Source organism: Kribbella caucasensis (assembly GCF_004361855.1).
Lineage (GTDB): Bacteria > Actinomycetota > Actinomycetes > Propionibacteriales > Kribbellaceae > Kribbella > Kribbella caucasensis.
In genome coordinates, this window is sequence record NZ_SNWQ01000003.1 from 514,627 (window position 1) to 568,298 (window position 53,672).

Annotated in this window: 55 protein-coding genes and 3 pseudogenes; 32 read left to right on the plus strand and 26 right to left on the minus strand. The window is 67.3% G+C overall.

Going from position 1 to position 53,672, the window contains the following annotated elements:
- Positions 1–326: 326 nt before the first annotated feature.
- The 4 genes from EV643_RS46390 to EV643_RS09705 form a co-directional block, all read right to left on the minus strand.
- Entirely contained in the window at positions 327–743 is a 417-nt protein-coding gene (locus EV643_RS46390) for an AI-2E family transporter (RefSeq protein WP_133799637.1), read from the minus strand.
- Positions 626–1,435: an AI-2E family transporter gene (locus tag EV643_RS46395; protein WP_133799638.1), complete on the minus strand. Its 810-nt coding sequence runs from the start codon at positions 1,433–1,435 to the stop codon at positions 626–628. The genes EV643_RS46390 and EV643_RS46395 overlap by 118 nt, the downstream gene beginning before the upstream one ends.
- Before the next feature lie 476 nt (positions 1,436–1,911).
- Positions 1,912–3,744, minus strand: coding sequence for a glycoside hydrolase family 15 protein (locus EV643_RS09700; protein WP_133799639.1), 1,833 nt, complete (start codon positions 3,742–3,744; stop codon positions 1,912–1,914).
- On the minus strand, positions 3,741–4,742 hold the full coding sequence (locus EV643_RS09705) for a glucose 1-dehydrogenase (RefSeq protein ID WP_238165471.1): 1,002 nt from the start codon (positions 4,740–4,742) through the stop codon (positions 3,741–3,743). Before EV643_RS09705 ends, EV643_RS09700 begins: the two co-directional genes overlap by 4 nt.
- Before the next feature lie 958 nt (positions 4,743–5,700).
- On the opposite strand from EV643_RS09705, the gene EV643_RS09710 reads away from it, so the two are divergent.
- The 5 genes from EV643_RS09710 to EV643_RS09730 all read left to right on the plus strand — a co-directional run bounded on the left by EV643_RS09710 (position 5,701) and on the right by EV643_RS09730 (position 10,680).
- A complete protein-coding gene (locus tag EV643_RS09710; RefSeq protein ID WP_166665381.1) occupies positions 5,701–5,955 on the plus strand; it encodes a WhiB family transcriptional regulator in 255 nt (84 codons plus the stop codon).
- Between the two features lie 344 nt (positions 5,956–6,299).
- Positions 6,300–8,222, plus strand: coding sequence for an ATP-dependent zinc metalloprotease FtsH (gene ftsH / locus EV643_RS09715; protein ID WP_133799640.1), 1,923 nt, complete (start codon positions 6,300–6,302; stop codon positions 8,220–8,222).
- 16 nt (positions 8,223–8,238) lie between these two features.
- Positions 8,239–8,748 (plus strand): copper chaperone PCu(A)C, encoded by a 510-nt coding sequence (locus tag EV643_RS09720; protein WP_133799641.1) that lies wholly within the window; start codon positions 8,239–8,241, stop codon positions 8,746–8,748.
- 22 nt (positions 8,749–8,770) lie between these two features.
- Positions 8,771–10,243: an MFS transporter gene (locus EV643_RS09725; RefSeq protein WP_133799642.1), complete on the plus strand. Its 1,473-nt coding sequence runs from the start codon at positions 8,771–8,773 to the stop codon at positions 10,241–10,243.
- On the plus strand, positions 10,240–10,680 hold the full coding sequence (locus EV643_RS09730) for a universal stress protein (RefSeq protein WP_133799643.1): 441 nt from the start codon (positions 10,240–10,242) through the stop codon (positions 10,678–10,680). Before EV643_RS09725 ends, EV643_RS09730 begins: the two co-directional genes overlap by 4 nt.
- Before the next feature lie 9 nt (positions 10,681–10,689).
- Here EV643_RS09730 and EV643_RS09735 read toward each other — a convergent pair whose 3' ends face one another.
- The 3 genes from EV643_RS09735 to EV643_RS09745 are packed head-to-tail and all read right to left on the minus strand — an operon-like array spanning position 10,690 to position 12,451.
- Positions 10,690–11,280, minus strand: a complete 591-nt coding sequence (locus EV643_RS09735; RefSeq protein ID WP_133799644.1) for a DedA family protein — start codon at positions 11,278–11,280, stop codon at positions 10,690–10,692.
- Positions 11,277–11,954: a response regulator transcription factor gene (locus EV643_RS09740; RefSeq protein WP_133799645.1), complete on the minus strand. Its 678-nt coding sequence runs from the start codon at positions 11,952–11,954 to the stop codon at positions 11,277–11,279. The genes EV643_RS09735 and EV643_RS09740 overlap by 4 nt, the downstream gene beginning before the upstream one ends.
- A 26-nt stretch (positions 11,955–11,980) precedes the next feature.
- Positions 11,981–12,451 carry a hypothetical protein gene (locus EV643_RS09745; RefSeq protein WP_133799646.1) on the minus strand — a complete coding sequence of 157 codons (471 nt, stop codon included), beginning with the start codon at positions 12,449–12,451 and terminating at the stop codon, positions 11,981–11,983.
- 43 nt (positions 12,452–12,494) lie between these two features.
- On the opposite strand from EV643_RS09745, the gene EV643_RS09750 reads away from it, so the two are divergent.
- Together EV643_RS09750 and EV643_RS09755 are read left to right on the plus strand one after the other, a co-directional pair.
- Positions 12,495–13,838 carry a sensor histidine kinase gene (locus EV643_RS09750; RefSeq protein ID WP_133799647.1) on the plus strand — a complete coding sequence of 448 codons (1,344 nt, stop codon included), beginning with the start codon at positions 12,495–12,497 and terminating at the stop codon, positions 13,836–13,838.
- 915 nt (positions 13,839–14,753) lie between these two features.
- Entirely contained in the window at positions 14,754–16,169 is a 1,416-nt protein-coding gene (locus tag EV643_RS09755; protein ID WP_133799648.1) for a sensor histidine kinase, read from the plus strand.
- On the opposite strand, the gene EV643_RS09760 is transcribed toward EV643_RS09755, so the two are convergent.
- From EV643_RS09760 to EV643_RS09770, 3 genes are read right to left on the minus strand one after another with little or no spacing between them, the layout of a single operon-like run.
- On the minus strand, positions 16,123–16,830 hold the full coding sequence (locus EV643_RS09760) for a phosphatase PAP2 family protein (protein ID WP_133799649.1): 708 nt from the start codon (positions 16,828–16,830) through the stop codon (positions 16,123–16,125). The genes EV643_RS09755 and EV643_RS09760 overlap by 47 nt on opposite strands.
- Positions 16,831–16,833: 3 nt before the next feature.
- Positions 16,834–17,511, minus strand: a complete 678-nt coding sequence (locus EV643_RS09765; RefSeq protein WP_133799650.1) for a response regulator transcription factor — start codon at positions 17,509–17,511, stop codon at positions 16,834–16,836.
- Positions 17,499–18,368, minus strand: a complete 870-nt coding sequence (locus EV643_RS09770) for a PIG-L deacetylase family protein (protein WP_133799651.1) — start codon at positions 18,366–18,368, stop codon at positions 17,499–17,501. Before EV643_RS09770 ends, EV643_RS09765 begins: the two co-directional genes overlap by 13 nt.
- Before the next feature lie 111 nt (positions 18,369–18,479).
- Here EV643_RS09770 and EV643_RS09775 point away from each other — a divergent pair, with 111 nt between their 5' ends.
- The 12 genes and pseudogenes from EV643_RS09775 (at position 18,480) to EV643_RS44790 (ending at position 27,148) form a co-directional block, all read left to right on the plus strand.
- Positions 18,480–19,496: a lysylphosphatidylglycerol synthase transmembrane domain-containing protein gene (locus EV643_RS09775; RefSeq protein WP_133799652.1), complete on the plus strand. Its 1,017-nt coding sequence runs from the start codon at positions 18,480–18,482 to the stop codon at positions 19,494–19,496.
- Positions 19,493–20,647 (plus strand): glycosyltransferase family 4 protein, encoded by a 1,155-nt coding sequence (locus tag EV643_RS09780; protein ID WP_133799653.1) that lies wholly within the window; start codon positions 19,493–19,495, stop codon positions 20,645–20,647. The genes EV643_RS09775 and EV643_RS09780 overlap by 4 nt, the downstream gene beginning before the upstream one ends.
- A complete protein-coding gene (locus EV643_RS09785; RefSeq protein WP_133799654.1) occupies positions 20,644–21,255 on the plus strand; it encodes a DedA family protein in 612 nt (203 codons plus the stop codon). The genes EV643_RS09780 and EV643_RS09785 overlap by 4 nt, the downstream gene beginning before the upstream one ends.
- Entirely contained in the window at positions 21,252–22,622 is a 1,371-nt protein-coding gene (locus EV643_RS09790) for an FAD-binding oxidoreductase (RefSeq protein ID WP_166665382.1), read from the plus strand. Before EV643_RS09785 ends, EV643_RS09790 begins: the two co-directional genes overlap by 4 nt.
- Positions 22,619–23,338, plus strand: a complete 720-nt coding sequence (locus EV643_RS09795) for an SDR family NAD(P)-dependent oxidoreductase (RefSeq protein WP_133799656.1) — start codon at positions 22,619–22,621, stop codon at positions 23,336–23,338. The genes EV643_RS09790 and EV643_RS09795 overlap by 4 nt, the downstream gene beginning before the upstream one ends.
- Before the next feature lie 46 nt (positions 23,339–23,384).
- Positions 23,385–24,518 carry a phosphodiester glycosidase family protein gene (locus tag EV643_RS09800; protein WP_133799657.1) on the plus strand — a complete coding sequence of 378 codons (1,134 nt, stop codon included), beginning with the start codon at positions 23,385–23,387 and terminating at the stop codon, positions 24,516–24,518.
- On the plus strand, positions 24,515–25,423 hold the full coding sequence (locus EV643_RS09805) for a decaprenyl-phosphate phosphoribosyltransferase (protein ID WP_133799658.1): 909 nt from the start codon (positions 24,515–24,517) through the stop codon (positions 25,421–25,423). The genes EV643_RS09800 and EV643_RS09805 overlap by 4 nt, the downstream gene beginning before the upstream one ends.
- 51 nt (positions 25,424–25,474) lie before the next feature.
- Positions 25,475–25,612 (plus strand): annotated as a pseudogene (locus tag EV643_RS45485) (hypothetical protein); the annotation flags it as partial.
- Positions 25,613–25,748: 136 nt separating this feature from the next.
- Positions 25,749–26,003, plus strand: a pseudogene (locus tag EV643_RS45490) (hypothetical protein); the annotation flags it as partial.
- A 55-nt stretch (positions 26,004–26,058) separates the two neighbouring features.
- Complete coding sequence (locus EV643_RS45495) at positions 26,059–26,268, plus strand: COG4705 family protein (protein WP_238165472.1); 210 nt, start codon at positions 26,059–26,061, stop codon at positions 26,266–26,268.
- Between the two features lie 281 nt (positions 26,269–26,549).
- Positions 26,550–26,675 (plus strand): hypothetical protein, encoded by a 126-nt coding sequence (locus EV643_RS46400; protein WP_255512954.1) that lies wholly within the window; start codon positions 26,550–26,552, stop codon positions 26,673–26,675.
- Positions 26,676–26,800: 125 nt separating this feature from the next.
- Positions 26,801–27,148: a hypothetical protein gene (locus EV643_RS44790; RefSeq protein ID WP_202869480.1), complete on the plus strand. Its 348-nt coding sequence runs from the start codon at positions 26,801–26,803 to the stop codon at positions 27,146–27,148.
- Between the two features lie 374 nt (positions 27,149–27,522).
- Here the strand turns inward: EV643_RS44790 and mftF are convergent, their stop codons facing one another.
- From mftF to mftA, 7 genes are read right to left on the minus strand one after another with little or no spacing between them, the layout of a single operon-like run.
- On the minus strand, positions 27,523–28,926 hold the full coding sequence (gene mftF / locus EV643_RS09820) for a mycofactocin biosynthesis glycosyltransferase MftF (RefSeq protein ID WP_133799659.1): 1,404 nt from the start codon (positions 28,924–28,926) through the stop codon (positions 27,523–27,525).
- Positions 28,923–29,717 (minus strand): mycofactocin-coupled SDR family oxidoreductase, encoded by a 795-nt coding sequence (locus EV643_RS09825; protein ID WP_133799660.1) that lies wholly within the window; start codon positions 29,715–29,717, stop codon positions 28,923–28,925. The genes mftF and EV643_RS09825 overlap by 4 nt, the downstream gene beginning before the upstream one ends.
- The gene (mftE, locus tag EV643_RS09830; protein WP_133799661.1) at positions 29,714–30,433 is read right to left on the minus strand and encodes a mycofactocin biosynthesis peptidyl-dipeptidase MftE; all 720 of its coding nucleotides are present in this window, start codon (positions 30,431–30,433) and stop codon (positions 29,714–29,716) included. The genes EV643_RS09825 and mftE overlap by 4 nt, the downstream gene beginning before the upstream one ends.
- Entirely contained in the window at positions 30,430–31,650 is a 1,221-nt protein-coding gene (gene mftD, locus EV643_RS09835; RefSeq protein WP_133799662.1) for a pre-mycofactocin synthase MftD, read from the minus strand. The genes mftE and mftD overlap by 4 nt, the downstream gene beginning before the upstream one ends.
- Before the next feature lie 3 nt (positions 31,651–31,653).
- Positions 31,654–32,913: a mycofactocin radical SAM maturase gene (mftC, locus tag EV643_RS09840; protein ID WP_133799663.1), complete on the minus strand. Its 1,260-nt coding sequence runs from the start codon at positions 32,911–32,913 to the stop codon at positions 31,654–31,656.
- Entirely contained in the window at positions 32,910–33,209 is a 300-nt protein-coding gene (gene mftB, locus EV643_RS09845) for a mycofactocin biosynthesis chaperone MftB (protein ID WP_133799664.1), read from the minus strand. The genes mftC and mftB overlap by 4 nt, the downstream gene beginning before the upstream one ends.
- A 16-nt stretch (positions 33,210–33,225) precedes the next feature.
- The gene (mftA, locus tag EV643_RS09850; protein ID WP_133799665.1) at positions 33,226–33,363 is read right to left on the minus strand and encodes a mycofactocin precursor MftA; all 138 of its coding nucleotides are present in this window, start codon (positions 33,361–33,363) and stop codon (positions 33,226–33,228) included.
- A gap of 99 nt (positions 33,364–33,462) precedes the next feature.
- Here mftA and mftR point away from each other — a divergent pair, with 99 nt between their 5' ends.
- The 9 genes and pseudogenes from mftR (at position 33,463) to EV643_RS09890 (ending at position 41,090) form a co-directional block, all read left to right on the plus strand.
- Positions 33,463–34,065, plus strand: coding sequence for a mycofactocin system transcriptional regulator MftR (gene mftR, locus EV643_RS09855; RefSeq protein ID WP_133799666.1), 603 nt, complete (start codon positions 33,463–33,465; stop codon positions 34,063–34,065).
- A 55-nt stretch (positions 34,066–34,120) separates the two neighbouring features.
- Positions 34,121–34,741, plus strand: coding sequence for a methyltransferase domain-containing protein (locus EV643_RS09860; RefSeq protein ID WP_166665383.1), 621 nt, complete (start codon positions 34,121–34,123; stop codon positions 34,739–34,741).
- Between the two features lie 30 nt (positions 34,742–34,771).
- Positions 34,772–35,008 (plus strand): alpha/beta fold hydrolase, encoded by a 237-nt coding sequence (locus EV643_RS09865; RefSeq protein WP_133799668.1) that lies wholly within the window; start codon positions 34,772–34,774, stop codon positions 35,006–35,008.
- A gap of 173 nt (positions 35,009–35,181) precedes the next feature.
- Positions 35,182–35,778 (plus strand): annotated as a pseudogene (locus tag EV643_RS46880) (SDR family NAD(P)-dependent oxidoreductase); the annotation flags it as partial.
- Positions 35,779–35,837: 59 nt separating this feature from the next.
- A complete protein-coding gene (locus tag EV643_RS44795) occupies positions 35,838–36,062 on the plus strand; it encodes a hypothetical protein (RefSeq protein WP_202869494.1) in 225 nt (74 codons plus the stop codon).
- A complete protein-coding gene (locus EV643_RS09875; protein WP_133799669.1) occupies positions 36,062–37,543 on the plus strand; it encodes an amidase in 1,482 nt (493 codons plus the stop codon). The genes EV643_RS44795 and EV643_RS09875 overlap by 1 nt, the downstream gene beginning before the upstream one ends.
- 14 nt (positions 37,544–37,557) lie before the next feature.
- On the plus strand, positions 37,558–38,211 hold the full coding sequence (locus tag EV643_RS09880) for a winged helix-turn-helix transcriptional regulator (RefSeq protein ID WP_133799670.1): 654 nt from the start codon (positions 37,558–37,560) through the stop codon (positions 38,209–38,211).
- 48 nt (positions 38,212–38,259) lie between these two features.
- Positions 38,260–39,849 carry a long-chain-fatty-acid--CoA ligase gene (locus EV643_RS09885; protein ID WP_133799671.1) on the plus strand — a complete coding sequence of 530 codons (1,590 nt, stop codon included), beginning with the start codon at positions 38,260–38,262 and terminating at the stop codon, positions 39,847–39,849.
- Positions 39,846–41,090 (plus strand): NADH:flavin oxidoreductase/NADH oxidase family protein, encoded by a 1,245-nt coding sequence (locus EV643_RS09890; protein ID WP_133799672.1) that lies wholly within the window; start codon positions 39,846–39,848, stop codon positions 41,088–41,090. Before EV643_RS09885 ends, EV643_RS09890 begins: the two co-directional genes overlap by 4 nt.
- 105 nt (positions 41,091–41,195) lie before the next feature.
- On the opposite strand, the gene EV643_RS09895 is transcribed toward EV643_RS09890, so the two are convergent.
- The 6 genes from EV643_RS09895 to EV643_RS09920 form a co-directional block, all read right to left on the minus strand.
- Complete coding sequence (locus EV643_RS09895) at positions 41,196–42,164, minus strand: MDR family oxidoreductase (RefSeq protein WP_202869481.1); 969 nt, start codon at positions 42,162–42,164, stop codon at positions 41,196–41,198.
- A gap of 78 nt (positions 42,165–42,242) precedes the next feature.
- Entirely contained in the window at positions 42,243–43,076 is an 834-nt protein-coding gene (locus EV643_RS09900; protein WP_133799674.1) for a mycofactocin-coupled SDR family oxidoreductase, read from the minus strand.
- 10 nt (positions 43,077–43,086) lie between these two features.
- A complete protein-coding gene (locus tag EV643_RS09905) occupies positions 43,087–43,902 on the minus strand; it encodes a mycofactocin-coupled SDR family oxidoreductase (RefSeq protein ID WP_133799675.1) in 816 nt (271 codons plus the stop codon).
- Between the two features lie 100 nt (positions 43,903–44,002).
- Positions 44,003–45,901 carry an AMP-binding protein gene (locus EV643_RS09910; protein WP_133799676.1) on the minus strand — a complete coding sequence of 633 codons (1,899 nt, stop codon included), beginning with the start codon at positions 45,899–45,901 and terminating at the stop codon, positions 44,003–44,005.
- The gene (locus tag EV643_RS09915; RefSeq protein ID WP_166665384.1) at positions 45,898–46,791 is read right to left on the minus strand and encodes an alpha/beta fold hydrolase; all 894 of its coding nucleotides are present in this window, start codon (positions 46,789–46,791) and stop codon (positions 45,898–45,900) included. Before EV643_RS09915 ends, EV643_RS09910 begins: the two co-directional genes overlap by 4 nt.
- Before the next feature lie 329 nt (positions 46,792–47,120).
- Positions 47,121–47,615 carry a winged helix-turn-helix transcriptional regulator gene (locus EV643_RS09920; protein WP_133799678.1) on the minus strand — a complete coding sequence of 165 codons (495 nt, stop codon included), beginning with the start codon at positions 47,613–47,615 and terminating at the stop codon, positions 47,121–47,123.
- A 105-nt stretch (positions 47,616–47,720) separates the two neighbouring features.
- On the opposite strand from EV643_RS09920, the gene EV643_RS09925 reads away from it, so the two are divergent.
- Positions 47,721–48,608, plus strand: coding sequence for an alpha/beta fold hydrolase (locus tag EV643_RS09925; RefSeq protein WP_202869482.1), 888 nt, complete (start codon positions 47,721–47,723; stop codon positions 48,606–48,608).
- A 17-nt stretch (positions 48,609–48,625) separates the two neighbouring features.
- Here the strand turns inward: EV643_RS09925 and EV643_RS09930 are convergent, their stop codons facing one another.
- On the minus strand, positions 48,626–49,480 hold the full coding sequence (locus EV643_RS09930) for an alpha/beta fold hydrolase (RefSeq protein ID WP_133799679.1): 855 nt from the start codon (positions 49,478–49,480) through the stop codon (positions 48,626–48,628).
- A 103-nt stretch (positions 49,481–49,583) separates the two neighbouring features.
- Between EV643_RS09930 and EV643_RS09935 the strand changes: the two genes are divergently transcribed.
- On the plus strand, positions 49,584–50,414 hold the full coding sequence (locus tag EV643_RS09935) for an enoyl-CoA hydratase/isomerase family protein (protein ID WP_133799680.1): 831 nt from the start codon (positions 49,584–49,586) through the stop codon (positions 50,412–50,414).
- 73 nt (positions 50,415–50,487) lie between these two features.
- Positions 50,488–51,066, plus strand: coding sequence for a TetR/AcrR family transcriptional regulator (locus tag EV643_RS09940; RefSeq protein WP_133799681.1), 579 nt, complete (start codon positions 50,488–50,490; stop codon positions 51,064–51,066).
- 346 nt (positions 51,067–51,412) lie between these two features.
- On the opposite strand, the gene EV643_RS09950 is transcribed toward EV643_RS09940, so the two are convergent.
- Complete coding sequence (locus EV643_RS09950; RefSeq protein WP_202869483.1) at positions 51,413–52,084, minus strand: TetR/AcrR family transcriptional regulator; 672 nt, start codon at positions 52,082–52,084, stop codon at positions 51,413–51,415.
- Between the two features lie 20 nt (positions 52,085–52,104).
- Between EV643_RS09950 and EV643_RS09955 the strand changes: the two genes are divergently transcribed.
- The gene (locus EV643_RS09955; RefSeq protein WP_202869484.1) at positions 52,105–52,992 is read left to right on the plus strand and encodes an alpha/beta fold hydrolase; all 888 of its coding nucleotides are present in this window, start codon (positions 52,105–52,107) and stop codon (positions 52,990–52,992) included.
- A 136-nt stretch (positions 52,993–53,128) separates the two neighbouring features.
- On the opposite strand, the gene EV643_RS44085 is transcribed toward EV643_RS09955, so the two are convergent.
- Positions 53,129–53,281 (minus strand): hypothetical protein, encoded by a 153-nt coding sequence (locus EV643_RS44085; protein ID WP_166665385.1) that lies wholly within the window; start codon positions 53,279–53,281, stop codon positions 53,129–53,131.
- Positions 53,282–53,672: the final 391 nt, after the last annotated feature.

Here is a 53,672-nt window from a genome sequence, read left to right on the forward strand (position 1 = left end):
GACGGTCTTCCGGCACGTGTGAGACGTGACCCAGGCGAGGTCGGGGTTAACGCGCACCATCGCTGCCTTCATGTCGCGGTTGGCGTTGGATGGGTTCCATACCCCGCCCTTCAGGCGCTCCGCGCCGTCGCGGCGATGCCCGCAGTGATCCGTGATGGATCCTTGCGCAGCCGCTTTCGCCCACCGCAGTCCCCTGCCGCCGTTTGTCACCGAGGACCTCTCCGATCTGCTCGCTGACGTGGTTGCTGCGCCGTCGCTAGCCGTGCGGTTCGTCGTGGCCGGCCGGTGGTTTGTCCTGGGCCTTGGCGCCGCGGCTGCGGGTGATCCTACGAGCACGTACTGCCTGAGACGGCCGGCGGCCAGCAGGCGCGCGTAGGGGGCGGCGAACGGTCGAGCCGGCCGCGCCGTCGGTGGGATGCCTGGTGAGGGTTCGGCCTCACCAGCGGCGGATTGATACGCAGGCTGTGGCCGAAGACCTGCGGCGCCACTACGTGGCCCTCCAGTTGCTGCAGAGCGACGAACAGCAGCGCCAGCCACAGCGCGGCCAGGGGATCGCCCTGGAACAACGCGACCAGGATCGGCGGAGCCGCACCAAGCACCAGGCCCAGGTACGGGATGAGCTCCATCAGCCCGTAGAAGACACCGAAGAAGACGGCGTAGGTCCGACCGGCGGGGAAGATCCCGAGTGCACCAAGCACCCACAGGGCGGTTCCGGCTTTGAGTCCCATGATGAGGCTGAACATGAGCTGACCGCGCACGTAACCCGACACCGCGCGCTGCACCCGGGCCGGTAGTCGTCCTCGATGCTGCCGTCACCGGGCGGCAGCACTTGCCGGGCCGGCGACCCGATCCGGCCACCATAGATCAGCATGTAGATGGTGATCACCAGCACCAGGATCAGCACGAACGCGGCCCCTGCGATCATGGTGACCAGGTCACTGGTGAACGCCACGACATTGCCGGTGCCCCGCAACAGCGAGGCCTGCAAGGTTTCCAGCGCGGTCTCACCTGGGCGCTTGATCTCGACGCCGATACCCCGCTGATCCAGCCATTGCTGGAACCGCGCCAGCGAGGCGTTGGCCGAGTCGACCAGCCGCGGCAGATCGGCCTGGAGCGCCGACAGTTGCGCAGCGACCTGCCGAACCACCAACACAACGACACCGGCCATAACCAGGAAGAACGCCACGAACACGGCGCCGATGGCGATCCCCCGCGGTACGCGTGCCCGCTGCAGGGCGGTGACCAGCGGATTCACGATCGGCGCTACCACCACGGCGATCAGGAAGACCATCAGCACCGGAGCCGCAGCTCGAGCCAACCCGGTCAGCGCGAACAGTGCGACCGCCACCACGATCGCCTGAACCCACCGCGGCACCACCACTGGCTCAACCGTCGGCGTCGGTGTGGGTTCCGCTGCGATCTTCGGTTCCGCCACGTCTGCTGCAACGGGTGCTGGGGTGTGCTCAGCGTCGAGAGGAGCCGCGTCGTCTGCCGGCGTGGCCGAGGTCAGGTCGTCGTCAGTCGGCCTTTTCCGTCGAGCGGCCTGGGGAGGTCGCCGGGTCGCCGGTGTGTCTATTGCTCATAGGCCCCGCCTCCTTGCCCAGACCCGCGCACGACGGCGCACCGATCAACCCCTGGTTGGCGTTGCACCGGTACCCAACGCCTACACGCCCGTGACTAGTAGGGGTGCCGCCATGCTCGGTAGCGAGCGATGCCCTTGGCCTGGCCGATCAGCATGCCGGCATCGATGGCCTGCCACAGCCCTTCGGCTTGCTGTGCGGTGGCGACCGCGCTCGCGCGCGGGCTGGGTGAGCTGGTTTTCCGGCCAGCCGACGGGCCAGGAAGTCGATCAGGCAGATTGCGGCCGCCGATCGCGGCACCCTACTCTTGGCGGCACCTCACTGGACGGCCTCAGCGGGGAGTGTGCCGGCCAGCACGGCCGCGGTGCGTGGCGGCCGGGTGGATCGGCTGGTCGCTGCGGTGCGGGTGTTCGTGGCCCAGCTGGAGTGCGCTGACCACGAGGGCGAAGTGGCTGAAGGCCTGGGGCGTGTTTCCCAGTTGACGCCGCGTCACGGGATCCCACTCCTCACTGAGCAGGCCGACGTCGTTGCGTAGGGCAAGTAACCGCTCGAAGAGGATCGTTGCCTCCTTGGTCCGTCCGGCGTAGTTCAGCGCGTCCACAAGCCAGAAAGAACAAGCGAGGAAGACGCCTTCGCCGGCGGGAAGGCCGTCCTCGCTGGTCTCCGTGCGATACCTCAGCACGAGCCCGTCCTGGGTGAGATCCCGCTGGACCGCTTCGACCGTCGCGATGACCCGGGGATCTGTGCCGGGAAGGAATCCGACGCGGGGGATGAGCAACAGGCTGGCGTCCAGATCCGTGCTGCCATAGGACTGGACGAAGGTGCCGCGCCTGGCGTCGTAGCCGTTGGTGAGTACATCGGCGTGGATCGCATTGCGTAAGCGTTCCCAACGGCGGACAGGACCAGGGAGCCCGCCGTCACGGACGGCGCGGGCCATGCGATCGGCCGCGACCCAGGCCATCACTTTGGAGTGCGTGAAGTGGCGACGAGGTCCGCGCATCTCCCACAGTCCGTCGTCGGTGTCTTTCCAGTGGCCTCCGAGGTAGTCCATCAAGGCGACCTGGAGGTCCCACGCGTCGTCCGGCTTGCTGAGATCGGCCTGGCGGGCGAGGTGGAGCCCGTCCAGGACCTCACCCCAGACGTCGAGCTGCAATTGACCGGCTGCTGCGTTGCCCGTTCGAACCGGCGTGGATCCCTCGTAGCCGGCTAGCCAGGGCAGGCTGGTCTCAGGCAGCCGGCGGGTGCCGTCGAGGCCGTACATGATCTGTAGTTTGCTGGGATCGCCGGCCACTGCCCGGAGCAGCCATTCCCGCCACGCCGTTGCCTCGTCGACGTATCCGGCTGCGAGGAGCGCCTGCAGGGTGAAGGTCGCGTCGCGCAGCCAGCAGTAACGGTAGTCCCAGTTGCGGGGACCGCCGAGCTGTTCCGGCAGCGACGTTGTCACCGCTGCGACGATGCCACCGGTAGGCCTGTAAGTGAGCGCCTTGAGCACGATCAGCGAACGCTGTACGTCGTCGCGCCAGCGGCCGGTGACCGTTGAGCGCTCCGACCACTGCTCCCAGAAGTCGACCGTCTCGGCCAACGCACGCGCGGCATCGACCGGCTTCGGTCTGCTGAGGTGGCTCGGCGCCCAGGTGAGGACGAACGGCACCGTGTCCCCGGCACGGACCGTGAACTCCGAGATGGTGCGATTGTCCCGGCCCTCCAGCGGAGCCGGCGTACGCAACCACGCCGAATCGGGCCCTGCAACGGCCTCGATGGCGCCGCCCACGTTGCGGACCCATGGGATGATCTGCCCGTAATCGAACCGCAGGCGCAGCTCGCCCACCATAGGCACGGCTCCACTGACACCCTGCACAATCCGGACGATGTCGGGCGCCTGGCCGCGCGGAGGCATGAAGTCGATGAGCCGCACGGTGCCCTCGGGCGTGTCCCATTCCGACTCCAGCACCAGGGTGTCGCCCCGGTAGCGCCTCCGTGTACAGGATCCGCCGGCCGCGGGAGCGAGCAGCCATCGGCCGGCTTCAGCCGTGTCCAGCAGCGCCGCGAAGCAGGCGCCGGAGTCGAAGCGCGGCAGGCACAGCCAGTCGACGGAGCCCTCCCTGCTGACCAGTGCCGCGGTATGGAGATCTCCCAGTAGGGCGTAGTCCTCGATATTCGTCATGGCCCGGCTGCCTCGAGGTCGAGGACCACCTTCACGTCGTCAGGCTGCCGAGCGAACGCTTCTGGATAACGATGAAGCGGAACGGTTCGGGTGATCAGCCGGCTCAACCAATCGCGGTCCGCAGCGGCCAGCGCACGGATCGCCTGCTCGTAGTGCCGCCGGTTGGCGTTGACGCTGCCGAAGATGACCTTGTTGCCGAGCACCGCCTCACGGTTGAGGGCGCCGACATCGAGCGGCAGCCGACTGCCGACTCCGGAAACGCCGGTCAGACAGACGATCGCGTCCGGTGCGCCGTTCGTCATCGCCTCGACGACGACCTCCGGCACCCCCGTGCACTCCATCAGCACATCGGCTCGCAAACCCGAGTCGGGCAGCGAGTCGGGGTGATAAGTGGCGCCAAGCGAGCGGACGAGATCCGGTTTGGGTCCAGCGGTGACGCGGTCGAAGACGTGCACGCTCAGGCCGCGCTGGACACCGAGCAGCGCTGCGAGCAGACCGACTGGTCCGGCGCCGGTGACGGCGACGACCCCAGGCTGCCAGAAGGCTCGCTTCCCGATCCGTTCCACCTGTTCCCAGGCCTTCGCCACGATGGTGGTCGGTTCGAGCAGAACACCGAGTCGTCCAAGCGAGGGGCTCAGCCGCACAACGGCGTCCGGCTCGGTCCGCCACCGCTCGCGGGCGAACCCGTGCAGGCCTCGGATCCCGTGCTCGGTGTATCGGCCGTTGCGACACATGTCCCACTCACCGGCGGCGCAGGCCGGGCATGGCTCAGGATCGGGACGACGCACGATGCCCACAACGAGATCACCCACCGACAGGCCGCTGCCCGACGGAGCCTCCAGGACGCGCCCCAGATTCTCGTGACCGAGCACCAGGAAATCCTCGCTCGGCGGCGCCTCGCCGTACTCGCCGTTGATGATCTCAGAGTCGGTGCCGCACAGCCCGACCGCCAGTGACTGGATCAGCAGCGAGCCCACGTCGGGGTGTGGCTCAGCCATCTCTCTCAGGGTCGACGAACCCTGATCACCAGGCCGAACCGTGAGGGCCAGCATTGTCGCCGCACGCACTCGTGGAAAATGGTGTGCACCCTCGTGCGAACTTACTTCGTTCCTGAGATCGCGCACCGGGCACTCCTTGTCCGATCTGGCGGGTCGTGTACTCGTCCAGCTTCGGGCACGTCCGATGAGAGCGAGATGAGAACGACTGAACGGTTCAGCGACGCCGGCAATCCAGCTGGATAAGGGGTTGTAGTGTCAGAACCGTGCGCAGAATCGTTGTGATTCTTCTCCTGGCCGCTCTGGCTCTGGCAGGTTCCGGGGCTGCCGCCCACACGCTTCGGGCATCACGCGCCCAGGCGGCGCACCGGTCTTCGTCAGGCTTCCGAGCGTCGGCGCCGCCATCCACGAGTGCAACGAACCTCGTGATGACGAACGGTGTACGGAGGCAGTTGATCGCAGCAGCGGCCAAAATCAATGGCGACGTCCCGGTCTCGGAGTTCAAAGGGCTGGAGCCGCAAGGAAGCCACTATGCGTATGACCCGGCGACAGAAACATACTGGGCAGCCGCTTCGCTTCTTCCCCGCGACGATTCCTCCGCCGCGGCGGTCGCCGTACAAGACAACGGCTCCTACAACGTCTTCCGCCGAAGCGTCGGAGAATCGTGGACGGCGTACGACGTGGGGCTGGCCGGTGTCGGTGGAACGGGGTGCCCCATCACCTTGCCACCAACGGTCTTGCGTCTGTGGGGCTGGCCAAGCAACAGCTGCAGGGACAGCCCGCCATCCTGAGCACGACCGCTCCCGCCACGTCCTGGCGATGGCGCCCGATTGCAGCTAGCAGGTACGGCGATTTCCGGCTGGCGGGGTGCGGCGATCGGCGCTGGCCGTGACGACACAAGGTTCCCGCCGGGCGAGCCTGATTGCCTGAAGATGTCCACACATCGGCAGGGAGCGACCTTATGAGTGACTGGCGGATGCGTGGCGCCTGTGTGGGCGAGGATCCGGAGCTGTTCTTCACCATCGGGCACGCCGAGCCTGCGCGGCGGCAGATCGAGGAAGCAAAGCAGGTGTGCCGCCGCTGTGAGGTGATCGAGGCATGCCTGGGATGGGCGTTGGATACTCGGCAGGATGCAGGTGTCTGGGGCGGGCTTTCAGACGACGAGCGCCTGAGCATGATCCGCCGGGCATCCCGCCCAAAGCCAAGGAGCGCCTGAGAACTGCCGGCCCCACGCCCGATCCCCAGGAACAGCAAGGTCCTGCCGCTCGCGGACGATGGTTCCGCCTGACACCCAACCGCTCACCAGCCGCGAAGGGTCAGCGGATGTCGGCTTCCTCCGGTACGACCTCGTCGACCATCTGTTGGATGTGTTCGGTCTGTGGGCTACATGGCGCGCCTCATCATGCGGCCTCGCCTTCAGCGGCGGTCGTCACCATGAATGACTGTGCAACTACCGTGCACGGTTGCATGGCTCGGTCCGGCTCTTTCACGAAGTTCTCATGAACTCGCCGGCAGGGTTGATGGTGACGCCGTACCCGGCGTCGTCCGAAGGAGCAGACCATGCCAACGTCCGACCCCACGACCGATCGGCACCCGCTCAGCGGTTCGCCGGCTTCATCGACTTCCGACGGTCAGCGGCAATCCTCAACGCCGCCGCCCACGCCACCACCTGCGCGGCGTTGGCGGCTCTGGCATTTCATCGTTGCCCTGGGCATCTTCGCGATCCTCTTCTTCGGTCCCGGTGCCGTCACCGCGGCACAAACCGAATCGCTGACCTACAGTGCGTTTCTGGCGGATGTCCAGACTCACAAGGTGTCCGCTGTGGCCGTTGGCGCCAACGGACAGATCACCGGGACGCTCACCGGTGGCACACGTTTCGCCACCCTGGCGCCCACGTGGGCGCTGACCACTGACGATCTGGCCAACCGCCTCGAGAACGCCGGCGTGCAGGTATCGGCCGAGCCGGCTACCGACACTCTGCGCCAACTGATCGACTCCCTCCTGCCCACACTGCTGCTCATCGGCGCCTTCGTCTGGTTCAGCCGCCGGGCCGAGCGGAGCCTGGGGTCGGGCGGCGGGCTGGGCGGCCTCCTGCGGGGCAAGCCGGCCCGGGTGACGGAGGCCGAGCGGCCACGCACGCGTTTCGACGATGTCGCCGGCTACGACGGGGTGAAGGAGGAGGTGCGGGAGCTCGTCGACTTCCTGCAACATCCGGAGCGGTACCGGCGAGTGGGCGCGAGAGGTCCGCGCGGCGTGCTGCTCGTCGGCCCGCCCGGGACGGGCAAGACGCTACTCGCGCGGGCCGTGGCAGGGGAGGCAGAGGTCCCGTTCTACGCGGTCACCGGCAGCAGCTTCGTGGAGATGTTCGTCGGACTGGGCGCATCCCGGGTCCGCGACCTCTTCGCCGATGCCCGGCGCAACGGTCCGGCCATCATCTTCATCGACGAGATCGACGCCATCGGTGGCCGCCGCGGCGTGACCGGCTTCGGGGGGCACGACGAGCGCGAGCAGACCCTGAACCAGCTGCTCGCGGAGATGGACGGCTTCACCGAGGGCGGTTCGGTCGTCGTACTGGCGAACACCAACCGGCCGGAGATCCTCGATCCCGCGCTGCTCCGCCCCGGCCGGTTCGACCGGCAGGTGCAGGTTCCGCTGCCCGTGCTGGCGGAGCGGGCACAGATCCTCGGCGTCCACACTCGCGACAAGGTGCTCACCGGACACGTCGACCTGATGGATGTGGCGAGAGGTACACCAGGCTTCAGCGGCGCTGACCTGGCGAACCTGGTGAACGAGGCGGCGCTCCGGGCCGCCCGGGACGGTCGCGGCGAACTGCGGCCGGCCGACTTCGAGGACGCCCGGGAACGACTCATCCTCGGTCGTCGCGACGGTGCCGCGCTGCTTCCCGAGGAGCGGCTGCGGGTCGCCGTGCACGAGGCCGGTCACGCCTTGGTGGCGGCCTTGTCGCCGACAGCGGACCCGGTCGCGAAGATCACCATCCTCCCTACCGGTCTCGCGCTGGGCGCGACGCATCAGCTCCCGACCGACGAGCGCCGGCTGTACACCGAGCAGTATCTGCGCGAGTCGCTGGCGGTGCGGCTGGCCGGCCGCGCGGCCGAACTCCTCGTGTTCGGGGAGCCTTCGACCGGAGCGGCGGACGACCTCGCCGGGGCGACCGACCTCGCGCTGCGAATGGTCCGGGACTACGGCTTCTCGAAGGATCTCGGACCGGTCGCCTACCCCACCGCGGTGTCGGCTGCCGGCAGCGCCGAGGGCGGGAACAGGCCGTACGCCGAGGCGACCCAGCGGCAGGTCGATCTGGAGGTGGCACGCGTGCTCCGAGCTGCCGAGGATCAGGCCGATCTGCTGCTCGAGCGCCATCGCGCATCACTCGACCGACTGAGCGAGCGGCTGCTGCAGGACGAGACAGTCGACGGTGCGGTCGTCTACGACATCGTCCGCCACCCGCCGACGCGAGTCGCCTGACCGAGGGGACACAACCATGAGGATGATCAAGCCCGGCCGGAGAACGATCCGCTGGCTGCCAGTGCTGCTGGCGATGTTGACGTTGGCCGGCTGCGGCGGGTGGGCACCCTTCCAGGACCTTCCCGGAGGAGGCGTCGACGCCGAGTCGGGCCAGGTTCGCATCGACGACATGTGGGTCGACGGGCCACACGGCCTCACCGCCGGGGGCAGCGCGCCGCTGCGGTTGGCGATCACGAACGCGTCCCCGACCGCCGACACCCTGGTCGGTGTCTCGACGCCGATCGCCGAGCGAGCCGTGCTCGAGCAGAACGGTCAACCGGTAGCAGGTATAGCGCTGCCGGCGTCGGGCTTCGACGATCTCGAGTGGCGGACCGGTGTCGAGCTCGAAGGCCTGCGTACGTCGCTCGCTGCCGGCACGTACATCCCGGTGACCCTGCGGTTCGCGCACGCAGCTCCGGTGACCGTGCGGGCAGCCATCGGACCGCTCGCCGTACCGGAGCCTCAGGACCCTTCAACCTCGGCCTGAGAAGGCCGTAGAGAGGAGCGAGATGAGTATCGCGGAAACGACGGCCACCGGCCCGGTTCGCAGTCTGGTACCGGCCCGGCTGGATCGGTTGCCATGGTCAAGGTTCCACTGGCTGGTTGTCATCGGCCTGGGCGTGTCCTGGATCCTGGACGGGCTGGAGATCCAGATCGTGTCGCAGGCTGGTTACCAGACCACGCTCGGCCTGTCCGCCGGTGCGGTGGGCGCCGTCGGCTCGGTCTATCTGGCCGGCCAGGTGCTGGGCGCGTTGTTCTTCGGGCGGATCACCGACCGGCTCGGCCGCCGGAAACTGTTCATGGTGACGCTGGCCGTCTACCTGGTCGCGAGTGGGATCGGCGGTCTGTCCTTCAGTCTGTGGTTCCTGTTGGTCTTCCGGTTCATCGCCGGGATGGGGATCGGCGGTGAGTACACGGCGATCAACTCCGCGATTGACGAGTTGATCCCGTCGCGCTTCCGCGGCCGGGTCGACATCGCGGTGAACGGGACGTACTGGGGTGGCGCTGCCCTCGGTGCTGTGGCCAACCTGTACCTGCTGTCCGACCACCTTCCCACCAACGTGGGCTGGCGGATCGGCTTCTTCCTCGGGCCACTGATCGGCCTGGTCGTCATCTTCCTGCGCCGGACGCTCCCGGAGAGCCCGCGCTGGCTGATGACCCACGGACGGCAGGAGGAGGCGGAGTGCACGGTGGCGGAGATCGAGCGCCGGGCAGCGTCCGGGGGCACCGAGCTCACGCCGGTTCCAGATCGGCTGGCGTTGGAGATCACGCCGGTCGACAGGGTTTCCTACCTGAAGATCGCGAAGGTGTTCTTCCGCGACTATCCGTCGCGGTCCTTCCTCGGCTTCTCGATGATGGTGACGCAGGCCTTCCTGTACAACGCGATCTTCTTCACCTACGCTCTGGTCCTGCAGCACTTCTACGGCGTACCGAAGGCGCACACCAGCTACTACTTCTTCCCGTTTGCCCTCGGCAACCTTCTCGGGCCGCTGCTGATCGGGCACCTGTTCGACACCATTGGCCGGCGCCGGATGATCCTGTTCACATACGGGGTCTCGGGATTGCTGCTGCTGTCATCGGCCTACCTGTTCCAGGCCGGACTGCTCAACGCCACTACCCAGACCGCCATGTGGTGCGCGATCTTCTTCCTCGCCTCGGCCGGCGCGTCGTCGGCGTACCTGACCGTCAGCGAGATCTTCCCGCTGGAGCTGCGCGGCCAGGCGATCTCGTTCTTCTTCGCCATCTCGCAAGGGGCCGGGGGAGTCGTCGCGCCGTTCCTGTTCGGGCATCTCATCGGCACCGGCGACAGCGCGGCCCCGGACCGGAATCCGCTGACCTGGGGTTACGTGATCGGTGCCGTGATCATGATCGCGGGCGGAGTCATCGCCTGGTACTTCGGCGTCGACGCCGAGCGCCGGTCGCTCGAGGACATCGCCAACCCATTGTCGGCAACCACCAACCATCGGGAGGTCACGTCATGAGTGGATTCATCGTCGTCGCGGTCGATCCGTCGACAGGCTCGAAGGAGGCGCTGAGATGGGCCGCCGACGAAGCCCGGCTCCGCCAGGCGCGCCTGCGCGCCGTGATGGCATGGCGAGCCGCCCGGCCACCGGCCGCCCCCGCCACCCGGCCGCCGGTGGCTCTGAGCCTGAGTCTCGCGGACGCGCAGGCCGATGCCGATGTGAAGCTCGCCAAGCTGGTCGCCGACGCGCTCGGCCCCGGCAACGCCGCCTGCTGTCTCGCGGTGCATGGGCCGACGCTCCCGGTCCTGCTGACCGCCGCTCACGATGCCGACCTGCTCGTGCTCGACCCGCCTCGCCCGAGCGAGCTCACCCGCGCCAAGGCCAGCCTGCTCGTGCCCCAGTTGGTGTTCCGGGTGCCATGTCCAGTCGTGGTCATTCCGCCCAGGGCCGCGTAGGCGGCTACCTCATCTGCTGTGCCGGCGTCTGATGATCAGCGCAACGATCACGAGGACCATCGCGATCAGTACGCCGGACCAGCCGAGGTAGCGTTCGGCTCGCGCGTAGGCCGCACCGGCGAGGAACCCGATGCCGGCTACGGTGACGGCCCAGAGCGTCCCGCCGGCCACGTTGTACGCGACGAAGCGCCGGTAGGGCAAGCCGCTGGCGCCGGCGACCGAGGGGACCAGCGCCCTCAGTAGCGCCACCCAACGACCGAGCAGGACGGCGGGACCGCCGTACCTCTGGACGAACGCCTGCGCGCGGTCCAGACGCTGCCTCGTAGCTTCGGACGCGCGGGAGAACAAACCCGGTCCCAGCTTGGTGCCGACGGCATATCCGATGCTGTCGCCAACGACCGCGCCCAGCGCCGCGACCGCCATCACGGCGAGCAGTGGCACTCGGCCCTCGTGTGCGAAGACTCCGCCGAGCAGTACGGCGATCTCCGCCGGTATCACGACACCCAGCAGGGTCGAGGCCTCGAGCGCGGGCAATGCGAACACCACGAGCAGCAGTGCCCAGGGCGGCACTCTCGCCAGCTCGCGGAGGAGGCTGCTCATTCGGCGTCGGGATCGAGTCGGTAGCCCGCGCCGCGGACGGTGTGGATGGTGTCCCGGCCGAACGGGCGGTCCACCTTGTCGCGGAGGTAGCGGATGTAGACGTCGACCACGTTCGACCCACCGTCGTATGCGAAGTCCCAGACATGGTCGATCAGGTAGCTCCGGCTGAGTGCCTCGCCGGGTCTGCGCATCAGTTCCTGGAGAAGCGCGAACTCCTTCGGGGACAGTGCGACGTCGGCTTCGCCCCGCCGGACGATCCGTGACACCGGATCCAGGGTCAGATCGCCGACCTGCAGGACGACGGGACGTTCCAGCGGTCCTCGCCGGGTGAGCGACCGGACCCGGGCGAACAGCTCCGCCAGGGCGAACGGCTTCGTGAGGTAGTCGTCGGCACCGGAGTCGAGGCCACGGACACGGTCCGGTACGGCGTCCCGCGCGGTCAGCATGAGCACGGGCGCCCACCGGCCTTCGGCTCGCATCCGGCGGCAGACCTCGAAGCCGTCTGGCGCCGGGATCATGGCGTCGAGCACCACGGCGTCGTAGTCGTTCTCGAGCGCGTTCCACAGTGCGTCCGCGCCGTTGGCAGCGGCATCGACGGCGTACCCCTCCCGCTGCAGGCTGCGGACCAGCAGGGCGGCCATGCCGGGATCATCCTCCACCACGAGCAGCCGCATACCTGTCATCGTAGAACTCGGTTGCCTCATGGCTGCGGCTCACCCGCCTCATCGAGTGGCCGCACCGAGGTCTGCACCCGGGCGGTGAGCCGCGCGAGGTCACCACGCAGTCGCTCGACCTCGTCGCGGAGTTCCTCGATGGCAACCGCCGCGCGGCGGTCCGACTCGAGGTCGTACAGCGCGACTTCGGCCGCGGCGTCGTCGAGGCGTTTCGAGGTCATCAGCACGATGGACAGCGCCATCACCCCGAGACCGGACAGTACGACGGTCATGCCGGTGGCGGCGTCGCGTCGTACGGTCAGCACTATCCCCACCCCAACCAGGCCCGCGCCTATCGTGGCGGCGGTCCAGGATCCCAGCAGGTCGCGCGCCAGGTCTGTCCCCCGTTCACGGCGGGTGAGCCCGTCGTACGACCGGACCCCGGGGTGCAGGCTCAAGGTCGGGTTGCGGCCGCGCAGCCGCGCTGGGCGAGGCGAGTGGGTGCTGTCCGGGGTCACGGTGCCAGGATCGGGCCGAGAGGATGAGAGGACGGTGAAAGGGATGCGATTGCTGCCGCGCTCGTTGCGGGGTCGGGTGACTCTGGTGTTCACGGTCGGCGCGGCCGTCGTGCTCAGTCTGTGCCTGGCCGTTCTGTACGTCGCCTTGGACAACCAACTGACGTCCGCTCTCGACGAGGACCTGACGTCGCGCAGCTCCGACATCTCGGCCGCCTTGCGGGCGGGTGACACCGGGGTCGTCGCCCGTGACCCGATAGCGCAGTTGTACGCATCCGACGGCGCCCTGCTGGCCGGCTCACCATCCCTGGGCCAGGGCAGACTGCTCAGCGCGGCGGACGTCAGAGACCTTCAGCGCGACGTCGCCGAGACACGATCGCTTTCGCTCGGCGGCGAGGCCGATCGGTCGAAGGTGCGGATCCTGCCGCGGCGGCTGGTATCGGGCGAGGTCCTGGTGGTCGCCGTCTCCGCGGAACCCTTACAGGCGGCCCGCGAGCACTTGGTGGCCGTCCTGCTGCTGGCCGCACCGCTGCTGATCGGCCTTCTCGGCCTCGCCGGATGGCTGGTCGTCCGGGCAGCACTCCGGCCGGTCGACATCCTGACCCGCGAGGCGGCCGCGATCTCGTCGGTCGAAACCGATCGCCGGCTGCCCGCCGTACCCGGCAATGACGAGATCGCCCGGCTCGCACGGACCCTCGACGGAATGCTCGGCCGGCTCCGGGTCGCCTTCGAGCGGGAGCGAGCGTTCGTGGACGACGCCAGCCACGAGTTGCGGACCCCAATCGCGGTGCTTCGGGGGGAGATCGAGCTCGCCTTGTCCGCACTCGGCGAACCGGCCGAGGTCGAGCGCTCGCTCGTCGCGGCGCTCGGCGAGACCGAACGACTGACCCGGCTCGCCGAGGACCTGCTGCTCCTCGCACGCGAGCGAGCCGGCTCGCTCGTCATTCGCCGTGAGCCGGTCGACGTGCTGGACCTGGCCACCGGCGAAGCGCGGCGCCTGGGCCCGGTACTCGGATCGCGGATCGAGGTTCTTGGCGAAACCGTGGTCGTTGACGGGGACCCCGATCGGCTCCGCCAGGTGCTGACCAACCTGCTGCACAACAGCGCCGCCGCCGGAGCCAGGACCGTCCACGTCCGGGTGACCAGCGACGCGACGACCACGGCACTGGAGATCGCCGACGACGGACCCGGGTTCCCACCCGCCGTCATCGACTCAGCCTTCGAACGGTTCGTCCGCGGCGACGACGCCCGGACACCGGGGTCGTCCGGGGCTGGTCTGGGTCTGGCGATCGTGCGCGCGGTGGTTGCCGCGCATAGTGGCAATGTCGAGGCGCGCAACGGCGAGCCGCTTGGCGGCGCAGTGATCACCGTGCGACTACCGCTCGGTTGACCGCGGTCAATTATCGGACGGATTCCGATGGTGCCAGCCGAAGAGTCGATCGGAGGAGCTCGTTCGCGGATCGGCTCGATCCAAGAACGTCTCGAGTGTCCGCTGTGCGTGGTCTTCACTGACCGCCGCGAGAGGCCAGACGATAACCACATATCCGCTCTGTGCTCATGGCTGGGAGGCGACCGAGCCGCACCCCCGGCCGGAGGGGATCTGCGTGGTCTTGCTGGATGGGCGCCGCCGCGCGTTTTGCCTGGGAAGGTGGCCCGGGCGGCCGGTGAGCCCCCTAATGGGGATCGTAGGTTTTGTCCGGCAACCCGACTACATCTGAGCAGTCGACCCCTCGCTCGCATGTCGCGGCCGGATCAGATACGCGTAGCGCCGTAGGGAAACCACGATGTCGGCAGTCTCGACCGGCTTGTCCTCGACGGGCGGGCTCTGTTGGGGCCACACTCCGGCATCCGGTACGGCGCAGTCGGGCAGTTGCTTTCGGTGACCACCCTGCGGGACTAGGAGCTTTGTCGAAGTGGGGTGAGATCACCATCCTGCGCTCACTTGGACGACGTCGCCGCGCTCAAGCAGACCGACTGCGGCGACCTGTCCAGCCTGCTCCTCGCCGACAGCGGTCGGCAACCCCCGCGGCTCGCGTGCCGGCGAACGGAAGCGCGCCCCCATCGCACGGTCGCGGCGGGGCAGGCGCTCGGCTCACTCCGGGCCATACGCACACAGGCGTTCTGGTCAACGCCGTTGCCTTGGGCATCGGTTCCTCGACGCGGATCGGCACGTACCCGGCGGTGTGCCTGCGGATCGAATACGCAGGGGCCTCGGCGCCCGGGGCGGCTCGGGCTGTTGCCGCCTGGCAGTATGTGAATGACGGCCGTGGATGCGGCTGAGGAGCCGCTGAGCGGGAGGTGAGTCATGCCGGCCGTGAGCCGTGTGGTGGCAGCGATTCGCCGATCCGGCGTTCGTGGCCGGTCCACAGCCGCGGCGATCGTGGTCGTCGCCGGTGCGCTGGCCATCGGTGCGGGCGTGTTGCTGTTGCTTCTGCAGCGGGCGCTGATCACGAGTGTCGCCGATCAGGCCGAGTCGCGAGCGCTCGATGTGTCGAGCCAGATCCAGGAGCAGGGCGAGGACGGGCTGTCGAATGAGCTGGTAGAGAACACCAGGCCGAGCCAGGTCATCCAAGTGGTCGATCAGAACGGCAGGGTGGTGGCGACCTCGTCGCTGCGGTATGACAAGGTGCCGCTGTCCGGGCTCAGACCGCCGACGGGCCAGGTCGCCCGAGACGACGCCGGAGAGATGCCCCTGCTCGATGACGACACCGCTTACCTGGTTATTGCCCGTGGCACCGACTACCAAGGAGCCAGATACACGGTCGTCGTCGCAGCGTCGGTGGAAGCCCAACGGGACACGGTGAGCACGGTCACGACCTACCTGCTGATCGGATTCCCCCTGTTGTTGCTGCTCGTTGGCGGCGCGACCTGGGTGCTGGTCGGTCGAGCGCTACGGCCGGTAGAGCAGATCAGGTCCAGGGTGCACGGTATCGGCGTCGGGCAGCTCGCCGATCGGGTGCCGGTGCCGGCCGCGGACGACGAGATCGCGCGGCTCGCGGTGACGATGAACGAAATGCTCGACCGGCTGCAGGCGGGGCAGGAGACTCAGCGCCGCTTCGTGGCCGACGCCAGCCATGAGCTCCGGTCTCCGATCGCCAGCCTGGTGGCCGCCCTCGAGGTGATCGTTGCTGACAGCACCGGCCAGTCAGGACAGGAGCTGCACCGGGTCATGCAGGCCGAGACGGAGCGGATGCGCCGGCTGGTCGAGGATCTACTGCTGCTCGCGAAGGCCGACGATACCGGGTTGCGGTTGCAACGGGCCGACGTGGACCTCGACGACCTGGTCGGCAACGAGCTCCGCCGGCTGCGCGCGGCCGGCGGACCCGAGGTGGAAGGCGTGGTGCCACCCGTGCGGGTGTCGGGTGATGCCGCCAAGCTCAGCCAGGTGATCCGCAACCTCGCCGACAACGCGGTCCAGGCAGCTCACAGCAAGGTCAGTTTCACACTCGCCGAGTACGACGGTCAGGCGACGCTACAGGTGGACGATGATGGGGACGGGATCCCCGAGTCCGAGCGGGACCGCGTCTTCGAGCGGTTCGTCCGGCTCGACGCCAGCCGGGATCGCCGCAGCGGTGGCTCCGGACTGGGCCTGTCGATCGTGCAGGAGGTCGTCCGCGGCCACGGCGGCACAGTGGCGATCACCGAGTCACCCCTGGGCGGTGCGCGTTTCGTGGTCACTCTTCCGGTGCGCGGCCCATCGCCCCCGGCAACCATCGGGTGAGCTGCGCGGCGGTGACGACGATCGCCAGCCAGGTCACCGCGACGGTCCAACCGGCCAAGACGTCGGTGGCCCAGTGGTACCCGAGATAGACCCGGCTCAGGCCGATCCCGGTGCTGAGCACCAGCGCGGCGGACACGGCCGCGCCCTTGGCAACGCGTGACCCCAAACCAGTCCAGACCAGACTGCACACCATCCCCAGGAACACGGTCGAGTTCAGGGTGTGACCGGAGGGGAAGGCGAAGCTGGTGTCGACCGGTCCCAGCACAAAGGTGATACCGGGGCGGTGGCGCTCGACCAGAGCCTTCAAACCGTAGGTCAACGCGGCTGAGCCGGCCATCGCGAACAGGAGCAGCCCGGGTGCGCGCCACGATCGCGTCGCGCGGAAGACCAGTCCAGCGGCGACCAGCATCAGTACGACCAAGACGGGTACATCGCCGAGGAAGGTCAGGGCTCGGGCGAGCACGGTCAACGGCGCGGTCCTGCTGCCGACCGCGTCGGCGGTGAACTCCGGATCGAAAGCGGCCAGCCCGTCGGATTCGGTGGCGCTATCTGCCAGCGCGATGATCCCGAGCGTGCCCATCACCGCGACCGCCGCGCCGGCGACCGGTACTGCATACCGGGTAGCGGCCGGGCGGCGGATTCGCTGGTCGGTCGTCGTCATGCGTCAGCCACCTTCATGGTCGAGTCGGTATCCCATCCCGCGGACGGTTTCGATCGCGTGCCGGCCGAAGGGGGCATCGAGCTTCAGCCGGAGGTAGCGGATGTACACCTCGACCACGTTCGGGTCGCCGTCGAAGGCCGGGTCCCAGACGCTCTCCAGGATCTCCATCTTGCTGACGGTGTCGCCTCGGTGCCGCATGAGGAACTCGAGCAGCCCGTACTCGCGTGGCGTGAGAACGATCTCCTGGCCGGCCCGCTCGACCCGCCGTCGCGCCGGGTCGAGTGTGAGGTCGCCGGCGACCAGGACCACAGGGCGCTCGGGCCCGCCGCGGCGGATCAGTGCTCGCAGCCGTGCTACCAGGACCAGAAAGCTGAACGGCTTGGTCAAGTAGTCGTCGGCGCCGAGGTCAAAGGCGTCCGTTTGATCGTACTCGCCGTCCTTGGCGGTCAGCATCAGGACCGGCGTCCAGACGCCCCGTTCGCGGAACTGCTCGAGCACTTTGTAGCCGTTCAGTTTCGGCAGCATGATGTCGAGCACGATCACGTCGTACGTGTGCTCGGTGGCGGCCCAGACCGCGTCCTCGCCGTTGTGCACGACCTCGACCACGAAACCGGCGTCGGTGAGGCCTCGGCGGACCGTGTCGGCCAGCCGGACCTCGTCCTCCACCATCAGCACCCGCATGTCGTCCAGTGTGCTGCTCCTAGCTGAGAGTCCGCTGAGTGTGCTCGGTGAGGCGTCCGGAGACTCGCAAATAGGTCGTCGACGGGCGGTACGCCGGGCCGGCGTCCATGCTCAACGAACCACTCGCGGCCGAGCACTCGGCGGAAGAGCCAGGGTGGGAGTCTCAGCAGCAGCGCGAGGGTCCGGGCGCCGTCATCGGAGCTGGCCTGGCTGACATGCGCCTCGAAGGAGCGGCGCTTGGCGTCGGAATACTGCCGGACGTCGAGACGATGGGTGATGTCTGAGCGGGATGTGTAGGCATGCTCGTAGTCGGCGGCACGGAGGTCGGGAAGCACTCCGGGCAGGGCGCTGACGAGGCGGATCAGCCGCCGGATCAGCGTCCGGTCGATCGTTGCCTCCGGCACGAGTGGAGTGCCGGCCAGTCGGGCGGCGTACAGACCGGCGGCGTGTACCTGCCTGTGATCGGGGTGGCCGTAGCCACCGGCCGGGTCGTAGATGGTGAGGGCATCGGCCCGCTCTTCGCGCAGAAGGTCCGCGAGGGGAGCTGCCGCCTCCGTCACCGGTAGCCGGCTGAAGGAGCCGGCGGGCGGTTGTTCGGCGCTGGTCCAGCCGGAGTCAGGCAGACCGAACCGTACGACGCGCGCACAGCCGAGAGCGGCCGCGGACCGGTCGAGCTCGTCGCGTCGACGGGCGGCCAGATCGGTGCGGTACGACGAGGCCGCGGCGCCGGCTTCGCCGTCGGTCGCTACGGCGAGCACGACGCGATGTCCCTCGGCGGCGAGGCGGGCGAGGGTTCCACCCGTCAATAGGGCTTCGTCGTCGGGGTGTGCGTGGAAGGACACCAGCGTGAAGGGCATGGGCCGAGCATCGCATGGTCGGTGACCCGACCGAACCGCTCTCAGTCAGCTCTCAGCGACTGGCTCCCAGGATGGCCGGAAAGGCTGGATGGCGGAAGAGGAAGGCTCGATGTGCAACGTTTCCATACCCGACGGGTGATCACCTCGGTGCTGACGGGCTGCGCGACCGCGACGCTGATGGTGTTGCTGCCGAGAGCCGTCGGCACTACCTGGGCAGCCGTCGGCGAAGTGCTCAGAGCAGTGTCGATGCCGGGCCTGGCGGCGTTGACCGTGCTGTGGATCGCCGGATTGTGGTCGCATACGTTCGTGCTGGCGGCCTCGCTTCCGGGGTTGACGAAGCGCCGAGGGCTGACGTTGAGCTTGACCGGCAGCGCCGTGGCGAATGTGCTCCCGCTCGGCGGAGCAGCCGGCACCGGCCTTAACTACGCGATGACCCGTCGATGGGGCTTCAGCCCCGCTGCGTTCGGTGGCTTTCTCGCGGTGACAACGCTCACGAATGTCGTCGCCAAGCTAGGTGTGGTCGCGGTCGCGCTGATGCTCGCGCCGACCATGCACAGCGCAACGGCGCTGCCGATCGGCCGGACCGGCCTGGCACTGATACCCGTGCTGGCGGCGTTGGCGGCAGTGGCCTGGTTCCTGGCCAGACCCTCGGCCGCCGCAACGACCGGGAGGAGGCTCGATCGCCTGCTCGGCTTCTTCCGCCGCCGGCCGATGCTGGCGCTGTCACTGCCGGAGCTGCGCATCTCGGTCCTGCGGGTGTTCCGCCGGGGCTGGCGCCGGATGACGCTTGGCATGGTCGCCTATCTGATTCTGCAGCTTGGCCTGCTCTGGATGTGCTTCCAGTTGCTAGGGACCGCGCTCAGCCTTCCGATCCTGATCACCGGGCTCGCCGTCGAGAGACTGCTGACACTGATCCCGCTCACTCCCGGCGGCGCCGGCGTCGTCGAGGTCGGAACGTCGGCGGCCCTGGTGGCGTTGGGTGGGGATCCTGCGGCGATCACGGCCGGGCTGCTGTTGTTCCGCGGTTTCACATACCTGCTGGAGATCCCGGTCGGTGGCGCCACCCTGGCGATCTGGTGCCTGCGGAACAGGCCGAGAACCCGGCAGGCCGCAGGTACGACAGTATGAGGATCGCCCTCTTCAGCGACTACTACCTGCCGCGCCTTGGCGGTATCGAGCTGCACGTGCACGATCTCGCCGGCCGGCTTCGGCACGCGGGTCATGCCGTCACCGTGTTCACGACGACCGCGGCCCCGGCGGTCGAGACCGGCGTTGTCCCGGTGATCAGGCTTCCCGCAGTCGCCGGCGTACCGTTGCCAGTAGCAACTGAACTGATCAGGAACGTGCTGGCGTCGGGGCAGTACGACGTACTGCACGCGCACGCCTCCCTGGTCTCACCGCTCGCCTGGGCAGCGACCTCGATCGCCGCGAGCAACGGCGTACCGGCGATCATCACGATGCATTCGCTGCCCGCGGCCGGCGGAGTCCTGATGCCCTGGACGCTGGCCCGGCTCGATCGTGGGTTCGGAACGGACGTTCGCTGGAGCGCGGTGAGCCGGGTTGTCGCCGCCGAGGTACGACGGGCGTTGCCGGACCGGCCGGTGGATTTGTTGCACAACGGCATCGATCCAGGACCTTGGCGGCAACTGCGACGTCCGGGCCACCGGTTGACGTTGGTCAGCACCATGCGGCTGGCGCGGCGCAAACGGCCGTCGGCGTTGATTCGCATCCTTCGGGAGGTCCGAGGGCAGGTTCCGTCGAACGTTCCGCTGCGGGCGGTGATCGTCGGCGCGGGCCCACAGGCGACCACGGTTGCCCGCGCGGTGCGGCGCACTGAGATGACGGGCTGGGTGGAGTTGCCCGGTCGGCTGTCCCGCTTCGAGATCCAGCAGTTGTATGCGACGGCTGATGTCTACCTCGCGCCGGCGGAGCTCGAGTCGTTCGGGGTTGCGGCACTGGAAGCGCGCTGTGCGGGGCTCGCGGTGGTCGCGATGGCGTCCGGTGGGGTGGCGGAGTTCGTCCGGCCCGGAGTCGAGGGACTGCTGGTCGATGGCGACCGGGAGATGGCGATCGCGACCGCCGGGCTGCTGACGAATCCTTCGCTGCTACGGCGGATCCAGAACCACAACCTGCGCACCGACCCGGTGATGACCTGGGACGTCGTCGTGGATCAGCATCTGCGTGCATACCAGGGGATCCGCACTCAGCCTGCTCTCAGCACCGACGTCCTAGCGTCGGTGCCGACGCACCTACCGACGATCATGGAGCTGGATCGATGAATCTGCTGGACCCGCACAGTTTGCTGTCCCACCTGGGGCCGTGGGCGGTGCTGCTGGTGATGTTCGCAGAGACCGGTCTGCTGATCGGGTTCTTCCTGCCCGGTGACTCGCTGCTGTTCACCGCGGGCCTGCTGACCACGACCGGCATAAACCTGTCACTCCCGCTCACTCTCGTGCTCGCGCCCTCCGGTGCGCTGGCTGGAGCCCAGGTCGGCTATCTGCTCGGCCGCCGCTTCGGTCCTTCGCTGGTCGAGCGGCCGGACCGACCGCGGCTGACCCTGGTCGCCCGGCGTGCCCGAGAGCATCTCGACTCGTACGGCGTCGGGCGGGCAGTGGTGCTTGCACGCTTCGTTCCGGGCGTCCGCACGGTGATGAATCCGCTGGCGGGCGCGTTGCGGATCGACAGTCGGATCTTCACCACCTGGCAGGCAATCGGCGGTGCGTTCTGGACCGTCGGGCTGGTCCTGGCCGGCCATCTGCTGGGGTCGCGGATCCCGGGCATCGATCGGTACCTGCTGCCGGTGATCGCCGTCATCGTGGTGTTGTCGTTGATCCCGATCGGCTTCGGCGTCGTACGGCAATGGCGCGCCACGGGGTCGGTCGGATGAATCCGGACGAGAGCGTGGTCGCGTTGTCCGGCTGGGGCCGAAGCTCGCATCGGCGGAGCCTGGTCCGGCGGCCGGTGTCGGACGAGGACGTCATCCGAGCGGTGCGCGCGGCCGCCCGGATCACGGTCCGGGGCGCCGGCCGCAGCTACGGCGACGCCGCCCTGCCGGAGCGGGCGACGGTGCTGGACATGACCGCGCACAACCGGGTGGTCTCGTTTGACCAGCTGAACGGCATCATTGTTGTCGAGGCGGGTGCGCTGCTGCGGGACATCATTGACCAGACCCTTCCGATCGGGTGGCTGCTGCCGGTTCTGCCCGGGACGGAACGGATCACCGTCGGTGGGGCGATCGCGAGTGACGTCCACGGCAAGAACCACCCGGGCGCGGGCTCGTTCGGGCAGCACGTGCTCGGGCTGTCCCTGCTCCGCTCCGACGGCTCGGTTGATGACCTGTCGGCTGCCCAGAACCCGGACGAGTTCTGGGCGACGGTCGGTGGGATGGGCCTGACCGGGGTGATCCTGCGAGCCGGGATCCAGTTACGGCGGGTGGAGACCGGCTGGGCCACGCAACGGCGGCTGCGAACGCGGTCGATGGACGAGACGCTCGAAGTTCTGCGATCGCTGGCTGTCCGGCAAGAGCTTGATCCGGACCTGCACGTGGTGGCCTGGCTGGACACGCATTCCCCGGGACGGCGACTCGGCCGGGCGGTCGTCGACGAGTGCCGGCCCACCCGTGCCGCCGAGTTGCCGACTGCCGTCCCGCCGTACCCGGAACGGCGTGGTACCAGGACCGGTCGGACGATCCGCTCGCTCCCCGGACCAGGCTTGGTGTGCGGCGCGACCATTGCCGCCGCCTCGACGGCACGCTGGCACCTTTCCAGGGCCCGCGAGGGTCTGTTGCCGATCGGTGCCGCCTTGTGCCCGCTCGACGCCGCCGAATCCTGGCCCGCGGCGTTCGGGCGCGGTGGACTGATCCAGTATCAGCTCGCCGTTCCGGCCAACGCCGAGAAGGTCCTGACCCAGGTCCTGGCGCACCTGGTCGCGCGCCGGCTGACCCCCGCGCTGAGCACGATCAAGAACCTCGGCTTCGGAACCGCGGGCCCACTGTCCTTCCCGATTCATGGCTGGACCCTGGCCGTCGACCTGCCAGCTCGCTGGCTTGAGAACCGCGATGCATTGCGAACCGTGGACGAACTGGTCGCCGACGCGGGCGGCCGGGTCTATCTGGCGAAGGACGCGGTGGTCGATCCTGTACTGCTGCGGCGGATGTACTCCCGATTGCAGAGCTGGCAGCGTACCCAGCTCCGGCTCGACCCGGATCGCCTGCTGACCTCGGCCTTGGCTGAACGACTGGGGCTTCTCGCATGACTTCCGGTACGGCGCTGCTGGTGGGCGGCTCGTCCGAGATCGGCCTGGCCGTGCTGAAGGAACTGCTCGGGCCGCCACCGCGTCGCGTCGTACTGGCTGGTCGGCCGAGTGGCGAGTTGTGGCGCAACGCGGAGCAATTGCGCGACATCGGTTACTACGTCACGACCGCGCAGTACGACGCATCGCTGCATACGGAGGAGATCGACGGGCTCCTCGCGCATCTGTCCGCGGACCATCAGGTCGACCTGGCCGTCGTCGCGGTGGGAACCATGGCCGCGGACACCTTCGTCGACGGCGTTGTCGTCAATGGTCTGGCGGTGGCGCTGCTCGTTCGCGCGTTGATCGCAAGGTTGTCCGGCTCTGGCTCGGCCCGGCTGGTGTTGTTGTCGTCCGCGGCGGCTGCGCGGCCACGGCAGTCGATCGCGGCGTACGCTCTGGGGAAGCAGTTGGCCGACACCACCGCCGTCCTGTCGGCTCCGCAGGCTGCTGCCGCCGGTGTTCGTGTCGTGGTGGTTCGACCCGGCTTCGTCGCCACCCGGATGACGGCCGGGCTGCCGAAGCCACCACTGGCGACGACTCCGGACAAGGTTGCATTCCGGGTCGTACGGGCCCTGCGTGGTCGTCAGGTGGTCGTCTGGGCGCCGCGGTCGACGGCTCTGGCGGTGTGGGTCTTACGGCGCGTGCCGGTGCGTATGCTGCCGGACTCGCTGCGATGAGGATTCTCTCCGGTTCTTCTCAGCTCCCGATCGATCTACTGGTGGCATGAAGCATTCGCTGACCAGACCGGCCAGGAAGATCCGTCGCCGTCGCCGCATCCAGTGGATCGCGCTGATCCTTTGCGCGCTGCTCGTCGTGCCGGCGGTCTCGTACGTCCGGGCGCTGCTGTACCCCGGCAACGCGAGCTTCGCCGTACGGTCTGTGGAATGGATCCGTGACCACGGCGGCGGCAAGCTGATCGACACCATCGAGACCTGGCGGTATTCCCGCCATGCACCGCCCACGACCGGGACGCCGCAGGACATCCCGTCTGCCGGCCAGCCTGCGCCGACAGGCGGTGATCCGATAGGCCTTCCGGTGATCAGAACCCTCCCGACAGTGAAGACGCTCGCACATGAGGGAGTGTGGAGCGCCGCCCGCCAGGGCCCACAGCGGAGGACCCTGTTGTGGACCACCTGGTTCCGGCCCGATCCCGCTCACCTGCCCGTGACCGCGGCCGCAGCGCTGATCCCACAGACGGTGGACAGCCTGCGGCTGATGCCCGGCACTCGGGAGCCGGTGGTGGGGATGGCATCGAGGGACGGCTATTCGGTGCCAGCGGACGCCCGGTCCCGACTGGTCGCCGTGTTCAACGCCGGCTTCAAGACGGCTGACTCGCATGGGGGTTGGTGGACGACCGAGTCGGCGGCGGTGCCGCTGGTCGACGGTCGTGCGTCGGTGGTGATCGATCGCTCCGGAGTGGCCAGGATCGGTGCGTGGAACCAGACCGTGCGGATGAGTCTGGACGTGGTCGCCGTACGGCAGAACCTGGACCTGGTGATCAGCGACGGCAAGGTCGTCGACGGTCTGAGCGGCAACTGGCAGGGGCGCTGGGGAAGTGCCCGCAGCCAGTTCCAGTACACCTGGCGGTCCGGCCTCGGAACCGATGCCCGAGGCAACCTCATCTATGTGGCCGGTAACGGCCTGACGCTGGCCACCCTCGCCGCCGCGATGCACCAAGCCGGCATCCGCGAAGGGATGGAGCTCGACATCCATTCGGCGATGGTCAGCTTCGACATCGAGCAGCCAACCGGCAACGGCCCGATGACCAGCAGGCGACTGCTCCAGTCGATGACGTCTCCGTCCGATCGCTACCTGATCGACGACCAACGCGACTTCTTCTACGTCGTGACGCGATGACCAACCTCCGCAATTCCTCTGCCGTCGTCCTGCGAACCTCCCGTGCCGCGTCACTGCTCAGGCTCAGCCGGCCGCAGCAGTGGCACAAGGCGGTGATGCTCTTCGCGGCACCAGTGGCTGCCGGAGTGATCGACCAGCCGCACGCGTTGCTGAGGGCAACGGTGGCTGCCGCGGCCTTCATCCTCTTGTCCGTCGGCATCTATGCGTTCAATGACGTACGGGACGCGCCCGATGATCGCCGTCACCCTAGGAAACAGCATCGGCCCGTCGCTTCCGGCGCGGTCAGCCCGATGGTCGCGCTGGTCTGGGGATGTGCAGGGGTCGTCGCCGGGTTGACGATCGCCGGCAGTCTTGGGATTCCGACCTTTCTGATCGGTTTCGGCTACCTGGCGGTCCAGTTCGCCTACGTCTTTGGGCTCAAGCACATCGCCGTCGTCGATGTGGTTGCCGTCGCGCTCGGGTTCGTCCTGCGGGCCGCGGCAGGCGGTACGGCGACCGGCGTGGCGGTCTCGAACTGGTTCCTGCTCGTCTCGCTCTTCGGTGCGCTCTTCCTGGTCGCGGGGAAACGCCGGGCCGAGCGAAGCTCGACGACTTCCGACGCCCGCAGCCGGCCGGTTCTGGCGGCGTACTCCGCGAGCTGGCTCGACCAGTTGACGACAGTCGCCCTGCTCGGGACCGTCCTGTCCTATGGACTGTGGGCGTTCCAGTATCTCGGCGACGATGTCATCCGCCAGTTGCTCACCGTCTCGTTCCTGCCGTTTCTGACCGGATTGCTGCGTTACGGGCTGCTGGTGTCGACCGGTCGGGGCGAGCTGCCCGAGCACGAGATCTTCCGCGACCGAGTCCTGCTCCTCGCCGGTCTCCTGTGGGCCGTCCTGGTCGGCGCGGGCCTTTACCTGGCGTGAACCGAGTCGCACTCAGTGTCCGCTCAGCCGAGTCCGTTCAGCGTCCGGCCCATGACTTCTGACCTGACGCGATCGGCGTCTGCCGGGATCGGCACTCGACTGCTCAGCAAGGTCCCTGAGGTGACCGTGTACTTCTGGCTCATCAAAGTGCTCGGGACAACGGTCGGTGAAACAGCCGCAGACTTCCTGAACGACACTCTGGGGTTCGGCCTCACCTACACCACCCTCGTGGTCGGCTGCGCTACTGGTGATCGCGCTGATCTTCCAGTTCCGGGCCGACCGCTACGGTCCGGCCCTCTACTGGCCGGTCGTGGTGCTGACATCTGTGGCCGGCACCTTGATCACCGACAACCTCACCGACTCGATCGGAGTACCGCTCGAGCTGACCACCGCGGTGTTCGCCGCCGCGCTCGCTGTCACGTTCGCACTCTGGTACGGCGCCGAACGCACCCTCTCGATCCACAGCATCGTCATGGTGCGCCGGCAGGCGTGGTACTGGCTGGCAATCCTGTTCACCTTCGCCCTGGGAACCGCGGCAGGTGACCTGGTGGCGGAGCAGTTCAGCCTCGGCTACTGGGTCTCGGCGGTCGTCTTCGCCGCGGTCATAGCAGTGGTGGCCGTGGCCCACTACGGTTTTGAAGCTCGGCCCGGTGGTGTTCTGGATCGCCTACATCCTGACCCGGCCGCTGGGAGCCTCGATCGGCGATTTCCTCTCCCAGCCCCGCGACGACGGCGGTCTCGGCCTCGGAACGACCGGCACGAGCGCGCTCTTCCTGATCGCGATCCTCGCCCTGGTGACCTACCTGACCGTGACCAGAAAGGACCAACTCAGCGAGCCCCGGTAAGTCCGTCGGCCCCCGCCGGCTGCTCAGGCGTCGGCATCGTGCGTACCGCGGCAATGCCTGACCCGTGCCTCGAAGGGTTCTTGCCGTGGGCAACTTTGACTTGTCGGACGTTGTCACTGCTCACTCAGAGGAGGGTGTGCGGCCGCCGGTCGATGGAGCCAGAACTCCCACCTCCAGAGTCATCAGGGGCTCGGTTGCGATTGATGGGGTTGTCACAGGCGCGGTGTTGTTTGCCGTGGCGCCTGGTTGGGAGAACAGCCAGGCGGCCAGGGGTGCCGCCGGTGTCGCTGGAGATCGAGGATCCCATCGAGAACTTCGGCAAGGTGCAGTCGGCTCTCGCGCAGCACAACGCCGCCGACACCTTCTCGCGTGACCTTGTGAGGAGCGGCATCCGGGCGAGGGGATGATGCGCTATTCGACCGGAGGTGTCCGGGACTACATTCCGAACATGTGTGGCGGTCCCGACCTGCCTGCGACGATTACCGAGGTGCGGGCGTTTCAAGCGTGATACGGGCTCGCTGGTCACTCGGCGGTGTCCACGTGGGAGAACGGCGACGTCTGGGGATCGGATTTCCGCGACGACGGCGGCGACCTTGACCCATCGGGTGGGAGCGAACTCCCCGATGTATACCTGTTCGCCGGTCACGGGGGCTGCCAGAATCCTCCGGCCGCCACCAGCCCGGACTCCGCACTGGCCGTCGATCCCACCACGGTGTTCGATTTCGTCCCCTACCCCGGTGCGCCTTCGGGTGACGTAGATCTGTACCTCAAGCACGAGACCTTCCTGACCTCGTTCGCGACCGGGGTCCACGCCGCGAGGCCGAGCGGCTTGGCCGCTCGCGTCTCCGGGAGGCGATCTGAGCGAATCGCGACCAACTAACGACCACTTTATGGCCATTGAAGACCATTGACAGGCAACCGCCGGCAACTACGAAATCGCTGTAATGCAAGGGGATTCAGTACTTCCCAACCATGCACAACTAGTGCGGTTTGAAGGACGCGGGTTCGATTCCCGCCACCTCCACCCCTCGAGAAGTGCCTGGTCAGAGCAACATCGGCCAGGCACCTCGTCGTTCCACGACCACTTAACGACCAGTGTCCGCGGAGCACCCTGTGTTGCGACGTTGACTAGAACCCGCCGTGCCGTCGACACCACAAGTTCCAGGATTCCTGGAGCTGCGTCGTCAGGCCAGGCCGGGATTCTCACCGGCTTCTCCTGACTTCCTCTGAGTCCAGCGACTCGGAGGTCATCGGTCAACGGGTTCTCCTGCGGATAAGCCGAACCCTCAGCGCCTTGGTGGAGCGGGCACGGACTGCTCCGGTCCAGAGGCCGGCTCCGTAGGCGAGGTCGTCGAGCCGTCGGGCGACGACATACGAGACGGGGCCGATGCTCGACCGGTGAGGCCAATAGCTGGCCAGGTCCACGACGGCCGCAACGAGGACAGCACGGCGTGCTCGCGGGGAGAACATGGCGGCCGCTGCGGCGGCAGGCCACCAGTGTCGAAGGATGAGTGCTGACTCTTGTCGTGCCATCCAGACCAACCCGTCTGTCGCCAGTTGGGCGGCGAGCCGCGAGCGTGCGGGGGTCTCCGGCAGGGTGTGGTTCAGGACGTGGCCGGCCCGAGCGACCGCCGCCAGGGCGACACCGATGGACCAGGGTCGTTGGGCGAGCAGGGCGATCGCTGCCGCGGCATATGTGGGTGACAGCACCGCAGGGGCGACCAGGTCCCCATGTCGCTGGGCGAGTGCGGCACCACCGGTGCCGTACACGAACTTGCGCCCGAGCCACGTACGCACGGTCGACCGGGTCTCGTGGTCGACCACGAAATCGGGGTCGTACCTCACGCGCCAGCCCTTGTCGGTCAGTCGCCAAACGAAGTCGACGTCCTCGCCGACGCGCATCTGGTCGTCGAAACCCTTGCCGATGGCATCGACCCGGGCAACCAGACAAGCGCCCGGCAACCATGCGACAGCGCCACCAGGGCGTACTCCCGAAGCCTTGCCGCCGAGGTCCAGCGACGACGCGATCTCGTCGTACTTCTGGAACCAGCGCGGCTGATCAGACGGGGCTCGGCCCTTCACCAGCGGGGCGACAAGCGCCAGCCGTGGGTCGGCGAAGTGCGCTCCGAGCCGCAGCAGTACGTCGGGATCGGCCATGACGTCGGAGTCGACGAACGCGACCAACGGCGTCGACACCTCGCGAAGTCCAGCATTGCGGGCACCTGCCGGACCCACGTTCTGCTCGAGTACGACGAGTTGCGCGCCGAGTCGCTTGACGACGTTCGCCACCGCCGCGGGGTCGTGGGATGCATCGTCGACCACGATGCAGCGCAGCGTCGGGCGTAGCGCTGAGAGCAGCCGCTCCAATTCCTGGGCCCGATCGCGGACAGGTATCACGACCGTCAGATCGTCCGGCGTACAGCTCTCGGCGGCTCCCAGGATCGGTACGGCGAGATCGGCGTCCAGCAGCCGATCGACCAGGACACGGCTCGCCTTGTCACAAACCTCGACGACCCCGTCCTCGACTATGGTCGCGGCCCGATCGGTGAAGCGGACGGCACGCAACGGTGTCCCGCCGACCAGGGTTCGGCCGGAGTCGGCGACCCGGATGTCGTCGCGGATCCGCACGGTGAATCCATCGGGGAGACTCGCGCTCATGCGTGGAACCCGCCGTCCGCGTGGAGCACGCTTCCGTTGATGACGGCCCCTTCGTGCGAGCAGCAGAATGCGATCGCGGCGGCGATCTCGTCCGGCTCGAGAAGGCGTTTGGCGAGTTGGCTGTCGGCGAACTCTTCCGAGCTGCTGAGGCCGTAGAGGTCGGCGGAGGCGTCGAGCATGTCGGTGCGGGTCGAGCCGGGCGACACGGCCGCCGCGGTGATGCCGGTTCCGACGAGGTCGGCCGCGAGCCCTTTGACCAGGCCGACAACGGCGTGCTTTGCCATGCCATAGCCTGCGAGGCCGTACAGCCCGCGGGTGCCGGCCGCGGATGCGACGGCCACAAAGCGACAACCGGCCGGATCCGAGTTGGCCAGCATTGCCGGCGTCGCCGCAACAGCGGTGTTCCAGACTCCCAGAACGTCCACCTGCCACAGCAGATCGAGTTCCGATTGCGGTGTTTGCCATAGCGGAGCTCCGCCGCGGATCACCGCGGCGCTCGCGACAGCGGCATCGAGTCGTCCCCAGCGGTCGACGGCCATCGTGACGGCCCGCTTGAGGGCGTCTCGGTCCCGTACGTCGGCGACGTACGGCATGACCTGGTCCTGGAGGCCGTCGACGACCTTGGCCAGGTCGTTCCGGGTGGGCATCGGGTACGGCGCACTGCTCTGTGGGTCGTCGCCTTCGCACGAGTCCAGCGCGACAACGCCGTACCCCTGAGCAGCCAGGGTCCGGACGGTCGCCGCACCGATGCCCCTCGCGGCGCCGGTGACCAGCGCAACGCGCGCGGTCATCCCACCACGTCCGCCGCAGCAGTCCGATGCAAGAACCCACGAGAGTCCGGACGACCGCGAACAACGGCGGCGATGTCCCGTGCCATGGTTTCCAGACAACGCGCACCCTCGTTGGCGTTGGCGCCGGTTGGGTCGCCGAGAACCCCGTTGGGGGCTACGGCCCGGACGCCATCTCGTACCAATGCCGGTAGCAGTTCGCTGATGGGCGTCGTGTTGCCGGCCTCGGCCCGGTGTCTTCTTACGGCCCAGGGCTGCAGGTGCAGCATCAGGGACGTCTCGGTGTACCCGGCGTGGGCGTCAATGCCTTCAGTGGCGCAGGCGGCCCAGCCGACGTCGTGCTCCTCTTGGAGGAGTTGACCCACCGCACGCGCCAACGCGCAGGTATTGCCACCGTGGGCGTTGACGATAACGATCCGGTCGGCCCACGTCCGCATCGATCTGACCAGCTCAATGATCACCTGACTCAGCGACTCCGCCCCGATCGAGGACGTTCCGGGGAAATCCTGGTGCTCACCGCTGGCGGTGTAGGCCATGACCGGTGCGACGAACACCTCATCGTTCATGAGCTCCGCCACCCGTCGCGCCACAGCCGCGGCGATCACCGCATCGGTGTCGAGAGGAAGGTGCGGGCCGTGCTGCTCAATCGAGCCGACCGGTACCAGCACCAACGGCCTGTATCCAACCTCGGTCCACGTCGCAGCCGCCAGCACGCTCATGGTGTCGTGCCGACATCCGCCTGGGACGGAAGACCCAGGATCCGGTGAAAGTTGTCAGGCATGACAAGGTGATCGGGCGTCAGGTCGTGAACCGATGGCAGTCGCATGGCCAGTAGGGTGGAGTCCACGCCGCCGCGAAGGATGTCCAGCACGTTCTCTACCCCGGCCTGACCGTTCGCTGCAAGGCCCCACAGATAGGCACGGCCTATCATGACGGCGCGTGCCCCCAGACACAGCGCCTTGACCACGTCGGAACCGCGCCGGATCCCTCCGTCGAGGAGCACCTCGATATCGTTGCCGACAGCATCCGCGATCGGTTTGAGCATCCGGATCGCTGCCGGAGTGCCGTCGAGATTGTTGCCACCGTGGTTGGAGACCGAAATCGCCGTACATCCTGCATCGACGGCGCGATGTGCATCGTCGATACGGCACACTCCCTTCAGCATGAACGGTCCGTCCCACTCCTTACGAAGCCACTGCACGTCGTCCCAGGTCGGCGCCGGGGTCTGCATCCACTCGTAGTAGGCGCCGAAGAACGTCGGCCCGCGGTCACCGGGCTCGGCGAGGTTCGGTGCGGTCAGGTCCGGGATCTGCTTGCTCTTGGCGAAGTCGTAGAGCCATCGCGGCCGACGCAACACCTGCGGCGCGAACCGCATCGCGGCGTGCAGGTCGATCTTTTCCGGGATCTCGGGACTGCCCCAGTCACGACCCATCGAAAAAGACCAGTCCAGCGTGGCGATCAGCCCCACCGCGCCTGCCGCCCGGGCCCGCTCCATCCGGGCCAGCATGTCGTCCTTGGACCCCATCCAGTACATCTGGAAGAAGGTCTTCGGGTTGGCCGAGACAACCTCCTCAATCGGTTTGCTGGCGAACGAGCTGAGCCCCATCGCGGTACCGCGAGCCGCCGCGGCTCGGGCAACTGCCACTTCGCCGTCGGGATGGACCGCTTGTACACCGGTCGGGGAGATCACCACTGGCATCGAGATGTCCTGCCCCATCACCGTGGTGGCGAGCACACGGTCGGAGGACGGCCCAACGATGTGAGGTGCGAAGCCGAGCTCGGTGAAGGCCGCCATGTTGTCCTGATAGGACTGGCCGCGCTCCGACCCGGCGAGCAATGCGCTGTACACAGACGAGGGCAACCTCTTCTCAGCACGACGCTGCGCAACGGAAACGGTCTCAAACCACGGGTTCCGTGCCCAGGGGTTCTTCGGCATGAGTCAGTCGCTCCGGATTTTCGATGGGTGTCCATCCTGGTAGCCCGCGAGTGGGTGCTCGGCGCACGCGGAGACGGGCGGACCGACGAGATCATCGCGCCGGCTCAACTGGAGCAGCACCGGCTCGTTGCGCGTCGGCGTGCGCCTCGAGTGGTCCTGGCTCTGAGCCGGCACCGTGCGCTGTCCGGCGAGGGCGAGCTCGCCGTAGCCCTGCACGCACTCGGGATCGGGGCCGTCCAGTGGGAGACCGGTGAAGAACTTGGCGGCCATGCAGCCGCCCCGGCAGGAGTCGAAGAATGTGCATTTCGTGCAGGCGCCCGACGTCTGCGGAGACCGCAGGTCGGAGAACAGCGACGATGTCTGCCAGACCGTCTGGAACCCGCCGTCGGTCACCACGTTGCCCGCCAGGAAGCTTTCGTGGATCGCGAAGGGGCACGCGTACACGTCACCCACCGGGTCGATCAGACAGACCACCCGGCCGGCACCGCACAGATTGAGCCCGGGAAGGTTCTCGCCGAAGGCAGCGAGGTGGAAGAACGAGTCGCCGGTCAGCACCCCGTCACCATTGGCCAGCAGCCAGTCGTACAGAGTGCGTTGCTGCTCGGCAAGAGGGTGGAGCTCGTCCCACACGTCCGCGCCACGACCTGATGGGCGTAGCCGCGTCAGCCGCAGCGTCGCGCCGTACCGGTCGGCGAGCGCCTTGAACTCGTCGAGCTGGGTAACGTTGTGCCGAGTCACGACGACGGACAACTTGGCGTCCTCGAAACCAGCGTCCGCCAGGTTGCCCAGCGCCCGCACAGCCGTGTCGAAAGACCCCGCGCCGCGGACGTAGTCGTTCACGACAGCCGTCGCACCATCCAGCGACACCTGGACGTCGACGTAGTCGGTCGACGCCAGGAACCGAGCCCGCTCAGGTGTGATCCGGACGCCGTTCGTGGAGAACTTCACGCCCACGTGATGGTCCACCGAGTACTGCAGCAGGTGCCAGAAGTCCGGCCGAATGGTCGGCTCGCCACCTCCGATATTGACGTAGAAGACCTGCATCCGCTCGAGTTCATCGACAACCGCTTCGCACTGCGCGGTCGTCAGCTCCCCCGGGTCACGACGACCTGACGAGGAGAGGCAGTGTGCGCAGGCCAGATTGCACGCATACGTCAGTTCCCAGGTCAGGCAGATCGGGGCATCCAGGCCGTACTCGAACTGCTCCACCAGTGACCCGGTCAGGGGGCGCTGTCCGATTGGAACCTCATTCAGCAGTGTCATGCGGAGACCTCCGCAGTCTTGTTGGGGCAGATCATGTCGGTGGCAGCCAGAGCTTCGAGCGCCTCGACGTACGCCGGCCACTGCTCTTGCCGTACTCCGGCAGCGATCAATGCGGCCCGGACGTCGACATGGTCGGCCAGCAGGTTCACGACGTTCACCAGGTCACGTCGCTTCAAGAAGGTCAACCGGCGGGTGCCGAAGTGATAGGCCAGCGCACCGAACGGTTCGGGGCGGAGCGCCACCGACGCTGACAACCGCCATGGTTGGTCGAGCATCGCACCGATTTCGGGTCGCATCGTGGCTCCCAGCCGCTCAGTACACGCCACACATGCCGTCGATCGAGACTTCTTCGATCAGAGCCTCGACGCTCACCGGCGGCTCGACGTCCACATCGGCGACAGGGGCCTGGGGGTCGTCGATGGCGATGGTGCGGGGTTCGTTGTTCGGCATGTTTGCCTCCTTGGGTGGTGGTGCGACTCAGGGGCCTGTAGAGTAATGGCACTCAGCGCCAAAAAGGAAGGGTTCGTGCACCTGCTAGATTCCGCGGCGATGATCACGAGCAACAACCGCAAGGGCTTGGGGCCTGGACGACCGGTTGCGACCACGCACGGCGAAATCGAACAAGCCGCCTTCCGGCTGTTCGCCGAGCGAGGTTTCGACGGCACGACCATGGCGGCGGTCGCTCAAGCGGTCGGTGTGGGACGGCGGACGCTCTTCCGGTACTACGAATCCAAGAACGACATCCCCTGGGGGCAGTTCGACCGCACGCTGGACAACTTCAGGACCATCCTCGACGAGATGCCGGAAGAGCTGCCCCTCCACCAAGCGGTCCACCGTGCGGTGCTGCGGTTCAATGAGTTTCCCCCCGACGCGCAGCCCCCGCATCGGGAACGAATGACGTTGATCCTCAGGACGCCGACCCTCCAGGCGCACTCCGTTCTGCGATACGGGGATTGGCGCGCCGTTATCGCCGAGTACGTCGCCCGGCGCCAGGGACTCAGGCCGGACGACGTAATGCCGCAGATGGTGGGGCATGTCAGCCTCGCGCTGGCTTTGACCGCCTACGAGCGCTGGCTTGAGCAGCCGGCGGCCTCTCTGCAGGATCTGCTCGATGAATGCATGCGGCAACTTCGAGACTATTTGACCGACTGACCACGCGATCGCGCCGCGCGGGCGTCGCCGGAGGGCATCCATGGGCTTGAGTCAAGTGTTGACTGCTGCGGGACAGACGCGCTGGCTGGACGTTGGCTGTGGCGCTGAGTTCTCTCCAGGCTTCGACTACCTGGACATCCTGCCGGTCGGCACGCTGTCCGACGAGTTGCAGGGTCGGTATCACCGTGCCGACATCGCCAACCTGACCGAACGCGATGTCGAGCAACTCGGAATCTATGACCTCGTCCGGATGCAACACACCTTCGAACATTTCGGATTCGAGGACGGCCTTCGGGTGCTGCAGAACTGCGCTGCGATCCTCAATCCGGGAGGCGTGATCCTCATCTCCGTCCCGGATCTCGTGACGCATGTCCAGGCGTTGCTCAACGGCTACGAAGGCTTGCCCTGGTTCAAGGAATGGGCGCACAACCGCATCCCCGACGACGCGCCGCCGAGCGCATACTTCTCCGTCTTCACCCACAGCCTGGCCTATGAGCCGCACCTGTGGTGCTACGACTACGACGGGCTCGCCTATCAGCTCGAGAGAACCAAGCAGTTCACCGCGATCACCAAGCTGGAGCGAACCGACCTGCTCGCAGAGGTGCCGTTCACCCATAATCGCCCAGACGAGGATCTCTGCGTCTATGCCCGCCGCATCCAAGCCCCTACTGGATAGGCCTGCCCCGAGCTCCCAGCAGGTCCTTCGGTGGAGTCGTCGCCCAAGGTGTCACCCTGGCCCGTTGCGGGACTGCGCACGCTCACCATGCCCGTGCTCTACGCCAACGGCTCCCACGACGTCATGATCGACGCGTTCGCGTCATACTCGGCCGTCCAGGAACTGCCCGACGCCAAGCTGGTCCTCTACAGCGACGCCGGCCACGCCTTCCTCTTCCAGCACCTCGAGGACTTCAGCACCGAGGTCAAGAACTTCCTCGGCGACTGACCCGCCGCCCCGCGACGACGCGGCCCCGGAGGGTTCCGGGGCTGCCGTCTCGACGTGCCCTTCGATGGTGCCGGCACGGGGTGGATCCCTCGATCCGTGGATGTGATGACGATCGTCAGATCACATGGCTAGGCGCTATACATTTCGTATAGTTCCGGGTTAGTGTGCTCGCCATGAGACCTCCGTCATTGCGTCGCCGGTTTCGACTCGACGGCAAAGTCGTCCTCATCACCGGCGCCGGCCGTGGCCTCGGCGCGGCCACCGCCACCGCTCTCGCGCGGCGGGGAGCCCACGTCGTCATCGCGGACCGCGATCTGCTCGCAGGACGCCAGACGGCCGCCGCCCTGCCGAACGGGGCTGGTCGTGCCGTCGAGTGCGACGTCACCGACCCGGATTCCGTCCGCACTGCTGCCGCGTTCGCCCGTGACGAGTTCGGTCGCATCGATGTCGTCATCGCCAACGCCGGCATCCTCGGCGGAGGCGGCACCTTCCGCTCATTGCGGCCCGGCCAAGCCGCCGGCGTGATGGCCGTCAACGTCGACGGCGTCATGAACACCGTCACCGCCACGATCGAGGACGTGATCGCGAACCGCGGGCAGTTCGTCCTGATCAGTTCCGTCTTCGCATACATGAACGGCGCCGGAGCCATCCCTTACGCCATGAGCAAGGCTGCTGTCGAACAGCTCGGACGCGGCCTTCGGGTCGAGTTGGCCATGCACGGGGCGTCGGTCACGACCGCCTACTTCTCACTCATCGACACCGACATGATCCGGGGGGCATCGACGCCGACCCGCACCTGCTGGCCCTGCTGTCGGCGAGTCCGAAATTCATGCTCAAGCGCATCCAGCCCAAGACGGCAGCCGCCGGGATCGCCGCTGGCATCCAGAAACGACGAAGCTCCGTCACCGTGCCGCACCGCTGGCGTCCCGTTTCGACGCTACGCGGCGTCGCGGCGCTCGCCCTGGATGCCAAATTCGCCGGCGACACTGCCTTTCACCAGGCGCTGGCCCAACTTGAAGGTCGCCTGCCGACCACTCACGAGGAAGTCCAGTGATGCCCACCCTCCCGTCAGAAGACCTGGCCTTCGCGCCTGCTCATCAGTTGCTCGCCTCGCTCGAGAAGCGCGAGGTGACCAGCCGCGAGCTGGTCGACATCTACCTCGAGCGGATCGGTCGCATCGACCCGATGCTCAACTCGGTCATCACCCTGGATGCCGACCGTGCTCGCGCCGAAGCAGACCAGGCCGACCGGGCGCGTGCCGGCGGCGGCGCCGAGCTCGGCCCGCTCCACGGGCTGCCGATCACCACCAAGGACAGCTACGAGACCCAGGGCATGCGCTCCTCGTGCGGCCGTGAGGACCTCGCGCACTACGTCCCGACCCAGGACGCCGAGGCGGTCGCACGGCTGCGCAAGGCTGGCGCGGTCATCATGGGCAAGACCAACATGCCGCCCGGCAACCAGGACGTACAGGCAGACAACTCCCTGTTCGGGCCGACCAACAATCCTTGGGACCGCTCTCGCACCTCGGGCGGATCCGCCGGTGGCGGAGCGGTTGCCACCGCAGCGGGGTTGACGGCGTTCGACTTCGGCTCGGAGATCGGCGGCTCCACTCGTATCCCGTCACACTTCGTCGGCCTGTACGGGCACAAGGCGACGTACCGGGCGATCTCGCTCGTCGGGCACCTTGTCCCCGGTCCAGGGGTGAATCGCTGGTCCGAGCCCGACCTCGCCTGCGCCGGCGCCCAGGTGCGTGACGCCCGCGACCTCGTGCCGATTCTCGAGGCCACGACGGGAGCGCTGAAGCGGGACGGTGGCTTCCGGTTCGAGCTGGCGCCGCCCCGGGCGACGCGACTGAAGGACTTCCGGGTCGCGGTCTGGTACGAGGACCCCGACTGCCCGATCGACGCCGACGTCACCAGCGCCATGAGGAGCGCCTTCACCGAGCTCGAGAAGGGAGGAGCCACCGTCGATGTCCACCCGGCCGCGATCCCGGTGACGATCGCGGAGTCGCACCGGACGTTCCAGCCGCTGCTGTTCTCACAGCTGGGCATCGACCGCAGCGGCATGACCCCGGCGTTCGGTGCCTCGATGATGGCGCGCATCGCCCAGAACCCGCGCGGTGACGCCCTGAAGGCGTTGCGGGGCACGTTCCTCTCGCACCACGCCTGGATGGAGGCCGACGCCCGGCGCCAGGAGATGCGTGAGCGTTGGACGCGCTTCTTCGACAGCTACGACATCGTGCTGATGCCGGTCTCTCCCACCGCGGCACCGCCCCACCATGGCAAGGTCCTCGACAAGTTCGGCCGCCGGTTCGAGGTCGACGGCAGGCAAAGACCGTACTGGGACCAGGTGAAGTGGTGTGGCGTCGCGAACATCGCCGGCACGCCTGCCACGACGATCCCCACGGGGCACGGCGCTGTGTCCGGGCTGCCCATCGGCATCCAGGCCATGGGGCCGTCCGGCGGGGACCTGACGACGATCGAGTTCGCGGCGCTTCTCGGTGAGAAGCTCGGCGGGTACCAGAGGCCGTCATGACTACACTCGTGCCGATGGAGAGTCCCCGGGCGTACGGGCAGGCCTGCCCGCTCGCGTGCGCACTGGACGTGCTCGGCGAACGCTGGACTCTGCTCGTGGTCCGCGAACTCCTCCTCGGACCCAAACGCTTCAAAGACCTCGGCGACAGGCTTCCTGCCGCCGGCCCGAACCGGTTGACCACGCGGCTGCGTCGTCTGCAGGGCGCAGGCGTCGTGTCCAAGACCGAAGCGGGCGCCTATGTGCTCACCGCCTATGGCGAAGGACTGCGGGAGCCGGTGATCGGCCTCAGCCTGTGGGGGCTCGGGTTGATGTCGAATGTGGACCCAGCCACAGCTCGGGCCGACATGGTCGCCCTGGCGATGTCGGGCGCCCTGACCCCGGCACGTCTCGAAGGTCTCGATCTGTCGGTCGAGGTTCACGTGGGTGACGTGTTCACGATGACGGTCGGTGGCGGTGTCATGAACGTGCGCTCCGGTCCCTCAGAATCGCCTTCGGCGCTGCGGTTGCGTTGCTCGCCGTCCGCGTTCATCGACCTCTCGCTGGGGTCGACCACGCTCGCCGGCGCCCGTCGTTCCGGTGAGGTGCGCACTGAAGGCAAGGCGCCTGGCCTGCCACGACTCTTCGCCGTGTTCGGCGCAACCGCGCGTGAGTACGCGCCCAATCTCTGACGCTCCGTCCCCAGTTGCTCTCTTCGTCTTGCCATCAGGAGCACGTCCATGCTGAATCTCTCTGTCCTGCTCGAAGACTCCGCGCGGCGATACCCCACTCGGGAAGCGCTCGTCCTCGGCCCCAACCGGCTGACGTACGCCCAAGTGGACGCGGCAGCGAACCAGGTGGCGAACCTGCTCGTCGAGCGCGGCATCCGTACCGGGGACAAGGTTGCGCTGAGCTGCCCCAACCTGCCCTGGTTCCCGATCGTCTATTACGCCGTCCTCAAGGCCGGCGCCGTGATCGTCCCGCTCAACGTCCTACTCAAGGGCCGTGAGGTGGCCTACCACCTGGCCGACGCCGACGTGAAGGCGTACGTCTGTTTCGAGGGCACGGCGGAGTTACCCATCGGTGCTGAGGGCCACGCCGGATTTGTGGCCAGCGACGGTTGCGAGAACTTTTTCCTGATCACCGCGAACCCCGCTGCCAGCAGCCCGATCGAGGGCGTCGAGACCCTTGCCCAGGCGCTCGCGGGGCAACCGACCACCTTCGAGTCCGTGACGACGGAGGGGACCGACACCGCGATCATCCTCTACACCAGCGGCACGACGGGCCAGCCCAAGGGCGCTGAGCTGTCGCACGCCAACACGATGATGAACACGCTCGCCGTGAATCGGTTGTTCGGGAACGAACCGACACGTGACACCCATGCATTGGCCCTGCCCCTATTTCACACGTTCGGTGCCACCGTCCAGATGCACGCCGGATTCTCCACGGCCGCCACCCTGCTGCTCGTTCCCCGCTTCGACGCCAGCCAGGTCCTTGACCTGATGCAGCGAGAGAGTGTGACCTTCTTCGCCGGCGTACCCACGATGTGGTGGGGACTGCTCAACGCCCTCACCGAGGACGTCGACGTCGCCCGGATCGCCGCCAACCTGCGCATCGGCGTCTCGGGTGGTTCCGGTCTTCCGGTCGAGATCATCTCGCGTGTACAGGAGAAGTTCGGCGTCCAGATCCTCGAGGGCTACGGCTTGTCCGAGACTTCGCCCGTCGCCACGTTCAGCGATCCGGACCGCGACCCACGGCCAGGTTCCATCGGCGTGCCGATCTGGGGCGTCGAGTGCAAACTCATCGACCGTGACTGGAATGAGGTCACCGGCGTAGACAAAGTCGGCGAGATCGCTATCCGGGGTCACCTCGTGATGAAGGGTTACTTCGGACGACCCGAGGAAACGGCTGAGGTGATCCGCGACGGCTGGTTCCGCTCCGGCGACCTGGCACGCAGGGACGAGGACGGCTTCTACTACATCGTCGACCGGGTCAAGGACATGATCATCCGCGGTGGCTTCAACGTGTACCCGCGCGAGATCGAGGACGTACTGATGTCGCATCCCGACGTCAGCCTCGCGGCCGTCGTCGGCGTTCCCCACGAGAGTCACGGCGAAGAAGTCAAGGCTTACGTCATCCTCAACCCCGGCGCCACCGTGACCGCGCCCGAGCTGGTCGCGTGGGGAAAGACGCAGATGGCCGGCCACAAGTATCCCCGCATCGTCGAGATCGTCGACTCCTTGCCGATGACGGCGACCGGCAAGATCCTCAAGCGCGAGCTTGCCCTGAGAACCCCGGCGACGCGACCCCATCAAGGAGCACTCGCATGACGTCCCTGCACGAGCCCCTCACCCTGCCCAACGGCCAGGTGTTACCCAACCGCATCATGAAGTCTGCCCTCAGCGAGGCGCTGGCCAACGGCGAGAACTCACCCGACCACCGGCTCTCGCGGCTGTACCAGCGTTGGAGCGAGGGCGGCTACGGGCTGATCATCACCGGCAATGTCATGGTGGACCGCCGCCAGCTCGGTGAGCCCGGCAACATTGTGATCGAGGACGACCGTGACCTGGACGCCCTGTCACGGTGGGCCAAGACGACCCAGGACGCCGGCGTGCCGATCTGGGCGCAACTCAACCACCCGGGACGCCAAGCCAACCCCCTGGCGTTGGGACGCACGCCGGTAGCTCCCAGCCCGATCGCGTTGAATATGCCGGGGGCGAGTACGCCCCGAGAGCTCACCGGTGCGGAGATCCTCGACATCATCGACCGGTTCGCCACCGCGGCCACCGTCTGTGAGATGGCCGGCTTCAACGGGGTCCAGATCCACGGCGCCCACGGCTACCTTGTCAATCAGTTCCTCTCACCGCTGTCGAACCGGCGTACCGACGAGTGGGGCGGCGACCTCACGCGCCGCATGCGGTTCGTCCTCGAGGTCGTGCGAGCGATCCGTGCGCGCGTGTCTCCCGGATTCGCGGTAGCGATCAAGCTGAACTCGGCTGACTTCCAGCGAGGTGGCTTCTCGGAAGAGGAGTCTCGCACCGTCCTGCAGGTCCTTGCGAAGGAGAACCTGGACCTCATCGAGATCAGCGGCGGCAGCTACGAGTCGCCGGCCATGATGGGCTCGGCAGCCGCCTCGACACTTGCCCGCGAGGCCTACTTCCTCGACTATGCGCGCACCGTCCGCGAGGTCGTCGGAGACATCCCCCTGGCAGTCACCGGAGGATTCCGGTCACGGGCGGCGATGGAGTCGGCCGTCGACTCCCGCGAGTGCGATGTCGTTGGAATGGGTCGCCCCACTGCCACGACGCCGGACGCCGCACGAGTCATCCTCACGGGACGCGCAGATGCCGTGCCTGCCCACCAGGTGAAGTTCGGCTTGCGGCGCGTGCTGGACAAGGTCGCCGACCTGAAGCAACTCGACGGCCTCCTCGATCTCGGCTGGCACGCCGACCAGCTTCACCGCCTCGGGGCAGGGCTTGAGCCGGACCCGAACCGTGGACGCCTCGCCACCACCATCGCGCTGATCCGCCGGAACGGCCGCGCTTCGTTCCGCCGTACCCGTGGGGGATGAGTGCTCATTTGCGCGGCAGACGCTCCCAGACCGAGTCCCCGAAGCGACACGCGCCGACCCCGGTCTGGGGTCGGCGCCTGCGGTGCCCTGGTTGCCTCGCGGCACTCATCGGTTGACGTCGACAACGGTCCTTCCCCGCACTGCTCCCGCAAGGACCTGCTGGGCGACTGCCGCTGCCTGATCGAGCGGAACTGTGGTCGTCATGCCTTCGAGCAGACGCTCGTCGAGGTACTCGGAGAGCAGGTCCCAGGCTTCGTCGCGCTTGGTCGCCGGAGCGTTGACCGAGTCGATTCCGGCCAGCGTCACGCTCCTGAGGATGAATGGTGCGACCGAGCCATGAAGGTCGAGCCCTTGGGCGAGGCCGCAGTTGGCGACCACTCCGCCGTAGCGGATCTGGCTCAGAACGTTGACCAGCGTGTGGCTGCCGACGGTGTCGACACCGCCGGCCCATCGCTCTGACGCCAGCGCCTGCTGGGAGGGCGACGCGAGCTCCGTGCGCGCGATGATTTCCGTGGCCCCCAGGGCCTGCAAGTAGTCGGCCTCGCCCGTGCGCCCGGTCGACGCGTGCACCTCGTAGCCGAGCGCGGCAAGTAGTGCGATCGCCACCGAGCCGACACCGCCGGCAGCACCCGTGACGACGACAGGCCCTGCGTCCGGGCTCAAACCGTGGCGTTGCAGCGCCACGACGCTGAGGCCGGCCGTGTAGCCGGCCGTCCCGATCGCCATCGCCTGCCACGTCGTGAATTGCTTGGGAATCTTGGTGATCCACTCGGCCGGTACCCGCGCGCGCGTGGCGAACCCACCATTGTGGTTGACGGCGAGCCCCCACCCGTTGACCGCGACGGCATCGCCCGGTGCCAAGCCCGACCCAGCTGGTGCGTCCACCACCGTGCCCGCCAGGTCGATACCGCCGACAATCGGGAACCGATCGACGACCGGCACGACGCCCGTAACGCCCAGGCCGTCCTTGAAGTTGACCGCCGAGTAGTCGACGGCGATGGTCACATCCCCCTCGCCGATGTCGTCGTCCGGAATCTCGGTGAGCTCCGCACGCTGCCCGGCCTCGTCTTTCACTATCAGTACTGCTCTCATCGTGTCTCCTTCTCAGAACGTCGAATCCAACGTGTCGCCGGCAGGTCCGGTCAGAGCGGTTCAGGCCAGGCAGAACCCCGCATCGATCTTGAGCTCGAGGCCGGTGACGAAACGACCGTCGTCCGACACCAGGAACATGACCGCGTTGGCCACGTCCTCGGCGTCGACCCAGGGAATCGGCATCGGATTCATGCTGGCGAACACGTCCGCGGCCTGCTCGCGAGTCGGGCTCTCGATGTGCGGTACGAAGAGCTTGTACACGGCTTCGTTCTGCACCATGAGCGTGTCCGCGATGCTCGGGTTGACGGTGTTGACGCGGATCTTGTCCGCGGCAAGCTCGAGAGCCAGCGCCCTCATCAGGCCGACGACCCCGGTCTTGGCCGCCACGTAGTGCGGCAGGTTCGGCATCGCCCGGATGCCGAGCGCGGAGCTGGTCAGGACAATCGAGCCACCCGCGCCACCGGCCTTGATGTGCGGGATCGCAGCCTTGGCGGCGTGGTAGACGCCGGTGAGGTTCACGTCGATCATGTCCTGCCAGCTCTGCTCGGGCATGGCCTCGGTCGGAGCAGCCGAAAGGATCCCGGCGTTCGCCACCACGATGTCCAGCCGTCCGAGTTCCGCGACGCCGTGCGCCAAGGCCGCCTCGAGGGCGGAGAAGTCCCGCACATCCGCCTGACTCGAGACGATCCTCCGGCCGAGACCGTCGACCTGCCTGACCGTCTCCTTCAGGTCCGCCTCGGTTGCCAGCGCATAGGGCACCGAGTCGATCGGCGCGCACAGGTCGACGGCGATGATGTCGGCGCCCTCCGCTGCCAGCCGCACCGCGTGCGCCCGGCCTTGTCCGCGGGCGGCCCCGGTGACGAAGGCGACCTTTCCTTCAACGCGTCCGGTCATGATGAGCTCCTCAGATCTTGTTGGCGAAACCGGCATCGACCGACAACGTCGTGCCGGTGACGTAGCGACCCTCGTCAGAGACGAGGTAGAGCACCGCGTTGCTGACGTCCTGCACCGAGACCAGGCCGACCGGCATTGCGTTCGTGATGTGCGGCACGAGTTCGGGGTTTGCCTCGAGGAATGCGTCGATCGAGGGCGTCACGATCATCGGCGTCTCCACCCCGGTCGGATGCACTGAGTTCACCCGAATCGAGTGGGCTGCGAGGTTGTTGGCGTAGGAGCGCATCAGCCCGACCAGGCCGTGCTTGGAGGCGACGTACGCGAGCGCTCCCCGCGACGGGCCGAGGATCCCGCGCAAACCCGCCGTGGAGCTCGTGAGCACGATCGCACCGCCCTGCCCGCGCTCGACCATCGACGGTACGACGGTCTCAAGCGTGTTGAAGACTCCCGTGAGGTTGATGTCGATCGTGTCCTGCCAAGCCTCGTGCGGTTGGTCGACAGCGAACAGGGCGACACCAGCGTTCGCCACCACGATGTCCACCAGGCCGATCGTGGCGACGCCCTCCCGGAACGCATCGGCAAGCTGCTGCTCGTCCCGGACATCGGCCTCGACGGTCAACACCTTCCTCCCCAACGCCTCGATCGCCTTGCGTGTGTCGGCCAGGTCCTCGGATGTCGCCAAGTCGTAGCGGGCCGATGGAAGCTGCTTACACATGTCCACCGCGATGATGTCCGCGCCCTCCTCCGCCAGCCGCAGGGCGTGGTTCCGGCCCTGCCCACGAGCGGCGCCGGTGATGAACGCCACCTTGTTCTCTACTCGTCGCATGCGATTCCTCCTGGTTGTCCATTGACCGGTACGGGCCATCTGGGCCGTGCCGGTGGATTCGTCGTCGTGCTGGGCACTGTCCAGCGCGCTTCTTGTGGAGTCAGCGGACGGACTGCGCGTCCGAGGTGGGAAAGGCAAGGCGGAGCCGCTCGACGACGCCCGGGTCCTCGATCGTCGGCGGCACCTGTACCGGCCCGCCGTTGGCCAGGTCGCGCAGGGTCCGGCGCAGGATCTTCCCCGAGCGGGTTTTCGGAAGCTGGTCGACGACGACTGCGGTACGGAAGGACGCCACCGCGCCGATCCGGTTGCGGACCATCTCGACCAACTCGTTCTGTACGACGTCGGGGTCACGACGCACCCCGGCCTTCAGAACCACCAGGCCGATCGGTGCCTCACCCTTCAGCGGGTCCTCCGCCCCGATCACCGCGCACTCCGCGACATCTGGATGCGCGGCCAGGACCTCCTCCATCGCACCGGTCGAGAGCCGGTGCCCGGCCACGTTGATGATGTCGTCGGTCCGACCGAGGACCCATACGTCACCCTCGGCATCGACGTACCCGGCATCGCCGGTGCGGTACCAACCGGGAAAGTCGTCCAGGTACGACGCGCGGTAGCCTTCGTCGTCGTCCCACAATGTCGGTGCACAGCCCGGTGGCAACGGCAGCCGGAGCGCCAGGTTTCCCGTCTCGCCGGCAGGCAGCAGGGCTCCGCTGTCGTCGAGGGCGGCAACGTCGAACCCAGGGCTGGGCCTACCACCCGATCCCGGCTTGAACGGTGTCAGCCCAACCCCGCGGAAGCGTGCCGTGATCGGCCAACCGGTCTCGGTCTGCCACCAGTTGTCGATGACCGGACGGTCGATCCGGGACTGCAGCCAAGTCGCTGTGGGCGGGTCGCACCGCTCGCCGGCCAGAAACACCGCCTGCAGCGACGAGATGTCGTGTCGAGCCATCAGGCCCAGATCCGGGTCTTGCCGTCTGATTGCGCGTATCGCGGTGGGGGCGGTGAAGAGGACGTTGACCTTGTGTCTGTCGATCACGCGCCAGAAGGCTCCGGCGTCCGGGGTGCCGACCGGCTTGCCCTCGTACATCACCGAGGTCAGGCCGGCGAGCAGTGGCGCGTAGACGATGTAGGAGTGTCCGACGACCCAGCCGACATCCGATGCCGCCCAGTACACGTCGCCTTCCCGGAGCCCGAAGATCGTCGGGATGGACGCGGAAAGGGCCACCGCGTGCCCGCCGTTGTCTCGGACGATGCCCTTGGGGCGCCCCGTCGTACCGGAGGTGTGGAGAATGTAGAGCGGGTCGGTGGCGGCGACGGGGACAGGATCGTGGGGGGCGGCTGCGTTTTCTGCGGCCAGCAGGTCATGGTCGCGACCCGGCGCGAGCTCTGCGATCGACTGCGGGCGCTGCAGGACGAAGCAGGCCTTCGGGCGATGTCCCGCCACTTCCAGTGCGTCGTCGAGCACCGGCTTGTAGGCCACGACTCTGCCGGGTTCCAGCCCGCATGATGCGGCAATGATCGCCTGCGGCCGGGTGGCGTCGATCCGGGCCGCGAGCTCCGAGGCCGCAAAGCCGCCGAACACCACGGAGTGAACTGCGCCAAGTCTGGCGCAGGCGAGCATCGCGATGGCGGCCTCGGGGATCATCGGCATGTAGATGACAACGCGATCGCCTCGAGTCACGCCCACTGCGGCGAGCGCTCCGGCGACCTTCGCGACACGATCGCGCAGCTCGCGGTAGGTATGTGTGACGACCTCCCCGGTCATGGCGCTGTCCCAGATCAATGCCGGCCGATCGCCCGCACCCGCGTCGACGTGACGATCCAGGCAGTTGTGGCTCGTGTTCAGCCAACCGCCGGGGAACCAGCGACCGTACGGGCCGGCATTCTCGTCGAAGACTGCGGTCCACGGCGTCGTCCAATCGACGCGTGACGCCTGGGCGCCCCAGTAGCTCAGAGGATCGTCACGCCAGCCGCCATAGAGGCTGCCGTAACCGGTCATCGCGACGCTTCCAGATCCCGGGACTCGAGGAAGCGGTTGACCTGTGCAGCCACCGCCTCTGGGTGCTGCTGATGTGGCGCGTGTCCGGCCTGCGGATAGATGGCCAGCTGCGCGTCAGGGAGTTCTCGAAGGAGCAGCCACTGGTTCTTGACCGGGAAGAAGTGGTCGTCGTCGCCGTTGATGATGAGCGTGGGCTGGCGCAACTCGGCAAGCGTCGAGTAGTGGCCGGTCTTGCCACCCATGAAGTCCATGATCAGCCCCGCCATTGCCTGGATGGTCTCCGCGGTGACGACAGGCTCGCGGTCGGTCCGCAGAGAATTGCGCTCGATGTAGGCCTGGGTCTCGGTCTCGCGACCCTCGGCGAAGAACAGGTAACGGACATCTTCGAAGGCGTACTCCGGCTTCAGGGCGATCTCGAAGACGATGTCGGTGTGCGGGTCGGTCTCTGGGTTGCCGCCCGGGCCCGAGCCGATGAGCACGACCTTGCGCACCAGCGCCGGCTCCTGTACCGCGATGGCTTGGGCGACGAAGCCGCCCATCGAGAACCCCAAGACGTCGACGACGCCGTGACCCAGCGCGCGGACGAACGACGCGGCGTTCTGGGCCTTCTGGTCCACGCTGGTCGCCGGCGATCCGGTCGACGATCCGACCGCGGCGTCGCTGAACAAAATCACGTGTCGGTGCTCGGCCACCGTGTCGACGAAAGCCGGGTCCCAGTCGTCGAGGGTTCCCCGGAAGCGGTGCAGGAACACCAGTGGAGTCGTGTCCGCCGGCCGCTCAGGGCCCAGCTCGCGATAGGCGTAGCGGACATCTCCCACCTCGACGTACTGCGTCTCGACCTCCACCGACCGGTAGGACTGGACAGCTCGATCGCTTACCGAAGAGCTCACGGTGCACCTCATCACTTGGCTGGAGTAGAGGGCCTGAAAGTAACCCCAGTCACTTCCATGATGCAAGGCTCTACCATGATGGAAGTTTCTTGCCGTGGCGGAACTCGGTAGGTAGGTGCTCAACTGGCGTCAGGGGTCGTAGCGTCGGCCATTGACATCCGGGGCCTCAGCTGGCTCCCGGAGTGCGCAAGATCGGGCCGTCAGTCGAAACGATCGTTGCGGAGACAACGCGAGGCCGCACGCGAATCGCTCGCGGCAATTCGTTCCGGCGAAGCCAACTCGATGATCAGATCGCCGGATGCGCATTCACGCCCGAGCGGAAGGCAAGCCTAAGAGGCTAGTTCGCGACGCCGGGCGAGAACCGCGCGGAGCCGAGGGTCCGCGGCCGGACCGGGCAGAAACGTGGTGTGCGCGTCATCCAGTGGGTGACCTGTCAAGCGGTCTATCAGCACCGGGTCGACATCGACACCGGACTCGTTGTCGACCAAGCGAACGTTGACCGCGTCAGGAGGAAAGTGCTGGTTGCCCCACGCATACAGAGCTATCAGTACCGGGCGGAACGCATGCCCTGCCGCGGTTAGTACGTACTCATCTCGGGGCGGACGTTCGTTGTAGCGACGTCGCTCCAAGAGGCCCGCCTCGACGAGGGCAGCGAGCCGGCGGGAGAGCGAGTTGGGTGAGATCCCCAGGCTCTTCTGAAACTGCTCGAACCGAGTGAGTCCATGCGTGGCGTCACGCAGGATCAGGATGCTCCACCACTCACCGACTCGCTCCAACGCGAGCGCGACGGGGCAGCTCATGCCTTCGAAGCTCGTATGTTCCATGATGGAAGTGTAGGCACAGGAGCTCTCGCGGGTGGCGACAGTCTCGGTGATGGATCATATGGATTACGGTCGTACGACCAGTCGCCGAACTGAGGGGAGAACCGGGTGGCGCAGTTGCTCGCGGGGTTCGAACCGATCGAGGTCGAGGTCGACGGCATCCGGATCAGTGGTCGGATGGCTGGCTCAGGGTCGCCGGTTCTGCTGCTGCACGGCTATCCGCAAACGCACGTGATGTGGCATGAGGTCGCACCTGTGCTGGCTGAGCGCCATACCGTCGTACTGACGGACCTGCGCGGCTACGGCAGATCGGCCAAACCGGCGGCCGGGCCTGACCACGCCGAATACAGCAAGCGGGCGATGGCCGCGGACCAGGTTTCAGTCATGGCGAGGCTTGGTTTCGACAGTTTCGCGGCAGTAGGCCACGACCGAGGCGCCCGCGTCGTCCATCGGATGTGCCTCGACCACTCAACTCGCGTGACTCGCGCGGCTGTCCTCGACATCGTTCCCACCCGACACGTCTTCGCCAGCGTGGACAGGGAGTTCGGGCTGGCGTACGAGCATTGGTTCTTCCTTGCCCAGGCGCCGGGCTTTCCCGAGCGGCTCATCGGTGGCGACCCCGAGTTCTACCTGCGCGCGAAGCTGGCCGCCTGGTCATCCGCCGGCCACTCGTTCGCCGCGGACGCCGTCGACGACTACGTCACGCACTTTCGCGATCCCGCCGCGATCGCGGCGAGCTGTGAGGACTACCGAGCCGCGGCAAGCATCGACCTGGAGCACGACGAACGCAGCTACATCTCGGGCGAGCGAATCACCTGTCCACTGCTTGTTTTGTGGGGTACGGCGGGATTCGTCGGCCGGCATTACGACGTACCGGCGGTGTGGGACTCGTATGCCGCCAACGTCTCCGCGGGGTCCATTGCCGGCTCCGGGCATTTCCTGGCCGAGGAGGCGCCCGGGGCCACGGCGGCTGCTTTGACGCGGTTCCTCAAGTAGGTCGAGAGCCCTGGCACTCAGAGGAACGCCAGAGCTCGCTTGACGAAGTCCTGGTGGAACTGGAAGACGCCGCCGTGTCCGGCGTCGGGGTAGATGGCGAGCCGGCTGTCGGGGAGTCGTTGGTCGAGGTCGTAGCTGTTCGTGGTGGGGACCATCTTGTCGCTCTCACCGTTGGCGACGAGGACCGGCTGGTGGATGCTTGCGAGGTTCGCCGGCTTCTGCAGCCCGAAGCGGTGGATGGCCTTGAGTTGGGCGCGGAAGGCGCGCACGGTGATGGGCTTGTCGCGGTCCTGCGTGCGCTCTTCCAGTCGTGCCAGGAACTCCTTGCCGGCTCGGATCCCGTTCGGCGTTCTGGTGAAGAAGAGGAACTGCTTGGGGTCCTGGCGGGTGAGCAGTCCGCGTGCGGTGTCGAGGTAGGAGATCCGGGTGACCTTGTCGATGCCTTCGCCGCCGGCGGGACCGGTGCCGGCGATGATCATTTTGCGCACGAGCTCGGGCTCCTCGAGCGCGATGACCTGGGCGATCATGCCGCCCATGGAGAAGCCGAACAGGTCGACCTGTTCGAGGCCGCGGGCGCGGATGAAGGTGACGGCGTCTTGGGCCATCTCTTCGATCGTCGTCGGTGTGGATCCGGTGGTGGCGCCGACGCCGCGGTTGTCGAAGGTGATGACCCGGTGCTTCGCGGCGATGCCGTCGACGACCCGGGGGTCCCAGTTGTCGAGTACGGCGGCCAGGTGGGTGAGGAAGACCACCGGCACGCCGGTGTTCGGGCCGAGCTCGCGGTAGGCGAACTGCACTCCTCCCGCGGAGAGTGTGCGGGTGGGGGCGTCCTTCCAAGACGTGGTGTTGTGCACGGCTGGTGACTCGTTCATGTCCGTTCCTTCCGTCGTTGCTCAGCTGCGGTGCAGTTGCGCGAATGCTTTAGAGTATGGTCATAATACTATCGAGACCGCAACCCCAGACAGGAGCACCGAAATGAACCAGCCAAGCACCATCAGCATCGAGCGTCCCAACCCCAAGATCGCGAACATCACCTTCGCGAACCCGCCTGTGAACCTGGTCGTCGGCGAGACCGTGATGCGGCTGCACGAGCTCGTCGTGGAGCTCGGCGACGATCCCGACATCCAGGTCGTCGTCTTCAAGAGCGGCGTTCCCGACTTCTTCATCAACCACTTCGACCTCGCCGCGGCCGCGGACTTCCCGGCGCTGGAGGGTGAGGATGAGGTGCCGATCTGGACCGACCTGGTGTTGCGGCTGACGAAGGCGCCGTACATCACGGTCGGATCGATCCGCGGTCGCACCCGTGGCGCCGGCAATGAGCTCGCCCTTGCCCTCGATCTGCGCTATGCGAGCCGGGAGAAGGCGCTGTTCGGCCAGCCCGAGGTGGGCAGCGGACTGTTGCCCGGAGGTGGTGGGACCGAGCGATTGCCGAGGTTCGTCGGTCGCGACCGGGCCCTGGAGGTCATCTTGAGCAGCAGCGACTACGACGCCGAGGTGGCCGAGCGCTGGGGGTGGGTCACGCGGGCGCTGCCGGACGCCGAGCTCGATCAGTTCGTGGACACCATGGCGGCCCGTCTGGCCTCCTTCGACAGAACCTCGCTGGCGTCCGCCAAGTCGATGGTCAACCGGGCGTCGCTACCGCCGGACGCAGACCTGGCCGCGGCCTACGGTGAGTTCGCCCACTCGCTGACCCTGCCGGGGTTCCTGGCTCGCGCCGCCGGCGCTCAAGCCCTGGTCGCCGAGAAGGGTCTCGACTTCGAGTACCGGATGGGTGAGTACATCGGGATCGCCAATCAGCAGGCCTGACGGCGCCCTAGATTACGAATGTAATACAATATGCGGAGAGGCCGCGTCGGCCTCTCCGTGAGTGGAGGAGTAGATGGCGCGGTACGACAAGGAACACAAGCAGGCGACGCGGCAGCGGATCACCGAGACGGCGGGCCGTCGGTTCAAGCGTGATGGCATCGACGGGTCGGGGGTCGCGACGCTGATGGCGGACGCCGGGCTGACCAACGGCGCCTTCTACGCCCACTTCGAGTCCAAGGATGATCTGGTCGCGACGATCGTGGCCGACCAGCTCCGCGGGCAGCGCGAGTGGATCAGTGGCACGGCGACCGACCGCGCTGGTGTTGAGCGGATCGTGCGTGAGTACCTGTCGCCGGCTCATCGCGACAACCCTGAGGAGGGTTGCCCGTCGGCTGCGCTCCTCGACGAGATCGGGCGCTGCCCGGACGCGACCAAGCAGGCCTACACCGATGGGGTGCTCGCGTTCATTGACGACATCGCCGCCGTACTGGCGCCACGCGATCCGCAATCGGCGCGGGCAAAGGTGCTGAGTGTCTACGCCCTGATGGTCGGCACCATGCAGCTGTCCCGGGCGCTGGCCGACCGGAAGCTTGCAAACCAGGTCCTCGAGCAGGGCATCCAGAACGCCCTCGCCGTGCTCGACGCGAAGTAGGCTCGGGTCACACCGCGGGGCGCAAGCGGAAGGCGGGGCCGGGGATCGACTGATGTCAGCCGCTTGGACGTGGTGGTCGTGTTCGCAGCGAATCTGGATGTCGACGTGGCCGCCGCAGCCTCGGTGCCGTGCTTCCACGGCTGGGCCCTCGGGGTCTGCGCGGTACCGGTCGCCCCAATGCATGAGTCCCATCACGGCCGGGACCAGATCCATGCCCTTGGATGTGATCACGTACTTGGCCCGGCTGCGCGCCCCGGCTCCTTGTATGTCTCCGTGGCTAGAATCCCTTCCTCCACAAGCATCCGCAGCCGCTCCGCTGTCGTGGGCTTGCGTCGGTCGGCTGCGGTCAGGCCTCTGGGCTCCTTGCCGCCGGCTGGTCGCTGTTGCCGGGTGCAAGTGACGCGAGAATTTCCTTGCGGCAGACATCGAGGATTTCGTCCGCCAGCGGAGAACCGTCCGGGCAGGCCCGAGACAGCATGACCGCGCCGACCGAATGGGCGAGCAGGTCGATCATCATGATGCGGGCCGCGTGCTGGTCCGCATCTCCCGGCGTATCGCTTTGGGCCTGAAGGGCCGTCAGCTGGTTCTCGATTCCGGCTGCGAACTCTGTTCTGATGTCCGCTGGTTGACGTGCGGCATCGCCGCTGAGGGCCGCGATGGTGCAGCCGTCACCGCGCCCGTCGCGATGCTCCCGGGAGACGTAGTACTCGACGAACTCGGCGACGTCCAGACCTTCTGTCCGAGCCGCGGTCTCGGAGAGCCCGCTTGCGGACGCTTCGGCCATCAGGTCGGCCTTGGAGCGGAAGTGCTTGTAGAACCCGCCATGGGTGAACCCGGCGGCTGCCATCAGTTCCGCCACGCCGACACCGTCATAGCCGCGCTCACGGAACAGCCTGGCGGCTGTCGCGACGATGTGCGCACGGTTCTGCTCCGCCTGTGCCTTGGTGACCCGCATGTCCAGCCGCCCCTTCTTCAGTCGACGCTCGACAGCCCAGCATACATAGATGTCGATCGGCATCAAAGTGGTTGACTTTTTAGATGATGATCGTCATCCTATTGCTCACCTACTACAGAAAGGGTCAGGCCATGAATGACACGCACCTGACTGCACCGACTCGTTTCATCGAGGTCGACGGCGACCGATTCGCCTACCGACGCTGGGGCAAGCCCTCCGGCGTTCCGCTCTTCTTCGTCCCGCACTTCCGCGCCGGAATGGACCACTGGGACCCCCTGCTCACCGACGGCCTGGCCGAAGGCCGTGAGGTCATCCTGTTCAACGGGCGCGGCATCGCCTCGTCATCCGGCACGCCGCGTAACCGGATCGAGGACATGGCCGACGACATCGCCGCGGTCATCCAGGCGCTGGGGCTGGAGCAGGTCGATCTGCTCGGCTTCTCGATCGGCGGTGTCCAGGTGCAGGAGGTCACGCTGCGCCACCCCCAGCTGGTGCGCAAGCTCCTCCTGCTCGGCACCGGCCTCCGAGGCGGGGACCAGACAATGGACCCCAAGGTGCCTGAGGTCGCAACGCATCCGGTCCCCGGCGTGGAGGACTTCCTCTTCCTGTTCTTCGGCCGCTCGGAAGCCGCGCGGGAAGCGGGCCGGGCCTTCTGGGAGCGACGTCACCAGCGGGCCGACCAGGACGTGCCGAGCTCGCTCGAAGTCGCACAGGCGCAGCTTGAAGCGTTTGCGACCTATGCGGAACCGCTGCCGGGCGAGAACCCCTACACCTACCTGAGCGCGGTCACCCAGCCGACGCTGGTCCTCAATGGCGAGAACGACGTGATGATCGCCTCGATCAACTCCTGGCACCTCGCCCAGAACATCCCCAACGCTCAACTGCTCATCTACCCCGACGCCGGGCATGGAGCGCAGTTCCAGTATCCCGAGCGGTTCCTGAAGCACGCCGTTCAGTTCCTCGACGAGTAACGTCCGCGGGGCTCCGGTGTGGTCGCTGACGCCTGGTCCGCGATGAGCGGCCAGCTCATCGGAGCCCCGGATTGCTTGTCGCGGGCGCCACCCGCCTGCGCGTTGCACGCACTCATCCCGCCCGATCCCTCGGCGGTCAGGTCCGCAAGGTGCGACCGGACCGATAGCCGCCCATCGTCGGACCACCATGCCGCCACACCCCCGTGGTGTCCAGGCCGTCCTCGCGCTCACCTCGGCCGGCGACTCGTTCAAGCTGGAGATCGCGTTCGCCAAGGCCGGCGCTGCTCACGCGGATGCTTGCTTCACCAGCGGGGTCACTCAGTTCTCAAAGGCCCCTGAGGTAGACCGAGCCGAGGGGATCCTGAGTGAATCGCGACCAACTAACGATCACTTTATGACCGTTGGTCGCCATCGACGAGCAACCACTGACAACATGCAGAACCCTGTATTGCCAGGGGATTCAGCACTTGCCAACCATGCCCAACTAAGGCGGTTGGAAGGACGCGGGTTCGATTCCCGCCACCTCCACGAGTGCGAGGGCGACGTGTGCCTGCGGAAAGCGCAGGCCTCGTCGCCCTCGTCATGTTGTGCGCCTTCGCTTCGCTCGGCGCGAGCGGGGGCTTCGCCACCCGCACCCCCTGCGCCATCGCTTCGCTCGGCGGCGGTGGTTGCGCGCCGCA

Excerpts from the sequence above, each read along its gene's own strand:
- EV643_RS09735 (WP_133799644.1), bottom strand. The coding sequence starts at position 11,280 with ATGAGCAGCCTCCTCCGCGAGCTGGCGAGAGTGCCGCCCTGGGCACTG.
- EV643_RS09725 (WP_133799642.1), top strand. The coding sequence starts at position 8,771 with ATGAGTATCGCGGAAACGACGGCCACCGGCCCGGTTCGCAGTCTGGTA.
- mftR (WP_133799666.1), top strand. The coding sequence starts at position 33,463 with ATGATCACGAGCAACAACCGCAAGGGCTTGGGGCCTGGACGACCGGTT.
- EV643_RS44795 (WP_202869494.1), top strand. The coding sequence starts at position 35,838 with ATGCTCAAGCGCATCCAGCCCAAGACGGCAGCCGCCGGGATCGCCGCT.
- EV643_RS09730 (WP_133799643.1), top strand. The coding sequence starts at position 10,240 with ATGAGTGGATTCATCGTCGTCGCGGTCGATCCGTCGACAGGCTCGAAG.
- EV643_RS09700 (WP_133799639.1), bottom strand. The coding sequence starts at position 3,744 with ATGACGAATATCGAGGACTACGCCCTACTGGGAGATCTCCATACCGCG.
- EV643_RS09705 (WP_238165471.1), bottom strand. The coding sequence starts at position 4,742 with ATGGCTGAGCCACACCCCGACGTGGGCTCGCTGCTGATCCAGTCACTG.
- EV643_RS09935 (WP_133799680.1), top strand. The coding sequence starts at position 49,584 with ATGAACCAGCCAAGCACCATCAGCATCGAGCGTCCCAACCCCAAGATC.
- EV643_RS09875 (WP_133799669.1), top strand. The coding sequence starts at position 36,062 with ATGCCCACCCTCCCGTCAGAAGACCTGGCCTTCGCGCCTGCTCATCAG.
- EV643_RS09940 (WP_133799681.1), top strand. The coding sequence starts at position 50,488 with ATGGCGCGGTACGACAAGGAACACAAGCAGGCGACGCGGCAGCGGATC.
- EV643_RS09750 (WP_133799647.1), top strand. The coding sequence starts at position 12,495 with ATGCGATTGCTGCCGCGCTCGTTGCGGGGTCGGGTGACTCTGGTGTTC.
- EV643_RS09790 (WP_166665382.1), top strand. The coding sequence starts at position 21,252 with ATGAATCCGGACGAGAGCGTGGTCGCGTTGTCCGGCTGGGGCCGAAGC.
- mftC (WP_133799663.1), bottom strand. The coding sequence starts at position 32,913 with ATGACACTGCTGAATGAGGTTCCAATCGGACAGCGCCCCCTGACCGGG.
- EV643_RS46390 (WP_133799637.1), bottom strand. The coding sequence starts at position 743 with ATGTTCAGCCTCATCATGGGACTCAAAGCCGGAACCGCCCTGTGGGTG.
- EV643_RS09710 (WP_166665381.1), top strand. The coding sequence starts at position 5,701 with ATGAGTGACTGGCGGATGCGTGGCGCCTGTGTGGGCGAGGATCCGGAG.
- EV643_RS09880 (WP_133799670.1), top strand. The coding sequence starts at position 37,558 with ATGGAGAGTCCCCGGGCGTACGGGCAGGCCTGCCCGCTCGCGTGCGCA.
- EV643_RS09910 (WP_133799676.1), bottom strand. The coding sequence starts at position 45,901 with ATGACCGGTTACGGCAGCCTCTATGGCGGCTGGCGTGACGATCCTCTG.
- EV643_RS09905 (WP_133799675.1), bottom strand. The coding sequence starts at position 43,902 with ATGCGACGAGTAGAGAACAAGGTGGCGTTCATCACCGGCGCCGCTCGT.
- EV643_RS09920 (WP_133799678.1), bottom strand. The coding sequence starts at position 47,615 with ATGGAACATACGAGCTTCGAAGGCATGAGCTGCCCCGTCGCGCTCGCG.
- EV643_RS09800 (WP_133799657.1), top strand. The coding sequence starts at position 23,385 with ATGAAGCATTCGCTGACCAGACCGGCCAGGAAGATCCGTCGCCGTCGC.
- EV643_RS09805 (WP_133799658.1), top strand. The coding sequence starts at position 24,515 with ATGACCAACCTCCGCAATTCCTCTGCCGTCGTCCTGCGAACCTCCCGT.
- EV643_RS09950 (WP_202869483.1), bottom strand. The coding sequence starts at position 52,084 with ATGCCGATCGACATCTATGTATGCTGGGCTGTCGAGCGTCGACTGAAG.
- EV643_RS09885 (WP_133799671.1), top strand. The coding sequence starts at position 38,260 with ATGCTGAATCTCTCTGTCCTGCTCGAAGACTCCGCGCGGCGATACCCC.
- ftsH (WP_133799640.1), top strand. The coding sequence starts at position 6,300 with ATGCCAACGTCCGACCCCACGACCGATCGGCACCCGCTCAGCGGTTCG.
- EV643_RS09825 (WP_133799660.1), bottom strand. The coding sequence starts at position 29,717 with ATGACCGCGCGCGTTGCGCTGGTCACCGGCGCCGCGAGGGGCATCGGT.
- EV643_RS09765 (WP_133799650.1), bottom strand. The coding sequence starts at position 17,511 with ATGCGGGTGCTGATGGTGGAGGACGAGGTCCGGCTGGCCGACACGGTC.
- EV643_RS09785 (WP_133799654.1), top strand. The coding sequence starts at position 20,644 with ATGAATCTGCTGGACCCGCACAGTTTGCTGTCCCACCTGGGGCCGTGG.
- mftB (WP_133799664.1), bottom strand. The coding sequence starts at position 33,209 with ATGCGACCCGAAATCGGTGCGATGCTCGACCAACCATGGCGGTTGTCA.
- EV643_RS09740 (WP_133799645.1), bottom strand. The coding sequence starts at position 11,954 with ATGCGGCTGCTCGTGGTGGAGGATGATCCCGGCATGGCCGCCCTGCTG.
- mftE (WP_133799661.1), bottom strand. The coding sequence starts at position 30,433 with ATGAGCGTGCTGGCGGCTGCGACGTGGACCGAGGTTGGATACAGGCCG.
- EV643_RS09780 (WP_133799653.1), top strand. The coding sequence starts at position 19,493 with ATGAGGATCGCCCTCTTCAGCGACTACTACCTGCCGCGCCTTGGCGGT.
- EV643_RS09720 (WP_133799641.1), top strand. The coding sequence starts at position 8,239 with ATGAGGATGATCAAGCCCGGCCGGAGAACGATCCGCTGGCTGCCAGTG.
- mftA (WP_133799665.1), bottom strand. The coding sequence starts at position 33,363 with ATGCCGAACAACGAACCCCGCACCATCGCCATCGACGACCCCCAGGCC.
- EV643_RS09770 (WP_133799651.1), bottom strand. The coding sequence starts at position 18,368 with ATGCCCTTCACGCTGGTGTCCTTCCACGCACACCCCGACGACGAAGCC.
- EV643_RS09760 (WP_133799649.1), bottom strand. The coding sequence starts at position 16,830 with ATGACGACGACCGACCAGCGAATCCGCCGCCCGGCCGCTACCCGGTAT.
- mftF (WP_133799659.1), bottom strand. The coding sequence starts at position 28,926 with ATGAGCGCGAGTCTCCCCGATGGATTCACCGTGCGGATCCGCGACGAC.
- EV643_RS09890 (WP_133799672.1), top strand. The coding sequence starts at position 39,846 with ATGACGTCCCTGCACGAGCCCCTCACCCTGCCCAACGGCCAGGTGTTA.
- EV643_RS09930 (WP_133799679.1), bottom strand. The coding sequence starts at position 49,480 with ATGAACGAGTCACCAGCCGTGCACAACACCACGTCTTGGAAGGACGCC.
- mftD (WP_133799662.1), bottom strand. The coding sequence starts at position 31,650 with ATGCCGAAGAACCCCTGGGCACGGAACCCGTGGTTTGAGACCGTTTCC.
- EV643_RS09900 (WP_133799674.1), bottom strand. The coding sequence starts at position 43,076 with ATGACCGGACGCGTTGAAGGAAAGGTCGCCTTCGTCACCGGGGCCGCC.
- EV643_RS09955 (WP_202869484.1), top strand. The coding sequence starts at position 52,105 with ATGATGATCGTCATCCTATTGCTCACCTACTACAGAAAGGGTCAGGCC.
- EV643_RS09795 (WP_133799656.1), top strand. The coding sequence starts at position 22,619 with ATGACTTCCGGTACGGCGCTGCTGGTGGGCGGCTCGTCCGAGATCGGC.
- EV643_RS09755 (WP_133799648.1), top strand. The coding sequence starts at position 14,754 with ATGCCGGCCGTGAGCCGTGTGGTGGCAGCGATTCGCCGATCCGGCGTT.